Here is a 55215-nt window from a genome sequence, read left to right as displayed (position 1 = left end):
CGCCGGACGCCCCGAAGCCCGTCTTCGGCATCGCCGTGCTGGCCTTCGGCACCGTCGTCAGCGCGGTCATCGCGATGGCGATCGCCGTCCCGGTGGCCATCGGGATCGCGCTGTTCATCTCGCACTACGCTCCGCGCCGGATCGCCCAGCCGTTCGCCTACCTGGTCGACCTGCTCGCCGCCGTCCCCAGCATCGTCTACGGCCTCTGGGGCGCGCTCTTCCTGGTGCCGCACCTGGACGGCCTGAACAGCTGGCTCAACGAGTACCTGGGCTGGACGTACGTCTTCGACCAGACCAGGACCGGGACCCCGCGCAACCTGTTCACCGTCGGCATCCTGCTGGCCATCATGGTCCTGCCGATCATCACCGCGGTCTCCCGCGAGGTGTTCCGCCAGGTGCCGCGGATGCACGAGGAGGCGGCGCTCGCGCTCGGCGCGACCCGCTGGGAGATGATCCGCACCGCGGTGCTGCCGTTCGGCCGCCCCGGCATCATCTCGGCCTCGATGCTCGGCCTCGGCCGCGCGCTCGGCGAGACCATCGCGGTCGCGGTGGTGCTGTCCGCCAGCAACGTCCTGTCGCTGCACATCCTGGACGCCGGCGGCGGCACGTTCGCGCAGAACATCGCGCTGAAGTTCAACGAGGCCGGTGACAACGGCCGCGACGCGCTGATGGCCTCCGGCCTCGTCCTGTTCGTCATCACCCTGCTGGTGAACGGTGCCGCGCGAATGATCATCGCCCGCCGCAAGGAGTACTCGGGGGCCAACGCATGACCGTCACCGCCGTCGTCGAGGACGCCCGGCCCGTCGGCCGTCCGCTGACCGCCAACCGCCTGCCCAAGTGGGCCCCGGCCGCCGTCGCCGCCGGTTCGATCGCGCTCGGCTGCGGGATCGGCCTGGCCGGCGGGCTGGCCAGCCACCTCCAGTGGGGCTTGATCTCGGCCCTGCTCTTCCTGCTGGTCGGCTACGCGCTCTCGGCCAGGGTCGAGGGCCGCCGGCAGGCCAAGGACCGGCTCGCCACCTCGGTGGTCTGGGTCGCCTTCATCCTGGCCGTCGTGCCGCTGGTCGCCCTGTCGTTCTACACCGTCCAGCAGGGCATCGACGTGGTCGACGGGAACTTCCTGGGCCACTCCATGAAGGGCGTGATCCAGTCCGGGCCCGGCGGCGGCATCTACCACGCGCTGATCGGCACCCTGGAGCAGGTCGGCCTGGCCACCGCGATGGCCGCCCCGATCGGTCTGCTGACCGCCGTCTACCTGGTCGAGTACGGCCGGGGCAGGCTCGCCAAGGCGGTCACCTTCTTCGTCGACGTCATGACGGGCATCCCGTCGATCGTCGCCGGTCTGTTCGTCCTCTCGCTCTGGAACCTCGCCCTGGGCTTCGGCTACTCCGGCTTCTCGGGCAGCCTCGCGCTGGCCATCCTGATGATGCCGGTCGTGGTCCGGTCCACCGAGGAGATGCTGAAGCTCGTCCCGAACGAGCTGCGCGAGGCCTCGTACGCGCTCGGCGTGCCGAAGTGGAAGACCATCCTGCGGATCGTCCTCCCCACCGCGATCGGCGGCATCACCACCGGTGTGATGCTCGCGGTCGCCCGCATCACGGGCGAGACCGCCCCGGTGATGATGCTGGTGTTCGGCGCCGACTACATCAACAACAACCCGTTCGACGGACCGCAGCAGTCCCTGCCGATGTACATCTGGACGCAGTACTCGCAGGTCAACAACGACTTCGGCTACGCCCGTGCCTGGGGCGCGGCGCTGGTGCTGATCGCCTTCGTGATGGGGCTCAACCTCGTCGCCCGGGGCATCGCGCGCTGGCGCTCGCCCAAGGGCGGACACTGAGCGACCGACTGACGTACGAGACAGACGAGAGAAGCAAACGATCATGGCCAAGCGCATCGACGTCAGCGGACTGTCGGCCTTCTACGGCACCACCAAGGCCATCGAGGACATCTCGATGAGCATCGAGCCCCGTTCGGTCACGGCCTTCATCGGCCCGTCCGGCTGCGGCAAGTCCACCTTCCTGCGGACCCTCAACCGGATGCACGAGGTGATCCCGGGCGCCCGGGTCGAGGGCAAGGTCCTCCTGGACGACGAGAACCTGTACGCCTCCAACGTCGACCCGGTCGCCGTGCGCCGCTCGGTCGGCATGGTCTTCCAGCGCCCGAACCCGTTCCCGACCATGTCGATCTACGACAACGTGATCGCCGGTCTGCGGCTCGCCGGCGTGAAGAAGAAGTCCGTGCTGGACGAGGTGGTGGAGCGCTCGCTGAAGGGCGCCAACCTCTGGAAGGAGGTCCACACCCGGCTGAACAAGCCCGGGGCCGGCCTCTCCGGCGGTCAGCAGCAGCGCCTGTGCATCGCCCGCGCCATCGCGGTCGAGCCCCAGGTCCTGCTGATGGACGAGCCCTGCTCCGCGCTCGACCCGATCTCGACCCTCGCCATCGAGGACCTGATCGGGGAGCTGAAGGAGCAGTTCACCATCGTCATCGTGACCCACAACATGCAGCAGGCGGCCCGCGTCAGCGACCGCACCGCCTTCTTCAACCTGGCCGGCGTCGGCCAGCCGGGCAAGCTGATCGAGCTGGACGACACCCAGCGGATCTTCTCGAACCCGCAGGTCCAGGCGACCGAGGACTACATCTCCGGCCGCTTCGGCTAGACCCGGCCCCGTCACGGGCGGCGCCCCGGGCGCCGAGGAGCGTGACGGACCGCGAGCTGTCCCGTGGTGCTGCATGGCGGTGCCGCCGCGGGACATGGAAAAGGGCCCGCCCCCGAGATGTGGGGGCGGGCCCTGCCCGTTCGCCGGTCCTGCGGGGGCGTCAGCCCCAGAACAGGTGGACGAACCAGTACACCAGCGCTGCGACGATGGCGGCCGCCGGCATCGTGATGAACCAGCCGAGCACGATGTTCTTCGCGACGCCCCAGCGCACCGCGCGGATCCGCTTGGTCGCGCCCGCGCCCATGATCGCCGAGGTGATCACGTGCGTGGTCGAGATCGGCGCCTTGAAGACGAACGACGTGATGTACATGACGGTCGAGGCGGTGGCCTCGGCGGCGAAGCCCTGCGGGGGGTCCAGCTCGATGATCTTGCGGCCCAGGGTCCGCATGATCCGCCAGCCGCCCGCGTAGGTGCCCAGCGAGAGCATCGTCGCGCAGGAGATCTTCACCCAGACCGGGATCCCGTTGCCGGCCTGGTGGCCGGAGATGGTCAGGGCCATGACCACGATGCCCATGGTCTTCTGGGCGTCCTGGAGGCCGTGCGCCAGGGCCATCGCGGCGGCCGAGGCGGTCTGGGCGACCCGGAAGTTGCGCTTGGCCCGGTGCGGGTTGGCCCGGCGGAAGATCCACAGGATCGCCAGCATCACCAGGAAGCCGCCGACCAGGCCGACCACCGGCGAGACGATCATCGGGATGACGATCTTCTCGAGGACCCCGCTCCAGATCACGTCGACGCCGCCGGCCAGCGCCGCGCCCACCATGCCGCCGAACAGCGCGTGCGAGGAGGAGGACGGGAGGCCGAAGTACCAGGTGACCAGGTTCCAGGCGATCGCCCCGACCAGGGCGGCGAACAGGATCGCCATCCCCTGGTTGCCGCTCGGCGTCTCGATGATCCCCTTGGAGACGGTGTGCGCCACCCCGCTGCCGAGGAACGCGCCGGCCAGGTTCATCACCGCGGCCATCGCCAGCGCCGCCCGGGGGGTGAGCGCCCGGGTGGAGACCGAGGTGGCGATCGCGTTCGCCGAGTCGTGGAAGCCGTTGGTGTACGTGAAGAAGAACGCAACGCCGATGACGGCGATGAGTGCTGCCATGTCCACGAGGGTCAGGACTCCTTGACGGCGATGGTCTCCACCGTGTTGGCGACGTGCTCGAAGGCGTCCGCCGCCTCCTCAAGGACGTCCACGACCTGCTTGAGCTTGAGGACCTCGATGGCGTCGTACTGACCGGAGAACAGGTGGGCGAGCAGCTTGCGGTGGATCTGGTCGGCCTGGTTCTCCAGCCGGTTGACCTCGATCCAGTACTCGGTGAGGTTGGACATGCTGCGCAGGTTGGGCATCGCCTCGGCGGTGAGTTCCGCGGCGCGCGCCAGCACCTCGATCTGCTGCTCGATGCCCTTCGGCAGGGTCTGGATGTCGTAGAGGACGACCAGGTCGACGGCCTCCTCCATGAAGTCCATGATGTCGTCCAGCGACGAGGCGAGGCTGTAGATGTCCTCGCGGTCGAAGGGCGTGATGAAGGACGAGTTCAGCTGGTGGAAGACGGCGTGGGTGGTGTCGTCCCCGGCGTGCTCGGCGGCGCGCATGCGCTCGACGATCTCCGCACGGGCCGACACGTCTGATCCCAGCAGCTCCAAAAGGAGCTTCGATCCGACGACGAGGTTCTCCGCCGCGGCGGCGAACATGTCGTAGAAGCTCGTCTCCTTCGGGGTCAGGCTAAAACGCACGGAAATCTCCGATGTGCGGGGTAGGGACTGAACGATGCTAGGTGCAACCAAGCGCAATCGCGCAAACGGGGTGTCGGGGAAGGAGCCGGAACCTCCCCTTCCGTTCGACTGCCGCACCGGGTGATCCGGGCGCACCACCACGTGGGGGCGCGGGACCCCAGTCTGACGGAACCTCGCCCGGATTGTCCCCGTCGTGCGCACGGAAGAGCGGGGCGCCGCTCAGACGGCTCAACCGACGGGCACCCGTCCACCGGGCCCCGCGGCACATGCCGGGTCGGCCGTCGGAACACCACGGAAGGCCCCGGTGTTGGACACTGGTGGCCGACGCAGCCACCAGGCACTGAGACGAAGGCGGGGCCGATGACCACGACGCAAGCGCGCACCGAGCCGGAGCACGCGCAGGGGACCGACCCGCAGGCCGGCCACGCTCCGGCGGGGCACCACGGCCCGCACGGCTACAGCGCGCAGAAGGACGCCCACCTCAAGCGGCTGCGCCGGATCGAGGGCCAGGTCCGCGGCCTCCAGCGGATGGTCGACGAGGACGTCTACTGCATCGACGTGCTCACCCAGGTCTCGGCCAGCACCAAGGCGCTGCAGTCCTTCGCGCTCTCCCTGCTGGAGGAGCACCTGCGGCACTGCGTCGCCGCGGCCGCCGAGGAGGGCGGCGCCGAGCTGGACGCCAAGGTGGCGGAGGCCACCGCCGCGATCAGCCGCCTGCTGCGCAGCTGAGCCGACGGGCCGTCCGCGGCTCAGCGGCCGTCCGCCGCTCCGGAGCCGTCGTCGCGGGGGCCGGTTAGCCGTCGGCCTCCCGGTCGGCCCGGCCGGGTCCGGTCCGGTCCAGCAGCACCTCGTCGATCCGCTCGGTCGGCAGCCGGTCGCCGGAGCTGGCCGTCGCTGCGATCATCAGCTCGCCGGCCAGATCGATCTCGTCGAGGGCCGCGTCGTCGTGGCCGCCGCTGCGGCCGCCCGTGGACGACACCACCTGCACCACCCCTTCAGTGCCTCGCCAGCCCGGGCGGCAGCCACCCGGAGTCCAGCCTAGGCACTTCGGGGCCCGTCCACATGGCACGGACGGGCCATCTCGGCGCCGCCGAAACGGGTGGCCGTCGCTCCCCGGACGGCCACCCGCTCCGGCCGCACCCCGTCTCGCCCCGGCGCCGGGGCGCTGCCCCGGCCGTCCAGGGCCTGTCGGACCCGCCCTACTTCGGGCTCTCCGTGGGCTTCACCTGGTAGATGTCCGAGGCCGCGGGCTCGGCCGCCTCCACCGGCCGGCCGAAGTCCCGCAGCGAGGTCGTCGACGTCACCTTCACCTGGTCCTTGGGATCCTTGGACCCGGCGACCCCGGCGAAGGTGAACACCTCGACCACCTTGTGCAGCCGGCCCTGGTCGTCCAGCCAGACGTCGTACGGGACCTCCTTGACGGTGAAGGTCTGCCCGCCCATCCGCAGGCCGTCACCGCCCCGGCCGCCCGTCGCGTCGGCCGCCTTCGCGAGGTCCAGGGTGCCCCGGTAGTGGTGCAGCGCGACCCCGTCGACGGTCTCGGTGCCCACCGCCTCCGCCTTCTGCGCGCCGCGCAGCGCCCCCGCCGCCGAGGCCGGGTCGGTGGCTCCGCTGCTGACCAGGTTGCCGTCCGGTAGCTGGCGCACGTCCAGCTTGACCCACTTGCCCTCGGGGACCTTGGCGCCGCTGTTCTGGAGGTAGACGGTGCCCGGCAGGACCACCTCGACGATCTTCCCGGTGGTCGCCGCGCCCGGCGGCACCTGGATCTCCAGCCGGCCGACCCGCTTGACGTAGTCGTAGCCGCCGGTGCCGCTGAACGAGGCCTTCTTCTCCGCGGACTCGGTGACCAGTTCGGTCGCGGTGCGCGCGGAGCCGGTGCGGCCGGTGATGTCGGCGGCGTTGCGCACCGCCGTCAGCGGATCCGCGGCGAGCTGGTCGGGGGCGCCCGACTGCTGGTCGGAGGAACCACCGCCGGCGCCGCCGGAGCAGCCGGCGGCTCCCGCCGCCAGGGCGGCGGCGAGCAGGGCGGCCCCGGCCGCCGCACGCAGGTGCGGACCCGGACGGCGTGCCGGCCGTCCGGCGCGCTGCTGGTCGGTCATCTTCATCCTCGCGAGAACCCCCTCGGGCCCGACTGCCCCGCCGGCCACCACCGGGTGGGCAGAGCTCTTTCCGGGCAAACGAGTTGGGGCGCCAGGGGTTACGCGGGACCGGAGCTCCGGGCGCGTCGCGCAGCGGGCGTCCGGCGCGTTACGGTGAACCACGTGCACAGTGAGCTGCCGGTCGCACCCGGCACCGCCCGGATGCCCGAACACCGCCTCGCGATCAGCGAGCGCGGCTCCTTCGCCTTCGCGACCTGCAGTTGTGGCTGGTACGCCCCGGCCCGCCGCTCGCGCGACCTGGCCCGCCGTGAGGGGGCCGGCCACCTCGGCGAGAACGGCGCCGAGCCGGACTGAGCCCCGGGGGGCTCCGGACGGCTCCTCCCGGGCTTCTGCGCGGCTCCTTCCGGCTTTCCCGGCGGTTCCTTCCGGGCCGTGGGGCCGCCGGGAGGTCAGGCCGCGAGGTCGGACTCCGGCGGCTGCTCCCCGGTCCGCACCGCCCCGCGCCCGCGCCGACGGCCGCGCGGACCGGTCCCGGTCCCGGTCCCGGCACGGGCCGCGCCGCCGCGCTCGGGCGCCCGGATCAGCGGGGCGACCGCCGTCCGGCTCAGCGCGTGGCAGAACGGCACCAGCACCGCCATGGCGATCGGCGCCAGCAGCAGCACCACGGCGACGGCGAGCGCGAAGCCGCCGATCACGTCGGTCGGGTAGTGGACGCCCATGAACATCCGGCAGAAGCCCTGGAGGACCGCCAGCCCGCCGGCGATCCAGCCCAGCCTGCGGTTCACCAGGAACAGCGCCACCGCGACGCCCATGGTCATGGTCGAGTGGTCGCTGACGAAGGAGTGGGTGCCGGCCTTGCCGTCCACCAGCACCAGCAGCCCGGGATGGTCGACGAAGGGGCGCGGGCGGTCGACGATCGCGGCGATCGGCAGGTTGGCCAGCTCGGCGAGGGCCACCGAGATCGGGACCCAGAGCAGCCCGGCCATCGCCACCGGCGCGTCCGGACGGCGCCTGGCCTGGAGCCAGGCGACCAGGCCGAGCATCGCCAGGCCGATCAGGATGCCGTACTCGCCGACCCACGAGACCATGTGGTCCAGCCACTGCGGGGAGCGCTTGGCCAGGCCGTTGACGGCGTAGAGCAGGTCGAGGTCGGGGTTGGTCGTGTCGGCAAGCGGCGTCGACACGCCGCACCTCCTTCTGGTCCGCTGCAGCTGGTCGTCGTGGCCGGGGCCCGCCCGGTGCGGGTAGCTGACGAGGGGCCACCGGAGGAAACGTCATTTCCGGGGCACAGCGTTCCACGGAAACGCGCGGTTATCGAAACTTGACTCAGCGTCCACAGTGCGCACACAGGTCCCGGCCGTCCGGTCGCACCGGATCTACCGTCCCGGGCCGGCGGGGCTCGGTCCGGCCTGCGCGGGCGGGGCGGCGGCGACCGCTCGGGCGGGGGGCGCCGGTGCGCCGCCCTGGCTCGCCGCGGGGGTGGTGGGCTGCGTCCCGCCCGGACGGCTCGGGGCGTTGACCGCGCCGTCGTTGTTCCGGGTCGGCAGCGCCTGGGCGCCGTCCGAGGTGACCCGGGTCGCCCCGATGTACTCCCTGGTGTCGATCCTGTCGTAGCGGATCACCGCGCCGGTGTGCGGCGCGTTGATCATGTAGCCGCCGCCGACGTAGATCCCGACGTGGTGGATGCTCCGCGGATCACCGAGGTCCGTCGCCCAGAACACCAGGTCACCGGGCCGCAGTTGGTCGCGCGACGGGTGCGGCCCGGCGTACCACTGGTCGTTGGCCACCCGGGGCAGAGTGATGCCCACGCTGGCGAACGCGGCCTGGGTCAGGCCCGAGCAGTCGAACCGCCCGTTCTGCGAGGGCAGGCCCTCACCGCCCCACAGGTACGGGGTGCCGAGCTTGGTCTGCGCGAAGTAGATCGCGGCCGCCGCCTGCGAGGACGCCTCCACCGGCGCGGTCGGCGCGGTGAAGCTGCGGGCCATCGCCTGGATGTTCCGCACGTAGCCCTGGGTCTCCTTGTACGGCGGTACGCCGTTGTACCGCTCCACCGCGCCCTCGCCGGCGTTGTAGGCGGCCAGCATGTTGGCCTGCGGATCGCCCGGGACCTTCGCGATCCGCTTGGCGATCGCGCAGTCGTAGGTCGCCGCCGAGGCGATGGCGTCCAGCGGGTCCCAGACGTCCGCCCTGCCGTCCCCGCTGCCGTCGGTGGCGTACTCGGTCCAGGTGCCCGGCATGAACTGCGCCATCCCCTGCGCCCCGACCCCGGAGCGCGCCCTGGGGTCGAAACCGCTCTCCTGGTACAGCTGCGCCGCGAGCATCGGCGCGGAGATCTCGGGGCAGAGCCCGCCCCACCGCTGGATCGGTTCCTGATAGGCCGCGGGGACCGTTCCGGGGGACAGGGCGGAACGATTCGCCGACTGCTGCGGCGTCCCACTCGCCGCATAAGTCCCCATCGTCACCAGCCCGATGAACCCGAACCCAACAACTCCCGCAGCGGCGGCGGCCGGCCCGGCCTTCCGGAGTACCATCAGCACCATCCCGACGAATCGTCAGTCGAAGTGTCCCGGAAGGCGTTGCTCACCGCAATCATCAGAGACACGAACAGTGAGCGCTATCCTTCGTACGGTGTACATCCTCGCGTACGTGTCCGATGCCTCACGACCAATCCGCGAGAAGTAGCCAAGTCGACATCAGATCTGGCCAAGAATAGGTACCGACCCTTCGCGCGGGCCGGGTCCGGGCCCTTGAATTTGCCTGATCGGGCGGTGAGATGGAAATGAACCTGAGCAGCGTGCACACCAATGCGGTCAGCCACCTGGCCGAGGACCCCCCCAAGAAGCCGAACATCGACACCATCATCGGCGGAATCGCCCCGGACTGGGGCCCGTTCGCGACCCTCGGGTCCGAGGCACGGGTGATGGTCGAGGTCGTCATGGCCGTCGCCATCCTCATCTGCCTCGGCATCGCGGTCTGGGGCGCGGCCAAGCAGCGGATCGGGGCGACCGCGATGCGCGACAGCTTCGGCGCCGAACAGGGCAAGGGGCTGATCGTCGCCGGACTGACCGGCGTGTTCATCATCGGATCGCTCGGCACCCTGTTCACCATTGTCTACGGAATGGCGATCTGACGATCGGACAGTAGTAGTCCGACCTGCCCGGGACCGGATCCGCGTCCGGACCCCCTCCGGGGCAGGCCCGCCAGGAGTCCACCCCCGTTCCCACCCTCCGTCCGCGCCCGCCCCCGGGTGGAGGGCCCCCGGAGCCGCCCCGGCTCCCCGCACCAGGAGGGCCGCCGTGCCGTTGTCCGACGACCAGCCGCGCACCCGTACGCGCCTGCCGGTCGGCGAACAGTCCTCCACCCAGCCGAACCTCCGCCAGGCCCGGCCGATGCGCGCCCTGCTGGCCGTCCTGGTCGTCGTCACCCTGCTCGTGGTGGCCGTCGCCGTCGCCAACCGCGTCACACCCGGAGGCGGCGGGGGAAGCGGCGGCGGTGGCGCCTCCGCCGACCGCGCCGCCTCCGGCGCCGGTCCGGCCCCCAGCGGCGACCAGCCCGTCGGCACCACCGTCAACGGCATCCCGACCGGCTACCCGCACACCGAGCCGGGCGCCCAGTCGGCCGCCACCAACTACGCGGTGGCGATCGGCTCTGCGGACATGTTCCGCACCGACAGCCGGCACGGCATCGTCACCACCATCGCCGACCCGGGCGCCCTGGCGGGGCTGCAGAACCGGCTGGACCAGGGCTTCTCCCCCGAGACGGCGGCCAGGTTCGGAGTCGATTCGCAGGGGCGTCCGCCGAAGGGTCTGACCTTCGTCAGTCGGACGATCCCGGTCGGGACCAAGAGCAGTGGCTACACCGCGGACAGCGTAAAGATCGACGTCTGGTGCACGGGCCTGTTCGGACTGGCTGGTGAGCGTTCCACCAAGCCCGTCTCCGAGGAATGGTTCACACTCAGTCTCAGCCTGCGGTGGACGGGGACGGACTGGAAGCTCAGCGACTACAGCCGTGTGGCGGGGCCGGCCCCGATTCCGCCGGATCAGCAGGCCGCGACCGCCGAGGAGATTACTGGTGCCGTCGAGCAGTTCGGAGGCTTCCACTATGCCCGCTGACGGAAACCCGGGCGTCGTCCGGCGGACCATGGGCCGGGTGACGGGGGTGGTCCTGTTCGGCGCCCTCTCGGTCATGGCAACGGCGCATCGCGCGCTGGCGGAGCCCTCGCCCACTCCGAGCTCCGGACCGACCAACACGAGCTGCCCGGGCGTCCCGCTTCCCGGCAACGACGTCTACTGCGCTCCGCCTGGCGGGGGCTCTCTTCCCGGGGCCAACACCGTCAACACCGTGACCGACCCCCTCGGGTCGTTGGCCAAGAGCTGTGCGCAGGCCGCCGCGTGGGTGGTGCGGAAGCTGTCGGGGGCGATCGACGGGACGACGCAGGTGGACTTCACCAACGCGTCGTTCCTGCAGCAGTACGCCGTGGTGTTCGCCGTGTCGACGGTGATCACGCTGGTGCTGTGGCTGCTGGCGGTGTCGAAGCGGGCGGTGCGGGGGGCGCCGTTGGCGACGGCGTTCTCGGAGGCGATCGGGTTCCTGTGGCTGACGGTGGTGGCGTCCGCGTTCACGCCGTTGATCCTCTACACCGTGGTGAGCGTGACGGACGGGCTGACCAAGGCGATAGCGGTCGGGACGAAGACGGACACCGGGTCGTACCTGGGAGGGTTCGCCGACACGTTGGAGAAGGGCGACGTGGGCGGCGGCCCGCTGATCCTGGTGATCGTGTCGCTGGTGGCGGTGCTGGCGGCGGCGGTGCTCTGGGTCGAGCTGCTGATCCGGGCGGCGATGCTGTACGTCGGCGCGCTGCTCGGTACGGCGGTGTACGCGGGGCTGGTGGACCGGCAGCTGTGGAAGCACGTGCGGCGCTGGGCGGGGGTGATGCTGGCGGTGGACCTGGCGAAGCCGATCATCGTGGTCATCCTGGGTCTGGCGGGCGCGGTGGCGACCGGGGCCGGGGCCGACGACGACTTCGCCCGGGTGCTGTCCGGGCTGGCGATCCTGTTCCTGTCGATCTTCGCGAGCGCGTCGGTCTACCGCTTCGTGCCGGGCTTCGGCGACGAGATGCTGAACCTGCGGGGGGCCCGGGCGAACGCCGTCCAGGCCGGTTCGGCGATGATCAACGGCACCGCGAACCTGATGAAGCAGGGCATCAGCACCCACGGCGACCGCGGTCCGCAGGCGGCCGGCACGGGTGGCGGCGGGGGCGCGGGCGGCGGTTCGGTGGCGCCGGGCATCGCCGCCCACGCCGGCCGGACGCCGGTCCCGCCGCCGCAGGGCGGACCGCCGCCGGCTCCGGTTCCGATCCGCGACAGCAATCCAGCGAAGGGGGGGTGACGGGTAAGTGAGCAGCGAACCGCTCGGCCAGTACGGCGCCCAGTACGCCCAGCCGTACGTGCACCAGCGCCGCACCTACCTGATCGGCAAGGCCCGCCCGAACGCGCCGATCGGCCGGAACCGGGAGTCCGGCGAGATCATGCTGATCATCTTCGGGGCCTTCCTCGGCATGCTCTGGGGCCTGCTGATGCCGGTCCTGCCGCTGCGGATCGGCGGTCTGGTCGGTCTGCCGGCGCTCGCCATCGCGGCGGTGTACGTGCCGTACCGCAAGCGGACGTTCTACAAGTGGGTGGAGATCAACCGCACCTACCGCCGGACGGTCCGCAGCGGGCGGGCGGTGTGGCGCTCGGACGTGATGGACGCCGGCACCCGGCTGGACGGCCGGGAGGTGGAGGTCGGTCCGCCGCCCGGGGTGGGGCGGCTGCGCTGGCTGACGGCGCCGTTCGGGCCGGACGAGGTCGGGGTGCTGATGCACCTGGAGCGGCGCACGGTGACGGCCGCGATCGAGATCGAGGGCCCGGGCGTCGGGCTGCGCGACTCGGAGGACCAGGAGGCCCTGGTCGACCGGTTCGGGACGCTGCTGAAGCACGTCGCCAACGGGGACGGCTTCGTGACCCGGCTGCAGATCCTGGCCCGGACCCTGCCGGCCGACCCGGACGCGCACGCCAAGGACGTCGAGCGGCGCGGCGACCCGTCCTCGCCGCGCTGGCTGCAGGACTCGTACGACCAGCTCCAGTCGATGGTGTCGACCTCCTCGGAGCAGCACCGGGCGTACCTGGTGGCCTGCATGCACTACACCCGCGACCTGGCGGCCGAGGCGCACGCGATGGGCCGGACGGCCACCGGGCGGCGGGCGCGGGACGACGAGGGGCTGGCGGCCGTGATGGCGCGCGAGCTGACCGACATCTGCGCCCGGCTGGCCGAGGCGGACATCCGGGTGCGCCAGCCGCTGGGCCAGGCCCGGCTCTCCTCGCTGCTGCACTCGATGTACGACCCGGACCACCCGATCGACCACATCCAGGCGATGTCCCGGCGCAACGCCTGGCCGGCCGAGCTGGATGCGACCGAGCCGCAGTACCTGCAGGCGAAGACCCGGGAGTCGGCGACCCGGGAGCCGTGGTGCCACGCCACCGCATGGATCAAGGAGTGGCCGCTCACCCCGGTGGGCGTCAACTTCCTGGCGCCGCTGCTGGTGCACACCCCGGACGTGATCCGGACGGTCGCGGTGACGATGGACCTGGAGCCCACCGACGTCGCGATCGAGCGGATGCTGACCGAGAAGACCAACGACGAGGCCGAGGCCAGCCGCGCGGCGAAGATGAACCGCACGGTCGACCCGCGCGACCTGGCCCACACCGGCCGGGTGGACCAGCGCGGTGACGACCTGGCCTCCGGTGCGGCCGGGGTGAACCTGGTCGGCTACATCACGGTCTCCTCGCGCAACCCCGACGCGCTGGCCCGCGACAAGCGGACCATCCGGGCCTCGGCCGGCAAGAGCTACCTCAAGCTGGAGTGGTGCGACCGCGAGCACCACCGGGCCTTCGTGAACACCCTCCCGTTCGCCACCGGCATCCGCCGCTGACCACCGCCGTCCGTCCGGATCCCCGTCCACCGCTGACCCGTCAGGAGGCCGCCCATGGCCCTCGGCAACCTCACCGAGGCGTTCACCAGCCTGATGTTCGGCAAGGTGGAGACCACCCGCCTGCCGGTGCGCACCTCCACCGGCCAGGCGCAGGCCGTCTACCTGCCGACCGCCGCGCCCGGGCTGGGCGACTCCGGTGTGATCATCGGCCGTGAGGTGTACAGCGGCAAGGGGTACGTGTACGACCCCTTCCAGCTGTACGGGCAGCAGTTGCCCGCCCCGCACTGGCTGGTGCTCGGCGAGTCCGGCAACGGCAAGTCGGCGCTGGAGAAGACGTACGTGCTGCGGCAGCTGAGGTTCCGCGACCGTCAGGTGGTGGTGCTGGACGCGCAGGGCGAGGACGGCGTGGGCGAGTGGAACCTGATCGCCGACGCGCTGGGCATAAAGTCGATCCGCCTGGACCCGATGGCGGCCCGGGACGGCGGGGTGAAGCTCAACCCGCTGGACCCGGCGATCACCCAGACCGGCCAGTTGTCGCTGCTGCGCACCATCGTCGAGGTGGCGATGGGGCGCGGGCTGGAGGAGCGGGCCGGCTTCGCGTTGAAGGCCGCGCACGCCCACGTCGTCGCCTCGGTGACGGACCGCCAGCCGGTGCTGGACGACATCATCGACACGCTGCGCAGTCCCCACCCGTCCTCGGTGGAGTCGCTGGGCGTGGGGGTGGACGAGGTGCAGTCCTGGGGCCTGGACGTGGCGCTGGTGCTGGACCGGCTGGTCGACGGCGACCTGCGCGGCATGTTCGACGGGTCGACCACCGAGGGCATCGACCTGGACGCGCCGCTGATCGTCTTCGACCTGTCGCACATCGACCGCAACTCGATCGCGATGCCGATCCTGATGGCGATCGTCGGGGTGTGGCTGGAGCACACCTGGATCAGGCCGGACCGGAAGAAGCGCATCTTCCTGGTCGAGGAGGCCTGGCACATCATCAACAGCCCGTTCGTGGCCCAACTGTTCCAGCGGCTGCTGAAGTTCGGCCGCCGGCTGGGCCTGTCCTTCGTGGCGGTGGTGCACCACCTGTCCGACGTGGTGGACGGCGCGGCGGCCAAGGAGGCGTCGGCGATCCTGAAGATGGCCTCCACCCGGACGATCTACATGCAGAAGGCGGAGGAGGCGCGGGCCACCGGCCGGGTGCTGGGCCTGCCGCGCTGGGCGGTGGAGATCATCCCCACACTTTCGCCGGGCATCGCGGTCTGGGACGTCAACGGCAACGTCCAGGTGGTCAAGCACATCATCACCGAGGCCGAGCGCCCGCTGGTCTACACCGACCGTGCGATGACCGAGGACGCGGTGGCCGAACGGGTGCGTGCGGAACGGCAGTTGGCGGCCGAGCCGGGGGTCTGAGCCGGCGCCCGAGGCCCGGCGGCCGACCCCCGGGCCGCGGGCGCGCGGGGCGCTCCGCGCAGGCTCCGCTCCCCGCCGACGGCGACGGTTCGTCAGCAGGTAATCCTCTCGTTACGTTCGACGTCCTGACAGCTACGCGCGTTGACCCTAGGCTTCGCAGTCGCAACACATCTCGAACGCCGACGCTGTCCACAGCCGGTGCTCCTTCCAAGGTGCAGGGGAACCCTTCATGCTCACCGTCAGATCCCGACGGACGGCGCTCGCCGTCGTCGCCGCCGCAGGTCTGCTCGGCACGGTGGCCGTGCCGACGGCCGCCCAGGCCGCCGGCGCCGACGCCAAGCGCCACAAGACCGTCAACCTCCAGCTGCTGGCGATCAACGACTTCCACGGAAACCTGGAACCCCCGGTCGGCAGCTCCGGCACGATCAAGGAGATCGACCCGGCCACCGGCAAGGAGGTCGCCACCCCGGCCGGCGGCATCGAGTACCTGGCCACCGAGCTGCGCAAGGCGCGGATCCCGGCCGACGACTCGATCACCGTCGCGGCCGGCGACATCATCGGTGCCAGCCCGCTCACCTCGGCGCTCTTCCACGACGAGCCGACCATCGAGGCGATGGACAAGCTCGGCCTGGACGTCACCTCCGTGGGCAACCACGAGTTCGACGAGGGCGCGCAGGAGCTGCTGCGCATGCAGGAGGGCGGCTGCCACCCGACCGACGGCTGCTACGAGGCCGGCCGTACCTTCAAGGGCGCCAACTTCAACTACCTGTCGGCCAACGTCACCGACGAGAAGACCGGCAAGCCGCTGCTGGCCCCGTACTGGATCACCAAGTCCCAGGGCGTGAAGGTCGGCTTCATCGGCGTCACCCTGGAGGGCACGCCGAACATCGTGACCGCCGAGGGCGTCAAGGGCCTGAAGTTCGCCAACGAGGTCACCACGATCAACAAGTACGCCGCCGAGCTCAAGGCCAAGGGCGTCAACTCGATCGTCGCGCTGATCCACGAGGGCGGCTACCCGGCCAGCGCCGTGTACAACTACGACTGCGGCGCGGCCGGCCAGGGCGTCTCCGGCCCGATCGTCGACATCGCGCAGAGGATCGACCCGGCGGTCGGCGCCATCGTCACCGGCCACACCCACAACGCGTACGCCTGCAGCATCCCCGACCCCAACGGCGTCCCGCGCTCGGTGACCAGCGCCGCCTCCTTCGGCCGGCTCTTCACCGAGATCGACATGAAGCTGGACAAGACCACCGGCGAGATCGTGCGTCCCTCGGTCAAGGCCGCGAACCACGTGGTGCGCCGCACGGTCGAGAAGGCGCCCGACATGACGGCGCTGGTCGACCACTACTCCAAGCTGGCCGCCCCGATCGCCAACCGTCCGGTCGGCTACATCGCCTCGGACATCAACGGCCGCGGCAGCAGCGACCTGGAGAAGCCGCTCGGTGACGTGATCGCCGACGCCCAGCTGGAGGGCCTCGCCCCCGCCGGCAAGGGCGGCGCGCAGATCGCCTTCATGAACCCCGGCGGCATCCGCTCCGACCTGGTCCACAAGGCCTCGGGCGGCGAGGGCGACGGCGTGGTGACCTACGGCGAGGCGTTCACCGTCCAGCCGTTCACCAACATGATGCAGGTCAAGACGCTGACCGGCGCCCAGCTGGTCCAGCTGCTCCAGCAGCAGGTGAGCGGCTCCAACGCCGCCGCGCCGAAGATCCTCCAGGTGTCCTCGAACCTGCACTACACCCTGGACATGCGCAAGACCGGCGCGGACCGGGTGGTCCTGGACTCGGTCCGGCTGAACGGCGCCCCGGTCGACCCGGCCGCCAGCTACCGGGTCGCGGCCAACGAGTTCCTGGCCGGCGGCGGCGACGGCTTCCCGGCCTTCGCGGCCGGCACCGACAAGCTGGTCGGCGCCTCCGACCTGGACGTCTTCACGGCCTACCTGGGCGCCCACAGCTCGGCGGGCGCGCCGCTGCAGGCCCCGGCGCAGGACCGGATCAAGATCATCGGCCCGGGCAGCGACATCGACTGACCGTGAGCCGGTCCAGGAGGGGGCGGGTGGGGCGCTGTCGGGGCGCCCCGCCCGCCCCCTCCGCCGTTCCGGCGCCCCGTGGACGCCGGGGCCCCGTCACTCCGGGGCGGGGCCGCCGGGCAGCCGGACGGTGGCCAGCGCGCCCGGGCCGCCGTCCGCGGCCGGGCCGAGGGTGACCTCGCCGCCCGCCTCCCGGGCGCTCTGCGCGACGATCGACAGCCCGAGGCCGGAGCCCGGCAGCTGCCGCGAGGAGGGCGAGCGCCAGAACCGGTCGAAGACGTACTGGAGCTCGTCCGGCGGGATGCCGGGGCCGTGGTCCCGGACGGTCAGCACGCCCTGGTGCAGCCGGACCTCGATGGTGCCGCCGGGCGGGCTGTACTTGACCGCGTTGTCCAGCAGGTTGATCACGGCCCGTTCCAGCCCGGCCGCGTCGCCGTGCACGTACCAGGGCTCGGTGTCGGTCTCGAAGACCAGCCCCGGGCCGCGCAGCTCGGCCCGCTCGACGGCCCGGGCGGCGATCTCGTGCAGGGCGGCCACGGTGGGCGCGGGGCCGCTCTTCGGGGTGTCCGGGCGGGAGAGCTGGAGCAGGTCGCCGATCAGGACGGTGAGCTCCCGCATCTGCGCCTTCATGTTGCCGAGCAGCTTGGTCCTGGTCGCGGCGGGCAGCGGGCGGCCGGTCTGGTCGCTGCGGATCAGCAGGTCGACGTTGGTGCGCAGGGAGGTCAGGGGGGTGCGGAGCTCGTGCCCGGCGTCGGCGATCAGCCGGGTCTGCCGCTCGCGGGAGTTGGCCAGGGCGGTGCTCATGGAGTTGAACGAGGTGGACAGCCGGGCGATCTCGTCGTGGCCGTGGACCGGGATGGTGGTGCCGACCTCCTCGGTCCGGGCGATGTGCTCGACGGCGTCGGTGAGCCGGTCGACCGGCTTGAGGGCGGAGTGGGAGACCAGGCGCCCGGCGACGGCGGCGAGCAGGACGCCGCCGGCGGCGACGGAGCCGAGCAGGACGGCGAGGCCCCGGAGCGACTCCTCGACGGGCTGGGTGGAGGTCGCGACCATGACGACGACCGGGACCCTGTACCGGGGGTCCTCGGTCAACCGGACCAACGCGGGTTCCCCGTTGGTGTACCGGCCCTCCCGGATGATCGACTGGCCGGGCGCGAGCCGGAAGGCGGCTGAGTCCTCCGGCACGGTCACGATCGCCTTGGTCGCGCCGGGGGGCAGGCAGACCCCCGTGCCGCGCGCGAGGAACTGGGTGTCCCGGGGGGCGGCCGCGCTGATCCCCTGCGGGCTGCCGCCGGGCTGGCGTTCCAGCGCGTGTTCCGGGGTGTCGTAGCAGGCGAGGTCCCCCCGGCCGACCGGGGCCGGCGGCGCCCCGGCGAGGTCCGCGCGGACCTGGCCGTACAGCTGCTTCTCCACGATGAACCAGCACGCCAGCGCCGACAGCGCGATCGCCACCGCCACCGCCGCCGCGCTCAGGAAGGTGAGGCGGCTGCGCAGCGAGCGGGAGCGGTACCAGCGGAGGAGGCGCCGCCGGCGGTCGGCGGCGCGCGACGGGACCAGCGGCGGGGCGAGCGGAGGGGGCGGGACGTCGTTCACGCGTTCGTGCCGGCGGCCGGGCGCAGGGCGTAGCCGACGCCGCGCACGGTCTGGATCAGCCGGGGCATGCCGCCCTGCTCGGTCTTGCGGCGCAGGTACATCACGTACACGTCCAGGGAGTTGGAGGAGGGCTCGAAGTCGAAGCCCCAGACCGCCTTGAGGATCTGTTCGCGGGTGAGGACCTGGCGGGGGTGGGCGAGGAACATCTCCAGCAGCATGAACTCGGTGCGGGTGAGCTCGATCGGCTTGCCGGCCCGGGTGACCTCGCGGGTGGCGGTGTTCATCCGCAGGTCGGCGAAGGCGAGCACCTCGCTCTCGTCCTCGACGGCCGCGCGGGCGGCGGCTTCGGCGGCGAGGGCGTTGCGGCGCAGCAGGGCGCGGACGCGGGCGAGCAGTTCGTCCAGCTCGAAGGGCTTGGCGAGGTAGTCGTCGGCGCCGACGTCGAGGCCGGTGACGCGGTCGCCGACGGCGTCGCGGGCGGTCAGCATCAGCACCGGGACGGTGTCGCCGCGCGAGCGCATCCGGCGGACGGCGGTGAGGCCGTCCATCCGGGGCATCATGATGTCCAGCAGGACGAGGTCGGGCCGGTCGCGTTCGACGGACTCCAGGGCCTCGTAGCCGTCGGTGGCGGTGGCGACCTCGTACCCCTCGAAGGCGAGGCTGCTCTCCAGGGCGTCCCGGAGGGCGGGTTCGTCGTCGACCACGAGGAGCCGGGCGGAGGGGTGGCCGGCCTCGGCGATGGTGCGGTCGTCGGCGGACGGGGTCATGGGCGGGTGCCCTTTCTCGTCGGGGGGAGGGCCTGCTGGGAGCAATTGTCCGTCTCAGGGCGTGCGGCTCACAGGCTCTGGCCGGCTTCGAGTTTCGGCAGCACCTGCTTGACGTCGTTGATCGGGATGGCGAAGCCGAGGCCGACGCTGCCGGCCGGGCCGCTGCCGGAGGAGCCGGAGCCGCCGGGCGCGTACATCGCCGAGTTGACGGCGATGACCTGGCCTTCGGCGTTGATCAGCGGGCCGCCGGAGTTGCCGGGGTTGAGCGCGGCGTCGGTCTGGAAGGCCTTGTAGGTGGTGCTGGTGCCGGACTGCGGGGCGGTGCCGCGCAGGCCGGGCAGGTAGGGGAGGCCGAAGCCGCCGTTGGCGCTGGTGCTGCCCTCGTCGAGCTGGACGGTGACGTCGCGGTTCTCCGCGCTGATGATGCCGGAGGTGACGGTGCCGGTGAGGCCGTCGGGGTTGCCGATGGCGACGACCGGGTCGCCGACGGCCACCGTGGAGGAGTCGCCGAGGACGGCGGGGACGAGGTCCTTCGCGCCGGTCGCGGTGATGACGGCGACGTCGAGGGCCTTGTCGGTGCCGGTGACGGTGGCCTGGGCGGTGGAGCCGTCCTTGAAGGTGACGGTGATCCGGCCGCCGGCGGCCGCCGTGTCGATCACGTGGTAGTTGGTGAGGATCCGTCCGTCGGTGTCCAGGACGACGCCGGTGCCGGTGGCGGTGCCGGTGCCGGTCCTGACGGTGATCTGGACGGTGCTGGGCGAGACGGCGGCGGCGACGGCGGCCACGTCGGCGCTGCCGTCGGAGCGGGCGGAGACCGGGCTGGCGACGGTGCCGACGCGGTTGTCGGGGTTCTGCCGGTCGGCGGCGACCAGTCCGCCGGTGACCCCGCCGAGGAGGGCGGCGACCGCGGCGACGGCGGTGACCAGGGCGAGCCGGCCGCGCAGCAGTCCGCGCCGGGCCCGGCTGCCGCGGTCGCCGGGGCCCTCGGGGGAGCCCGGTCCGAGGAGCGTGGGCGGCTCGGGCGGGATCGGCGGGGGCGGCGGCGGTCCGTCGAAGGCGCCGCCGGCGTGGTCCTCGCGGTAGCCGTACCCGTGCCCGTACCCGGGTCCGTACCCGTCCGGGCCGCCGACGGCCGGGCCGCCGCCGAGCACGGTGCCCTCGATCACCCGGGGCCGGCGGGCCGGGTCCGGATCGTGCTGCTGCCGGGTCTCGTACGGGTCGTGCGGCTCACTGGGGTGGCGCTGCTGTTCGGTCATGCCGACCAAGCTCGGCCCGCCGCATGAGGAGTGCATGAGAACCGGCTCAGAACGGGGAGAGAAGCCCGTTGGGTTCTCATAAAGCCTGGTCAGGCCGTCTGCCGAGCGGAGCCGGCCGCTCCGGTCCGTGCCGGCTACTCCGCCCCGGACCGGCCGGGGGCGTCGCCGGCGCAGCCGCAGGAGCGGCGGATGACCAGCCGGGACGGGAAGGTGCGGACCCGCTCGGTGTCCGAGCCGGGCACCATCAGCGAGTCGTCGAGCACCAGGTCCACGGCGGCCCGGGCCATCGCGTCGCGGTCGGAGGCGACGGTGGTCAGCGGCGGGTCGGCGAGCGCGGCCTCCGGCACGTCGTCGAAGCCGGCCACCGCGAGGTCCTCCGGGACCCGCAGGCCGACCTCGCGGGCGGCCCGCAGCACGCCGATCGCCTGGTCGTCGGTGGAGCAGAAGATCGCCCGCGGCCGGTCCGGCGAGCGCAGCACGTCCAGCGCGACGTCGTAGGCGCCGTAGCGGTGGAAGGGCGCGTCGATCAGGTGCGGCTCGGTGGGGACGCCGTGCGCGTCCATGGCGCGCTGCCAGCCCTCGACGTGGTCGATGACCGGGTCGCCGGGGGCGGGGGACTCGACCGGGCCGCCGAAGCAGGCCACGTACGGGTGCCCGTGGACCTCCAGCAGGTGGCGCACGACCGCCTCGGCGCCCGCCACGTCGTCGGTGACCACCGCGACGTCGTCGATCGCCTCGGGCCGGCGGTGCAGCAGCACCACCTTGGCGCCCTCCATCGCGGCGAACTCCTCGGCGGCGCGCTGCGAGGGGCCCTGGCTGACCAGGATCAGGCCGGAGACGCGCATCCCGAGGAAGGCGCGGACGTAGTGCACCTCGCGGTCGTCCACGTAGTCGGAGTTGCCGATCAGCACGAGCTTGCCGCGCTCGGAGGCGGCCCGTTCCACGGCGTGCGCCATCTCGGCGAAGAAGGGCTGGCGGGCGTCCGGGACGACCATGCCGATCAGGTTGGTGCGCCGGGAGGCCATCGCCTGGGCGACGCTGTTCGGCCGGTAGCCGAGCTGTTCGATCGCGGCGAGGACCTTCTCGCGGGTCGCGGGCGCGACCGGGCGCGGCCCGTTGTTGATGACGTAGCTGACGACCGCGGTCGAGGTACCAGCCAGTCGGGCTACATCGTCGCGCGTCACTTTGGCCACGGGGGGAGTCTACGCGTGTGGTCTCCGGGACGGCAGTGGGATCCGGGGCCCCGTTCGGCAGGCCGGCCGGCGGGGCCGGGAGGAACCGGACAAGCCGGGCGGGGCGGCCCGCCCGGCTCCGCGCCGGTGTCCGGACGGGCCCGGGCTCAGGCCTCCAGGGGGGCGGCGGGGCGCTGGGCGAGCTCCGGCCGTTCGCCCTTCTCGGGCTTCTCCGGGACGACGAAGCGGTAGCCGACGTTGCGTACGGTGCCGATCAGCTGTTCGTGCTCGACGCCGAGCTTGGCGCGCAGCCGCCGGACGTGCACGTCGACCGTCCGGGTGCCGCCGAAGTAGTCGTAGCCCCACACCTCCTGGAGCAGCTGCGCCCGGGTGAAGACCCGGCCGGGGTGCTGCGCGAGGTACTTGAGCAGCTCGAACTCCTTGAAGGTGAGGTCGAGCGCCCGGCCCTTGAGTTTGGCGGAGTAGGTGGCCTCGTCGACCGAGAGGTCGCCGTTGCGGATCTCCATCGGGCTGTCGTCGGAGGCGACCTGGAGGCGGCCGAGCGCGAGCCGCAGCCGGGCCTCGACCTCGGCCGGGCCGGCGGTGTCCAGCAGGACGTCGTCGATGCCCCACTCGGCGGTGACGGCGGCCAGGCCGCCCTCGGTGACCACCAGGATCAGCGGGCAGCCGATGCCGGTGGAGCGCAGCAGCTGGCAGAGGCTGCGGATCTGCGGCAGGTCGCGCCGGCCGTCCACCAGGATGACGTCCGCGCTGGGGGTGTCCACCAGGGCCGCGCCCTCGGCGGGAGCCACCCGGACGTTGTGCAGCAGAAGTCCGAGGGCCGGCAGCACCTCGGCTGAAGGCTGCAGCGCATTGGTGAGGAGGAGGAGAGAACTCATACCCGGTGGTCCCCTTTCCGGGTCGTCGCGGTCGCATGACGGCTGCCGCCACAGCCGGATGGCGCACGTGCTGAGGGGGAGGGGAGGACGACGGCGGCCCGCGGCGAACCGGGGGAGCGGGCGGCGTGCAGGGCGCGACGGCGGGTCGGCCGGGGGTCCCGCAACCCCTGGCGCACCGTTTCTGCCCTGTTCATCACCGTGAACCCTCCGGTCTGGTCCGGCGGTGGGTGGCGGCCCGGTGCCGGGTGGCGGCGCCCCGGCCGGCCGGGGCACCTCGTTGTGCCGCGTCAGGCGGGACGGTTCTGCTGCGCGCCGGGGGTGGGCCGACGAATCGCAAGAACGTCCGTACTGGCGTCCTGAAAGCACGAAAGGACCCGGGGGCGACTCTGCCCGGATCCCTCTTGGTGGTCGAGGATAGCCGACCGCCCCTTCCGCCGGGAGTGCGGGAATCCGGCGGTTCGCCCAATTCGGGCGTGCGCCGGGTGAGGCTGGACACAGCTTCGAGCGCCGGGCCGGCGCCACCCGGTGGCGGTCCGGTGGGAGGCCGGTGCGCGTTCCGGGTCCGTCCGGCCGGGGCGATTGCCGCTCGTGGCGGCGGACACGCCATCATGGGACGCACATCGGAGGCGCTGTTCGGGTCCATCGTTCGGGTGGTCGGGCGGCCGTCGCGGTGGCGAGCCGGACCGGGGTACCGGGGGCCGGGCGAGGACGACGAGAAGGGGTGGCCCGATGGGCGCGACCACCGAGCCCGCGAGCGGCGCCCGGGTGCGCGGGACGATCCGCTACTGGGCGGCGGCGAAGTCCGAGGCCGGCCTGGCCGAGGAGCCGTACGAGGCGGCGACCCTGGCGGAGGCGCTGGCCGCGGCCAGGGAGCGGCACGCCGACCGGCCGAAGTTCGTCCAGCTGCTCGGGCACTGCTCGTACCTGGTCGACGGGGCCCAGGTGGGCGGCCGCGACCACGCGACCGTCGCCCTGACCGAGGGCGGGGCGGTGGAGGTCCTTCCCCCGTTCGCGGGAGGCTGAGCGGCGTGACGGACATGAACAACCCGAACCATCCGGACCACGGCGGCTACGGCGAGTGGCCGCAGCCGCCCCACCAGCCGCAGCAGCCCCACCAGCAGCGGCAGCCGTACCCGCCCCAGGGGCAGCAGCCGCCGCAGCCGGGCCACCAGTCGCCGTACGGGTACCCGGTGGACGACGCGGCGGCGACCACGGTGATGCCGCCGGTTCCCGCGTTCGACGACGCGGCCGCGACCACCCTGCTGCCGCCGGTGCCGGCGGCGGACGACGCCGAGGCGACGGCGCTGCTGCCGCCGGTGGTGGTGTCCGGTTCCATGCCGGTCGCGCCGCCGCGGCACCAGCAGCCGCCGCACCAGCAGCCGCCGCACCCGCAGCAGCAGTTCCAGCAGTCGCAGCACCGACAGCCGCCGCAGCAGCAGCCGCAGTCCCAGCAGCAGCAGTACCGACAGCCGCCGCAGTCCCAGCACCCGCAGCAGCCGCCGCAGCCGGACCCCCGGCCGTCGCGGCGGCGGCAGCAGCAGGGGCAGCCGGAGCAGCCGGTGCAGCCCCAGCCGGACCCGACGATCCAGCTCCAGCAGCCGCCGAGGCCGCGGGCCCGGCACGCGGCCCCCGCCGCGGCGCCGCAGCCCGCCCCCGGGCAGCCGACGGCGGAGGCCTTCGACCCGCCGACCATGACGCTCAAGCGCCCGACCGCCCCCGGCCCGCTCGGCCCGGCCGGCGGCCCCGGCCCGCTGGGCGCCGCCGTCGCAACGCCGTACGCGGCCGTCCCGCCGCAGGCCGTGCCGCCCGCCGGCCCGCGCCGGACCGGCTCGCCGATCATCGATCCGGGCCTCCAGCCGGCCCTGATCACCGCCGGCGCGGCCGCGCTGCTGGCCGGCGGCGCCGCGCTCGGGCAGATCGCGCTGGCCCTGGTGGTCGCGCTGCTCCAGCTGCTGACGGCGGCCGGCTGGTTCCGGCTGAACGGCATGTGGCCGGCCCGGCAGGGCATCCTGCTCGCCGCGCTGGCCGGTCTCACGGCGGACGCGGCGGTGCTGCTGGCGGACTCCGGCGGCGGCGCGGCGGCCGTGGTGGGCACCCTGGGCGGGTTCTTCCTGCTCGTCCTGGTGCTGCAGACGTTCCGTCCGTCGGACCCGAAGGAGCGGTTCTACGCGCTGACCGTGCTCGGCTCGGCCACCGTGGTGACGGTGCTGTGCACCGCGCTGCTGGTGGCCGACTGGGTGCCGGCCGCGGTGGGCGCGGTGGCGCTGGCCACCCTGCTGGCCGCGGCGCCGCTGCCCGGGCCGAAGCAGCTGGGCCCGGTGCTGGGCCTGGCCGCGGCGGTGGCGCTGGGCCTGCTGGTCGGGGCGCCGCCGGCGCTCGGGGCGCTGGCCGGGCTGGGCGCGCTGGTCGGCCGCCGGGTCGCGGCGTACGACTTCCCGTCCCGCTTCGTGCACATGACGGCGGGCGTGGCGCTGCCGCTGGCGGTGGCCGCGCCGCTGGTCTGGATCGCCACGGACCTGCTGGCCTGACCCGCCGGCCGGCCCGCGGTCCGCTTCGGTCGGATTCCGGCTCCGGAACCATGTTCCGGGGCCGGACGTCGTACGGTCGGGCGAGGGCGGACGCGTGCCGCGTCCGCCACCGAACGGAGCACCACCCACCGGGAACGACCCTCCGGGAACGAACCACTGCGAACGAAATTCAGCGACGAACGACCACTGCGACGGCGACGACGGGGGACACGATGCGCGGATGGCTGAAGGCCACGATCGGCCTGGCGGTGCTCTCGGGCCTGCTGCTGGGCGCCGACCGGATCGCGGTCGGCGTGGCCGAGGACGAGGCCGCCGACCGGATCGTGAAGAGCGGCCGGATGAGCCAGCGCCCGGACGTCTCGATCGAGGGATTCCCGTTCCTCACCCAGGTGCTGTCGATGAAGCTGGACGACGTGCGGATCGCCTCCGACGGCCTGACCGTCGGCGACGGCGGCCACCAGGTGGCGCTGCACTCGTTCAAGGCGCAGCTCTCCGGCGTCAAGGTCAGCGACAGCATGAGCAGCGCCACGGTGGACAGCGGCACCGGCAGCGGGGTGATCTCCTACCCGGACCTCGCGCAGCTGCTGCCGCCCGCCTCCCAGCTGCTGCGCGGGGCCAAGCTGCCGGTGGGCGGCAACTCCCGACTGAGCCTGTCGTACGCCGGTCCGGGCAAGGTCAAGGCCTCGCTGGGGCCGCTCGCGATCGGTGAGGGCACCGTGCACAACAAGGGGAACACCGTCACGGTGGACGGCTTCCGGCTGACTTCGCTGGCGGGGATGGTGGCCGGCGCCACCGGCCAGCAGCTGGAGCCGATGAGCTTCACCCTGGACTCGCTGCCGGCCGGGCTGAAGCTGGCCGACAAGGAGGGCGGGAGCGGCGTGACGCCGCTGGCGGAGGGCCTCCAGCTGACCTTCGACGGCAAGGGCTTCAAGCTCCTGGGCTGATTCCCGGCCTCCGCGTGCCGGTCTCCGGCCCCGCCGAATCGTTCCGCTCCGCGAGACGCGCTGTCCAGCGCGGACCGCGGAGCGGTGTCGTTTCCGCCCCGCGCACGCCGTCCGGAGGCCTCCGGACGGCGCCCGGCGGGCCCGGTTCCGGTCAAATCCCGCCATCCGGTCGTTTTGATCCCACTATTCGATACGCTGATGACAGCGGGCCTCCGGTGTCCCTAGCATCGTCGGCATGAAGCGACAGACGGACCTCACGAAGCGGCGGGCGGTAGACCTGTGCCGCGTGTCCGCCTGTCTGTGTCGAATGCGCTGACTCGGCGCCCCGGCTGGGCAGTTGACGCCCGCCGCCGATCTTCCCGGTGACCGCGCCCGGCTCTGCGAGCGGGCGGTCGCCGATGTACTCCGCAGTCCCCCGCCCGGCCGCACCGCTCCGCGCCCCGTCCCGGTATTCGGACGGAATTTCGGACCGCACCCACCCGGGCACCCCTGCAGCACCCTCCTGAGCAGCACCTTCCGCACAACCGCCCTCGGATGGAGACACCACCATGAGCCGCAGCGACGTCCTGGTCGACGCCGACTGGGTCCAGGCCCACCTGGACGACCCGAAGGTCGTCATCGTCGAGGTCGACGAGGACACCTCCGCGTACGACAAGAACCACATCCGCAACGCCGTCCGGATCGACTGGAAGCAGGACCTCCAGGACCCGGTCCGCCGCGACTTCATCGACCAGGCCGGCTTCGAGGCGCTGCTCAGCGCCAAGGGCATCGCCAACGACGACACGGTCGTCCTGTACGGCGGCAACAACAACTGGTTCGCCTCGTACGCCTACTGGTACTTCAAGCTGTACGGCCACGGTGACGTCCGCCTGCTGGACGGCGGCCGCAAGAAGTGGGAGCTGGACTCCCGCGACCTGGTCGCCGAGGTGCCGGCCCGTCCCGCCACCGAGTACAAGGCGCAGGCCGCCGACTCCTCGATCCGGGCCTTCCGCGACGACGTGATCGCCGCCATCGGCACTCTGAACCTGGTCGACGTGCGCTCGCCCGACGAGTTCTCCGGCAAGCTGCTCGCCCCGGCCCACCTCCCGCAGGAGCAGTCGCAGCGCCCCGGCCACGTGCCGAGCGCCCGCAACATCCCGTGGGCCAAGAACGCCAACGACGACGGCACCTTCAAGAGCGACGACGAGCTCAAGGCGCTGTACGAGGCCGAGGGCATCGACCTGGCGAAGGACACCATCGCCTACTGCCGCATCGGCGAGCGCTCCGCGCTCACCTGGTTCGTGCTGCACGAGCTGCTCGGCCAGCAGAACGTCAAGAACTACGACGGTTCGTGGACCGAGTACGGCAGCCTGGTCGGTGTGCCGATCGAGCTCGGCAGCAACTGAGCCTCCGGCTCGACCCGTAAGTCAGAAGGGAACACAGACATGTGCGGTGCGAAGGCCGGCGGCCCGGACCTGGCAGGAGTTGACGTGGCGAACGAGACGATCATCCAGGGTTCGGTGACCCGCGACGGTGAGCCGGTCAACGGCTACGTCCGGCTGCTGGACGAGAACAACGAGTTCACGGCCGAGGTCCCCACCTCGGCGACCGGCCAGTTCCGGTTCTTCGCCCGCCCGGGCAAGTGGACCCTGCGGGCGCTGGTGCCGGGCCAGACCGTGGACCGTCAGGTGGTGGCCTCCCAGGGCGCCGCCGTCGAGGTCGCGATCGCGGTCTGACCGGAGCCGGAGCGAATCCGGATCACCCCGGGGGCCCCTGCCGTGCAGGGGCCCCCGGTCGTACCGTGGAGGGATGCGGGCAAGGCGGCGGCGTCGCTACTACTTCGCCATGATGGGCGTGTGCCTGGGCCTGTTCGTCATGGCCTGGGGCGTGGTGCGGTTCTTCTCGGTCGGCGCGGCGATCGGCATGTGCGTGGTCGCGATGGTCATCCCGCCCGCCGCCGCGGTGTTCGCCAACAAGCGGGACCCGGAGGACGACTGGTGGGACGACCCGCGCTGGGACGACCCGAAGTGGGACGACCCCGGCCACGACCGGGACCGCCCCGACCACGAACCGCGGAACAGGGACTAGCTAGGGCGTGTCTGACAATTCCCGCCGGGTGCGCGACGCCGGGGCACGCACCTCGCCGCGTTGTCGTCGGTCGCCAATGCTCCGCAGTGGCTCCCTCCTCCGCCTTGCGATGCACGCACCCCAACGCCGCGCCCTGATCCGACGCGAATTGTCAGACACGCCCTAGTACACGAGCGCCTGGACGCCGTCCGCCATGATCTCGCTGACGAAGACCTGGGCGCCCGCGATCCGGACACCCTCGACGGTGTCCTTCTGCTCGATCCCGCGCCGGGCCGCGCACTGGGTGCACAGGGTCACCGAGCCGGCCGCCAGGATCGACTCCAGCAGGTCCGGCAGCGGCGCCGCGTGCGGCAGTTCGAACTCCGCCGCCCGGCCCGGCAGGGCGAACCAGGAGGACTCCCCGGTCAGCCAGAGCGAGACCTCGATCCCGCTGGCGACGGCCACCGCCGCCACCGTGAACGCCTGCGAGCACCGCTCCGGCGCGTCCGCCCCTGCGGTGACCTTGATGACCAGTTTCTTCGACATGGCGCCACCTTAGAGCGCCCGTCGCCCCCGCCGTCCGGCATCGCCGGAAGCCTTGGGCAAAGCTTGGGCAGCCGGGGGGCGACGGCGCGAACCGCGACGTGGTGGGGCTCACCGCGACCGGCCGGAGCCCGGCGGATAGAGTGAGCGGAGCAAAATCCACCACACTGTCGCCGCCTGGGAGCCCCCCGTGTCCGGTCTGGAAATGTTCTTCGACGGTCTGCTGGCCCTCATGGCCGTGCTGATCACCTGGTTCGCCATCTTCTCGGTGATGAAGCTGTACCAGGGCCAGCGCTGAGTCTGCCGTACGGTTGAGGCAGTCCCACACCGACGAGAACAGCGACCAGGAACATGATCGAGATCCCCTCTGACCTCCACAAGGACGTCGTCCCGCTCGCCTTCCTCCTCGGCACCTGGGAGGGCGCGGGCGTATTCGACTTCCCGGGCGCGGAGAAGTGCAACTTCGGCCAGGAGATCGTGATCCGCCACGACGGCCGCCCCTTCCTGGAGTTCCGCTCCCGCACCTGGGTGCTGGACGGCGAGGGCGAGAAGGTCCGTCCGCTGGAGAACGAGCACGCGTTCTGGCGCATCACCAGCAACACCGACGGCACCAGCGGTGCCCGGGGCATCGAGATCTCCTCCGTCCGCGACGACGGCACGGTCGAGATCTGGTACGGCGAGCTGGCCGACGGCAAGCCGCAGGTCGACGTCTCCACCGACGCGGTGGCCCGGATCGAGGGCTCGCCGGAGTACTCGGGCGGCAAGCGGCTGTACGGCTTCGTCAACGGCGAGCTGCTCTGGGTCGGCGAGAAGGCCGCCCCGAACGTCCCGCTGCGCCCGTACATGTCCGCGCAGCTGAAGAAGGTGCTCAGCCCGGCCCAGCTGATCAAGGACATCAACGACCTGCCGGACGACGGCATCGCCTTCTTCAAGTAGGCCGGTCGCGCGACCGGCAGTTCGGTGCACGAGGTAGGGACCGGCCCGCGGCCGGTCCCTACACTTGCACCAGGACCCCCGACCATTGGCAGGGACAGTACCGTGGCGGACACCGGCACCACCGACTGGCAGCTCTCCGGCGACTGGAAGACCGACCTGCGCGAACGCGGGTACCGGCTCACCCCGCAGCGGCAGCTCGTGCTGGAGGCCGTCGACGAGCTCGACCACGCCACCCCGGACGACATCCTCTGCCACGTCCGCCGGACCGCCAGCGGCATCAACATCTCCACCGTCTACCGGACCCTGGAGCTGCTGGAGGAGCTGGGCCTGGTCTCGCACGCCCACCTCGGCCACGGCGCCCCGACCTACCACCTGGCCGGCCGCCACCACCACCTGCACCTGGTCTGCCGGGACTGCGAGAAGGTCACCGAGACCGGCACCGAGATCGCCCAGCCGCTGATCGACAGCCTGCGCGAGCGGCACGGCTTCGACACCGACCTCAAGCACTTCGCCATCTTCGGCCGCTGCGCCGACTGCGCCGCCGAGCCCGCCGGGGACCGGTCGTAAGCTGGCCGGTATGACCGGTGTGAAGAGCCCGCTGCTTTCCCTGCCCGGAGCCGTCCCCGCCGAGGGGGCCGACGACGGTGTCGCCGCCCACTACGGCGACATCTTCCGCGAGCAACGCAACCTGTCGCAGGGCGCCGGCTTCGTCGACCTCTCGCACCGCGGCGTGGTCACCGTGACCGGCCCGGACCGGCTCTCCTGGCTGCACCTGCTGCTCACCCAGCACGTCAGCGAGCTGCCGCCGCAGCAGGCCGCCGAGGCGCTGGTGCTCTCCCCGAACGGGCACGTCGAGCACGCGCTCTACCTGGTGGACGACGGCACCACCACCTGGGCGCACGTCGAGCCGGGCACCCAGCAGGCGCTGGTGGCCTACCTGGACGGCATGCGGTTCTTCTACCGGGTGGAGGTCGCCGACGCGACCGCCGAGTACGCCGTGGTCCACCTGCCGGCCGGCTCCACCGCGGCCGTCGAGGGTGCCGCCGCCGTCCGCGAACTCCCGTACGGGCGCGACCTGTTCGTGCCGCGCGGCGAGCTGGAGCGGCTCACCGCCGGGTACGGCCCGGCGGCCGGGGTCTGGGCCTACGAGGCGCTGCGGATCGAGGACCACCGGCCCCGGCTCGGCTTCGAGACCGACCACCGGACCATCCCGCACGAGGTGGACTGGCTGCGCACCGCCGTCCACCTCCAGAAGGGCTGCTACCGCGGCCAGGAGACCGTCGCCCGGGTGCACAACCTGGGCCGCCCGCCGCGCCGGCTGGTCTTCCTGCACCTGGACGGCACCGAGGAGACGCTGCCCCCGCACGGCGCCGAGGTGCGGCTGGCCACCGACCCGGACGGGCGGGCGCTGGGCTTCGTGACCTCCTCGGCCCGGCACCACGAGCTGGGGCCGATCGCGCTGGCGATCGTCAAGCGGAACGTCCCGGTGGACGCCGTGCTGCTGGCCGGGACGGTCCCGGGCACCCAGGACGTGATCGTCCCGCAGTAGACCCGCCCCGCGGCGGCGGGCCGCTCAGACCTCGACGAGGACGGTGAACGGGCCGTCGTTCACCAGCGCCACCCGCATGTCGGCGCCGAACCGGCCCGTCTCCACCTTGGCGCCCAGCGCGCGCAGTTGCGCCACCACCTCGTCCACCAGCGGCTCGGCGACCGGGCCGGGGGCGGCGGCGTTCCACGTGGGGCGGCGGCCCTTGCGGGCGTCGCCGTAGAGCGTGAACTGGCTGATCACCAGCAGCGGGGCGCCGAGGTCCGAGCAGCTCTGCTCGACCTCGCGGCTCCCCCGCTCGCCTCCGGCCGCTCCGGATCCGACGCCGACGGTCGTCGCTCCGGCACTCCCTCCTCCGTCGGTCGCTCGTCGCTCCTCGCTGTCGGCGTCGGCGCGGTCTTCGGCCCGGGGGGTCGGGGCCGGCAGCAGCCGCAGCGTCCAGAGCTTGCGGGCCAGTTGGGCGGCCTTGGCGGGGGTGTCGTCGTGGGTGACGCCGACCAGGACGCAGAGCCCGGGCCCCTCGATCGCGCCGACGGTCTCACCGGCCACGGTCACCCGGGCCTCGCTCACTCGCTGCACCACTGCTCGCATGCCGCCATTGTGCCGGAGCGCCGTACGGCCCCCGGAGGGCCCCGGAGCCCTCCGCGCGCACCCGGGCGTCCGGGCCCGCGCCGCCCGTCTTCCCGTACGTTCCCGTGCGCCCCAGCGGACTCCTCAGGGCGCACACCAGGGGCGCGCGCGAAGGCCTCGCACGCCATGGCGTGCGCGCCTGCGCCGAATCGGGCGCCATTCTTCCTGGGGAAAGGGCCGGTCATATCAGCCACCCCCGTTCGCCAGGGGGCCGTTCGGGTGCACGGGCGGTGCGCGCGCGCCGGGCGGGGTGGCACGCTGGGGGACCGTACGAAGGGTCCGGGGCGCCAGGAGGTCCGCCGCGCCGGGCCGGGGTTCGACCGGGCGGTCGAGCCGGTAGGTCGGGCGTCCGGCCGTGCCGTCCCGGTGGGGTGGTCGCGGCCGGGGACCGGCGCCTCCGGGGGCTCCCGGGCGTGCCGGTGGACGGGACGCGCGGCCCGTCGGGGGACGGGCCGGACCGGCGGCAGGGACGGGGTGCCGCGAGCGGGCGGGATCGGACGACGTCAGGTGGTTGGGTGATGGACGCGAGCAGCGCGGCGCGGGACCGGTCCGGGCCGGTGGTGCGGGCCCCAGGGGAGCCGTGCGGTCCGGTGGTGGGCGCGGAGGACGAGCCCGACCTGGAACGGCTGGGCCTGGAGCAGCTGCGGGTGCTGCGCCGGGAGACCCTGGCGCAGGAGGCCGACCTGTCCTACCTGCGGCGGCTGCTGCACGGGCGGATGGACATCCTGCGCGCCGAACTCGACCGGCGGCCCGGTGCGGGCCCGGTCCGCGAGGCCGGCCCGTCCGGCCCCTCCGGCCCCGACCTGGTCCCCGGTGACCTGCTGGACCGGCTGCCGGCCATCCTGACCGACACGCCCTCCACCGTGCGGCGATCGGCCCGGCACGTCACCCTCGGCCCGCCGCGCACCCTGGAGTCCCGGCTGGAGGCGGACGCGCTGATGGGCGACGTCCAGCTCGCCGACCTGGCGGCGCACCCGGCGGAGGCGCTGCTGGCCGCCCTGGAACGGCTGCGGGCGCACGAGCGCGAGGTGTCCGGACGGCGCCAGCGGCTGCTGCGCACGGCGGACGGTTGCAATGCCGAGATCACCCGCAGGTACCGTGATGGGGAAGCACGGGTCGACGACCTGCTCGCAGGAGGGCCGCTCTGACCGGGTGAGCCGCCGCGGGCGGTGGGCCCGGCTCGCTCCCGGCCCACCACCCTCGCCCCGGAAGGCTCATCCGTCATGTCCCTGCCCGCCACCGCGCCCGTTCTCGCCGAGGTCGTGCGCTCCGGTTTCGTCGAGGGCCGCCACCACGGTTCGCTGGTGCTGCTCGCGGCCGACGGCTCGGTCGAGTTCGCGCTCGGAGACCCGGACGCCCCGGTCTTCCCGCGGTCGACGGCCAAGCCGTTCCAGGCGGTGGCCACCCTGCGGGCCGGGCTGGCGATCGAGGGCGAGCTGCTGGCGCTGGCGGCCTCCAGCCACTCCGCAGAATCGTTTCACCTGGATGGCGTGCGGAGCATCCTCAGCTCCGCCGGGCTCGACGAGTCGGCCCTGCGCACCCCGGCCGACCTGCCGCTGGACGACACCGAGGCGGAGCTGCTGCTCGCCGCCGGCGGCGAGCGCGCCCCGATCCTGATGGACTGCTCCGGCAAGCACGCCGGCTGGCTGGCCGCCTGCACCGCCAACGGCTGGGACACCGCGAGCTACCTCGACCCGGACCACCCGATCCAGCTGCTGGCCCGCGAGGCCCTGGAGGAGGCCACCGGCGAGACCGCCGCGCACGCCGGGGTGGACGGCTGCGGTGCGCCGCTGCTGGCCGTGTCGCTGACCGGCCTGGCCCGCGGCTACCGCGGCCTGGTGCTGGCCGCCGAGGGCAGCGCGCCGCGCCGCGTCGCCGACGCGATGCGCGCCCACCCCGAGTACGTCGCCGGCACCCGGCGGGCCGACACCTGGCTGATGCGGGCGGTGCCGGGCGCGCTGTCCAAGATGGGCGCCGAGGCCGTCCAGGTGGTCGCGCTGCCGGACGGGCGGGCGCTGGCCTTCAAGATCGAGGACGGCGGCGAGCGGGCCCGCGGTCCGGTCCTGGCGGCCGCGCTGCGCCGGCTCGGGGTGGCCGGGGCGGACGGGACCGTCGAGCGGATCGGCGCGGCCCCGCTGCTCGGCGGCGGCGTGGCGGTCGGCGAGGTGCGGGCGGCCTTCGAGGCGTCCTGACCCGCGGGGTCCGTACGCCTGGGGCCTGTCGGCCCGCCGTGGAGCGCGGGTACGCGGGCCCGCCGGACGCCCGTCGGGGTGCGGGCGGACCCGGGCCGGTGCACGGTGGACCGGGGGCCGTCGCACAGCTGAGGAGTCCGCCATGACCGACCATGTGTACCGGGTGACCGAGATCGTCGGGTCCTCGACCGAGAGCGTCGACGCCGCGATCCGCAACGGGGTGGAGCGGGCCTCCCGGACGCTGCGCAACCTCGACTGGTTCGAGGTCTCGCAGGTCCGGGGCCACCTGGAGGACGGCCGGATCAAGCACTACCAGGTGTGCATGAAGGTCGGCTTCCGGCTGGAGGACTGACCGGCTGGAGAACTGACCGGCCCGGGGCGCGGACCTGCCCGGGGCGCCGCGGCCCCGGCACCCGTCGGCGCGGGACGGTGAACGGGCGCCCGGCGAGGGCGGTGGACCCGGTGGCCGCCGTCGCCGCGGCCGCCTCCGCCGCGTCCTCGACGGCGCCGTCGCCGTCCGGCGGCCGGCCGCCCCGGGGTGCGTTCCGCCCCCGGACACGACAGAGGCCGGGGCCCGCGGACGAATCCGCGAACCCCGGCCCCGGGCTGTCCCGACCTACCTCGAACGCCCTCGATCGAACGAGATCGGAACGACGGCTCAGTGACCGCCCTGCTCCGCCAGACGCTTGATCGAAGCGGTGACCTCGGCCTCGGCCTCGGCGCGGCCGACCCAGTTGGCGCCCTCGACGGACTTGCCGGGCTCCAGGTCCTTGTAGACCTCGAAGAAGTGCTGGATCTCCAGGCGGTCGAACTCCGACACGTGGTGGATGTCGCGCAGGTGCTCCCAGCGCGGGTCGGTCGCCGGGACGCAGAGCAGCTTGTCGTCGCCGCCGGCCTCGTCGGTCATGTGGAACATGCCGATGGCGCGGCACTTGATCAGGCAGCCCGGGAAGGTCGGCTCGTCCAGGATGACCAGGGCGTCCAGCGGGTCGCCGTCCTCGCCGAGCGTGCCCTCGACGTAGCCGTAGTCGGCCGGGTAGCGGGTCGAGGTGAAGAGCATCCGGTCGAGCCGCAGACGGCCGGTCTCGTGGTCGACCTCGTACTTGTTACGAGAGCCCTTCGGGATTTCGATAAGGACGTCGAACTCCAACGGTTCCTCCAAGGTAGGGACTGACAGAATCCAAGTGTCTCCTACGGGAGTGAGTGCTCGGGAAAGGGGCCGGTCGGTGGGAGCAGGGGGAGGGGCGGCTCGCCGCCGCGGGGGGACGGCCGCGGGGCTGTTCGGAGCGGCGCTGCTGGTCGTCGGTACGGTCCTGACCTCGGGCGGTGCGTATGCGCAGCCCTCCCCGCCGCCGGGCGGACACAGCGCCGCGCCGGGCGAGGACGAGGACCGCGACGGGCGGGGCGGCCACGACGGGCGGAAGGACGACCACGGCAAGGGCGGCGCCAAGCCCCGGCCGGGCGACGGCGACAGCCCGGGCGCCCCGCCCGGCCGTCCGGCCGCGCCGCCCGTCGCAGGGCCCGCCGCCGGGTCTGCCACGCCTTCCGCCCCCGCCGCCGGCGGTGACGCGCCCGGCGCACGCCCGGCTCCCGCGCCGGGCGCCGTCCTGGCCGCCGTCGACGGCGCTGCGGGCGCCGCCGTCCCCACCGCGCAGGGCCTCCAGCAGGCGCTCGCCGCCGCGCTCGCCGACCGCAGCCTCGGTGAGGTCACCTTCGCCGTCGCGGACGCCGGCACCGGCCAACTCCTGTACGGCTCCGGGGAGAACACCGCGGCCACTCCCGCCTCCACCACGAAGCTGGCCACCGCGGTCGCGGCGCTGTCCCTCATCCCGGGCGACACCCGGCTGCACACCCGGGTGGTCCGGGGCGCGGACCCGGGCACGATCGTCCTGGTCGGCGGCGGCGACCCGACGCTCACCGCGCTGCCCGCCGACCAGGTGCAGATCGGCGGCCAGCCGGTCGACGCCGACACCGCGCCCGCCTCGCTGGACCTCCTGGCCCAGCAGACCGCCGAGACCCTCAGGAGCCTCGGTGCCACCACGGTCCAGCTGGACTACGACCTGTCGCTGTACGCGGGCAACCCCCAGCACCGGAACCACGACGGGCAGAACATCGCCCTGGTGGTCCCGCTGATGGTGGACGAGGGCAGGGCGGACCCGAAGAGCCGGGAGGACGCGCCGGAACGGGTCGCCGACCCGGCGGCCGCGGCCGCGGAGGCCTTCGCCTCACTGCTCAGGTCCCGAGGCATCACCGTGACCGGCAAGGCCAGGCCCGCCGCCGCACCCGCCCCCACCCCGGCCGCCACCGGGCAGGCCCCCCTCGGCGACGTCTTCTCGCCGACCGTCGCCCGATTGGTCGAACGGCTGCTGACCACCTCCGACAACCAGCTCGCCGAGGCGATCGCCCGTCAGGTCGCCCTCGCCGCCCACCAGCCGGCGAGCTTCGAGGGCGCCGCGGCCGCCGTCACCCAGGAGCTCACCCGGCTCGGCGTGCCGATGGGCGGAGTGCTCGTCAACGACGGCAGCGGGCTGCACCCGGGCAACGCGATCCCGCCCGCCGTCCTGGTCCGACTCCTCGTGCTGGCCGCCTCCGAGCAGCACCCCGCCCTGCGCCCGGTGCTCACCGGCCTGCCGGTCGCCGGCTTCACCGGCACCCTCAACAAGCGCTACGGCTCCGGGTCCGGCGCCGCCGACGCGGCCGGGCTGATCCGCGCCAAGACCGGCACCCTCAGCGGCGTCAACAACCTTGCGGGCACCGTCGTCGACGCCGACGGCCGGCTGCTCGCCTTCGCCGTCATGACCCGCACCCCCGCCCCCGCCGACACCGCCCGCGCCGCCATGGACCGGGTCGCCGCCCGCCTCACCACCTGCGGCTGCCACTGACCCGGCCCCCCGTCCGCCCCGGAGCCCGCGAGCGGTCGGGCGCCGCACGGCTTCCCGGCCGACCGCGCCCGCCGACCGCACCCGCCGCCGGCGGCCCCGGGCGCCACCGACGGACGGGGAGGGCTGTTGGCGGCGGGTGGCTGCCGTTGGTGGTGGGGAGCACGTACGGTGAGGGCATGACGAGCGCGAGTGGCGGTGCAGACATGGTCGACTGGAACCTCGCGGTCGCAACCGCGACCAGGTTGGTGCGGCCGGGGCCGGAAGTGAGCCGGGAGGAAGCGGCGGCGGTGGTCGCCGAGTTGCGCCGACACGCCCTGGAGGCGGAGGAGCACGTGCGGGCGTTCACCGGCATGCGCTCGTCCAGCCTGTCCCAGGCCGCGGCGACGCCGGTGCTGGTGGTGGACCGTCCCGGGTGGATCCGGGCCAACGTGGCGGGCTTCCGCACGGTCGTCCAGCCGCTGGTGGAGAAGCTCCAGGCGCGTCGGGCGAACAGCGCGGCGGCCGGGATGTTCGGCGCGGTGGGCGAGAAGGCCACCGGGATCGAGGTCGGGGCGCTGCTGGCGTTCCTGGCCACCAAGGTGCTGGGCCAGTACGAGACCTTCGCCCCGGCCGAGCCCCCGCTGGAGGCCCCGGACAGCCCGGCCGCGCTGTTCGACAAGCCGCGGCTGGGGCCGGACGGCCCCGGGCCGGGCCGGCTGCTGCTGGTGGCGCCGAACATCGTGCACGTCGAGCGGGAGCTGGACGTCGACCCGTCCGACTTCCGGCTCTGGGTCTGCCTGCACGAGGAGACGCACCGGACGCAGTTCACCGCGGTGCCGTGGCTGCGCGACCACATCCAGTCCGAGGTGCAGTCCTTCCTCGCCGAGACGGACGTCGACCCCGGCGCCCTGCTGGAGCGGCTGCGGGACGCGGCGGGTTCGCTCGGCGGCCTGTCGGGCGGCGGCAACCGGGAGGGCGCGTCGTCCGGGAACCTGCTGGAGATCGTCCAGTCGCCCGCGCAGCGCGAGATCCTCGGCCGGCTGACGGCCGTGATGTCGCTGCTGGAGGGCCACGCGGACGTGGTGATGGACGGCGTCGGGCCGGCCGTGGTGCCGACCGTCGCGGAGATCCGGGAGAAGTTCCAGCAGCGCCGGGACCGCGGCGCCAACCGGCTCGACCTGCTGCTGCGCCGGCTGCTCGGCATGGACGCGAAGCTGCGCCAGTACCAGGACGGCGCGGTGTTCGTGCGCGGCGTGGTGGAGCAGGTCGGCATGGAGGGGTTCAACCGGGTGTGGACCTCCCCGAACACCCTGCCGACCAAGGACGAGATCCACGATCCGGCCGCCTGGGTGGCCCGGGTGGCGCGCTGAGGGACGAGAGGACGTCGGCGCGCCGCGAGCCGGGCGGCAAGGGGCGCGCGACGGTCAATCCCGCTCGTACGAGTGGTCCAATCGGCCAGACGACGAGTGAAGAAGCGTTTCTTCATTCACCCGAACGTGGGACGGTGGTCGTACCGGGGGCGCGGGTGGCGTAGTGGGTGGCCACTATCTGCCACCATCTGTGAGCGCCCGGTAACCGGGCGTTCATGCCGGTGCGCGGCCCCCGCCGCGTCCGCCGCGAGTCCTGTCCCCCCTCCGCCGAGGAGTCTTCCGCCGTGGGCCCTCACCCCGCCGTCGCCGCGATACGCCTGGCCGTTCGCCGTACCCTCGCCGACCTCGCCGCCGAGGCCGGTTCCACCTTCACCGCGCCCGTGCGCGAGCCCAGGGAGCGCCCGGCCGGGGCGCCGCTGGTGGGTGCCGCGGTCGGCACCACCCTGATCGGCAACGCCGCGCGCCACCCCTCCGGGCTGCCCCGCACCCCGGCCGCGCCCGGCTCGCCGCTGGTCCTGGTGGCCGTCAGCGGCGGCGCGGACTCGATGGCGCTGGCCATCGCCGCCGCCTTCGAGGCCCCCAAGATCGGCCTGCGGGTCGGCGCCGTCACCGTCGACCACGGCCTCCAGGCCGGCTCCGCCGAGCGCGCCGACCAGGTGGCCGACCGGCTGCGCACGCTCGGCCTCGACCCGGTGGAGGCGGTCCCGGTGCGGGTCGGCCGCGCCGGGGGCCCGGAGGCCGCCGCCCGGGACGCCCGCTACGCCGCGCTGGACGAGGCCGCCGAGCGCCACGGCGCGATCGCGGTGCTGCTCGGCCACACCCGGGACGACCAGGCCGAGACCGTGCTGCTGGGCCTGGCCCGCGGCTCCGGCGCCCGCTCGCTGGCCGGGATGCCCGCCCAGAAGGGCCGCTACCGCCGCCCGCTGCTGGAGCTGGACCGGGCCGCCACCCGGCAGGCCTGCGCCGCCCAGTCGATCCCGGTCTGGGACGACCCGCACAACTGTGATCCCGCCTACACCCGCTCCCGGGTCCGCCACGAGGTGCTGCCGGTCCTGGAGAAGCACCTGGGCGGCGGAGTGGTCGAGGCGCTGGCCCGCACGGCCCGGCTGTTCCGCGACGACGCCGACGCCCTCGACCAGTGGGCCTCGCTGGCCGAACGCGACCTCCGTACGGGCGACGGCGCCCTGGACGCCGTGAAACTGGCCGAACTGCCGCCCGCGGTGCGCCGCCGGGTGCTGCGCCGGGCCGCGCTGCGGGCGGGCTGTCCGGCCGGGGACCTGTTCGCCCGGCACCTGGAGACGATCGACCTGCTGGTCACCGGATGGCGCGGACAGGGGCCGCTGCACCTACCCGGGGGCGTCGAGGCCACCCGCAGGTGTGGCACGCTGGTCTTTCGGCGGCAGGGCGACTGACGGGCTGGGCATGCCCCGGGGGAAGCCGGCCGCCGGCCACACAGACCCCGAACGTTTGAGGACGTATCCCCGGTGGACCAGAACGACATGGGCGCTGACCTCGCGAAGGTGCTCATCAGCAAGGACGAGATCGACGCCAAGCTCCTGGAGCTGGCCGAGCGCATCGACCGGGACTACGCAGGCAAGGACCTGCTGATCGTCGGCGTCCTCAAGGGGGCCGTGATGGTCATGGCCGACCTCGCCCGGGCCCTGCACTCGCAGGTCACCATGGACTGGATGGCCGTCTCCTCGTACGGTATGGGCACCAAGTCCTCGGGCGTGGTGCGGATCCTGAAGGACCTGGACACCGACATCGCCGGCCGTGACGTCCTGATCGTCGAGGACATCATCGACTCCGGTCTGACGCTGTCCTGGCTGCTGGGCAACCTGGGCTCGCGCGGCCCGGCGTCGCTCGAGGTCTGCACCCTGCTCCGCAAGCCGGACGCGGCGAAGGTCGAGATCGACGTGAAGTACGTCGGGTTCGACATCCCCAACGAGTTCGTGGTCGGCTACGGCCTGGACTACGCCGAGAAGCTGCGCAACCTCCCCTTCATCGGCACCCTCGCCCCGCACGTCTACGGCGGCTGAGGGCCCGTTCGGGCTACGGGCGGGAACAGTAGGCCGTTCCCGCCCGTTGCACCCGGGAGACACAGAACCAAAGCCGTCTCGCCGTGCTCCCGCCATGGGCGGGTCCGACTGCGGTACGGTCCAATAAACCGCTCTTCACATGAGCACCAATCGGATGCGCCGCGGCCCAACAGCCTCCCGGCGCCGTTGAGTGGCAGGAGGGACGGGGCGGCAACGCCCCGCATGGATGGACGTCAAGCGATACTTCCGTGCGCCGATCATGTGGATCGTGCTGGCCGTCCTCGCCGTCATCGTTCTGATGCAGGTCGTTTCGGACTCGAACGGCTACAAGACGGTGGACACCGGTCAGGTCGTCGCGGCGATCGACGCGCACAACGTCAAGTCGGCGCAGATCACCACCGGTGACTCGAACACGATCAAGATCCAGCTGAGGGACGGCGCCACACTGCCCAGCGCCGGTACGGGCAAGACCCCGTCCGGCACCAAGTTCCAGGCCTCGTACATCGGCGACCAGGGTGTCGCCATCGCCGACAAGCTCCAGGCCCAGGTCAACGACAAGGACCAGAGCACGCTCGCCGAGGGCTACACCATCAGCCCGGAGAAGCAGAGCACCTTCGTCAGCCTGCTGCTGTCGATGCTCCCCATCGTGATCATCGTCCTGGTCTTCCTGTTCCTGATGAACCAGATGCAGGGCGGCGGCTCCCGGGTCATGCAGTTCGGCAAGTCCAAGGCCAAGCTGCTCACCAAGGACACCCCGAAGACCACCTTCGCCGACGTCGCCGGCGCGGACGAGGCGGTCGAGGAGCTCCACGAGATCAAGGAGTTCCTCCAGGAGCCGGCCAAGTTCCAGGCCGTCGGCGCCAAGATCCCCAAGGGCGTGCTGCTCTACGGCCCGCCCGGTACCGGCAAGACCCTGCTGGCGCGCGCCGTCGCGGGCGAGGCCGGGGTGCCCTTCTACTCCATCTCCGGCTCGGACTTCGTCGAGATGTTCGTCGGTGTCGGCGCCAGCCGCGTCCGCGACCTCTTCGAGCAGGCCAAGGCGAACGCCCCGGCGATCGTCTTCGTCGACGAGATCGACGCCGTCGGCCGGCACCGCGGCGCGGGCCTCGGCGGCGGCCACGACGAGCGCGAGCAGACCCTCAACCAGCTGCTGGTCGAGATGGACGGCTTCGACGTCAAGGGCGGCGTGATCCTGATCGCCGCGACCAACCGCCCCGACATCCTGGACCCGGCGCTGCTGCGCCCGGGCCGCTTCGACCGCCAGATCGCGGTGGAGCGCCCCGACCTCCAGGGCCGGCTGGACATCCTCAAGGTGCACCAGAAGGGCAAGCCGATCGCGCCCGACGTCGACCTGTCGGCCGTCGCCAAGCGCACCCCCGGCTTCACCGGTGCCGACCTGTCGAACGTCCTCAACGAGGCGGCGCTGCTGACCGCCCGCTCGGACAAGAAGCTGATCGACAACGGCATCCTGGACGAGGCGATCGACCGCGTCGTGGCGGGTCCGCAGAAGCGCACGCGGATCATGTCCGACAAGGAGAAGAAGATCACCGCGTACCACGAGGGCGGCCACGCCCTGGTCGCGGCGGCCTGCCAGTACAGCGACCCGGTGCACAAGATCACCATCCTGTCCCGCGGCCGGGCCCTCGGCTACACCATGGTGCTGCCGGACGAGGACAAGTACTCCACCACCCGCAACGAGATGCTCGACCAGCTCGCCTACATGATGGGCGGGCGCGCGGCGGAGGAGCTGGTCTTCCACGACCCGACCACCGGTGCCTCGAACGACATCGAGAAGGCCACCGCGACGGCCCGGGCCATGGTCACCCAGTACGGCATGACCGAGCGCCTCGGTGCGATCAAGTTCGGCAGCGACAACTCGGAGCCGTTCCTGGGCCGTGAGATGGGCCACCAGCGCGACTACTCGGAAGAGGTCGCCGGGCTGGTCGACGAAGAGGTCAAGAAGCTCATCGACACCGCGCACAACGAGGCCTGGGAGATCCTGGTCGAGAACCGCGACGTGCTCGACAACCTGGTCCTGGAGCTCCTGGAGAAGGAGACCCTGAACAAGGAGCAGATCGCCGAGGTCTTCGCGCCGATCGTCAAGCGCCCGGCCCGGCCGGCCTGGACGGGCTCCGCCCGCCGCACGCCGTCCACCCGGCCGCCGGTGCAGTCCCCCAAGGAGCTGGCGCTCACCAACGGCGCCGCCTCCGGCGAGGGCGCGGCGGTGGACGTCGTGAAGCTCCCGCCGATGCCGGCCGCCGAGCCGCGGACCGAGGGCTGACCCCCGCACTCCGCACCGGGAATGGATGCCGCGTCACCAGGGTTTGTACCCTGGAGGCGCGGCATTCGTGCTGTCCTGCCAGAGTCTTCCGATACATAAGCGAGGCCCGCATGATCGACCCGGTGACGTTCGACGGTCCGCCCGCCGTCGGTACCTTCGACCAGAAGCGGGCCGAGAACGCCATCCGCGAGCTGCTGCTCGCCGTGGGGGAGGACCCGGACCGCGAGGGCCTGCTGGAGACCCCGGCCCGGGTCGCGCGCGCCTACAAGGAGATATTCGCGGGCCTGTGGCAGGAGCCCGAGGATGTCCTCACCACCACCTTCGACCTCGGCCACGACGAGATGGTGCTGGTCAAGGACATCGAGCTGACCTCGGTCTGCGAGCACCACCTGGTGCCGTTCCGCGGCGTGGCCCACGTCGGGTACATCCCGTCCACCAGCGGCAAGATCACCGGGCTGTCCAAGCTCGCCCGGCTGGTCGACGTCTACGCCCGCCGGCCGCAGGTGCAGGAGCGGCTGACCAGCCAGGTGGCCGACGCGCTGATGCGGATCCTGGAGCCGCGCGGGGCCATCGTCGTGGTCGAGTGCGAGCACATGTGCATGTCGATGCGCGGCATCCGCAAGCCCGGCGCCAAGACGATCACCTCCTGCGTGCGCGGCCAGCTGCGCGACCCGGCCACCCGGGCCGAGGCGATGAGCCTCATCATCGGGCGGTAGGCCCGGCAGCCGGCGGCGGCCGGCCCGCGGGAGCGCTCAGAGCACCTCGCGCTCCGCGTGCGGCGGAGCCGGGGTGCCCAGGGCGTTGCGGCGCTCGGGCATCCGCAGCGAGACCATCCGGCGCCAGCCGTAGGCGCGGTCGTACAGGTAGAGCGCGTGCACCCCGAGGGTGACCAGGGCGAGCTGCCAGCGCGGCCAGCGCAGGATCCGGGCCATCCGGGCGGTGACGGCGAGGCCGACGTCCCGGTGGGTGCGGATCTCGCCGCGGGCGCTGGCCTCCAGGGCGTGCCGGACGTACGGTCCGTGGCCCTCGGCGACCAGCCGCAGCAGCTCCTCGTGGCAGTACGCGAGGTGGTTGTCCTCGTCGGCGGAGATCATCCGCATCGCGCGGCCGAGCGCGGGGTTGTCCCCGTACGCCTTGACCAGCTGGCGCATCTGCTCGGCGGCGCGCTGCTCGGTGACCCGGCTGTGCGCGAGGTAGGTGATGATCTCGCGGTCGGTCAGCGGGACGTCGCTGTTCAGCCGCTCGTGCGAGAGGCCGACGCCCTGGCGCTCCAGCAGCATGCAGTAGTCGGCCTCGTCGGGGACGGGCACCCTGGGCAGGCCGCGCCTGTTCAGCAGCTGGGCGAAGATCCGGCCGTGCTTGCGCTCGTCGGCACCGTGCCGGGCGACCTTCGGGGCGAGGACCGGATCGCGGGTGAGCGCGGTGATCCGCTCGTTCTCCCAGCCGCCCTGGTCCTCGCCGCCGGCCGCGATGCTGCAGAACAGCTGGTACGCCTGGTCGTTCCGGTAGATCTCGTCGAAGAGCGAGCGGGTGCTCAGCACGGTGCCTCCTGCGGGGTCCGGGGCGGTGCCCGCCGGGGGCGACGGGCGGTCGCGATACGTTCCCCCCGGGCGCCCGCCGGCCGGGCCGACCGGCGGGTAGTCACCCACCTGTCCTAAGGCGTGTCCGACGATTCGCGCGTCCCGCGGGAATCGTCGGACACGCCTTAGCCGAGGTGCGCGCCCAGCCATTCGAGCGTGGCCGGCATCTCCCTGGTCCAGCTGTCGAAGTTGTGCCCGCCGTCGTCCAGGTAGAGCGAGTCGACCGTGAACCGGGGGTTGGCCGCCGCGGCCCGGGTGGCCTGGTCGACGAACTGGACGGTCTGCGGGTAGTCCCCCTCCGTGCGGGTGGAGACCGCCAGCAGGTTGAGCTCCGGGACCGGCAGGTTCTGCAGCCGCCAGCCGAGGTCGTGCTGCTGGGCCAGCGCCTTGTCGCCGTTGAAGAGGTCGCCGCCGGTGTAGTTGTCCTGGCGCACGGTGAAGTCGCCGTGCAGGCTCGCCGCGTTGCCGTAGACGTCCGGGAAGCGCATCGCCAGGCGCAGCGCGCAGCTGCCGCCGGTGGAGTAGCCGAGGGTGCCCCAGGAACCGGCCGTGCGGCCGACCCGGTAGCTGCTGCGGATGGCCTCGGGGACGTCCTTGACGAACCAGGTCTCGGTGCGCGGCCCGCCGGGGACGTCGACGCACTCGGTGTCCCGGGACGGGTCGACCGCCGGGCGGGCCATCACCAGGACGGTCGGCGGCATCCTGCCGGAGCGCTGCAGTTCGATCGCGGTCTGGGCGAGGGGGATCTCGTGCAGCAGGTTCAGCGTGGTCCCCGGGTAGCCGGCGATGGCGAGCAGGACGGGGAAGCGGACCAGGGCGAGCTTCGGGTCGAAGTACGCGGCGGGCAGGTAGACGAACATCTGGTCGGAGAAGCCCGTCTCCTTGCCGCTGACCCGGACCGACTCGACCCTGCCGACCTCCTCGGGCGGGCCCTTCGGCAGGTTGGTGATGGTCTCCAGGCCGCCCTCGGTGGTGGGCTGGACCAGCGCGTCGGAGACCGGGGTGCCGCCCTTGTGGTTCTCGTTGCTGGTCAGCGCGAGCTTGGCGCCGCCCGGGCTGAGCAGGTCGTCCCAGGAGGTGTAGAACCCGAAGGAGTTGTTCACCGACAGCGCGAGCACGGCCAGGGCGGAGAGTTGAACGACCGTCAGCAGTCCGATCCGGCCGAGCACCGGCAGCGCGCGCTGCGGCGCCAGCCTCGGCCAGATCCACAGGGTCGTGACGACTGCCGCGACGCCGAGTGCGAGCAGCGAGTTCACCAGCGCGTCGCTGGTCAGTTCCATGCCGCCGGCCTTCCGGTGGGACGCTGTCGGTGCAGGCTTCATCGTCTGGCGGTCCGTCAGGCCGGGCCACCGCGGCTAGGCTGTCCGGACGCCCGGGCGGGCTGGAAGGGCGGGGAGAGCCGCAGGCAACCGGCGCCCTAGAATGCGGCGTCCACCGTACGTAACGCGTCCCGGAGGGTCCTGCCGCGCCACGCGGCGGCAGGCCCCCGGCTCCCACCGCCGGCTCAACCCGCAGCGCGACCACGGCCCCGGTTTACCTGCCGTTTCCGGGTCCTTGGTATGCGCATTGCCTGATGAAGGAATAGGCATGAAGGTCCATCACGCGTCCTCCCCCGGAGTGACCGGACACCGCACCGCAGCCTCTACGCTGAGCACCCATGAGCAGTCCCGTGTCCGTTGAGCCGAGCCCCGAGCAGCCGTCGCGCCGTCGCCGCGGCCTGCAGACGCTGCGCACCCAGGCGTCCGCCGTCCCGAGGGCCTGGCTCCCCGGGGCGGTCGGCTACGCCTGTCTGCTGATCGGGCTCGTGGACATCGCCAGCGCGGTGTTCCCCAAGCTCCGGCACACCAAGGTGCACACCTTCGCGGGGCAGCTGCCGGGCGGCACCACCAGCCTGGCGGCGGTCGGCGCGCTGATGGTCGGCATCCTGCTGGTGCCGCTGGCGCACGCGCTGCGCCGGCGCAAGCGGCGGGCCTGGCGGGCGGTCTGCGTGCTGCTGCCGGTCAGCGCCGGACTGCACATCGTGCGCTGGCACCAGATCGGCCCGGCCGTCGTCTCGCTGGTGCTCCTCGCCGTGATGCTGGTCCACCAGCGCGAGTTCTACGCCAAGGCCGACCCGCGCACCCGCTGGCGGGCGGTCGTCAACCTGGTCGTCATGGGCGTCCTCAGTGTGCTGCTCGGCCTGCTGATCGTGAGCACCCGGACCAAGTACGAGATCGGCCACCCGGGCCTGGCCTCGCGCCTGCAGCACGTCGGGTACGGACTGTTCGGCTTCGAGGGCCCGGTCCGGTACAACAACGTCCGGATGTCCGACCTGGTCGCCTACCTGCTCGGCGGGCTCGGCCTGCTGACCGCCTTCACCACCGCGTACCTGGCGCTGCGGCCGGGCAAGCCGAAGCCCGAGCTGACGGCGGAGGACGAGGAGAAGGTCCGCGAGCTGCTCAAGCGGCACGGCGAGCGCGACTCGCTCGGCTACTTCGCGCTGCGCCGCGACAAGAGCGTGCTGTTCTCGCCCACCGGCAAGGCGGCGATCTCCTACCGGGTGGTCTCCGGCGTGATGCTGGCCTCCGGCGACCCGGTCGGCGACGTCGAGGCCTGGCCGGGCGCGATCAAGGTGTTCATGGCCGAGGCCCGCGAGCACGCCTGGGTGCCGGCCGTGATGGGCTGCAGCGAGGTCGGCGGCGAGGTCTGGACCCGCGAGGCGGGCCTGGACGCGCTGGAGCTGGGCGACGAGGCGATCGTCGACACCGCCTCCTTCTCGCTCTCCGGGCGGGCCATGCGCAACGTGCGCCAGATGGTGAAGCGGATCGAGCGCAACGGCTACTCCTGCCAGGTGCGCCGGGTCGCCGAGCTCACCACGGAGGAGAAGCACCGGATCGCCGACGCCGCCGCCCGCTGGCGGGGCACGGACACCGAGCGCGGCTTCTCGATGGCCCTCGGCCGCTTCGGCGACCCGCTGGACGACGACTGCGTGGTGGTCACCGCCCACAAGGCCCCCGAGGAGGGCGAGGAGGGCGACGACCTGAAGGCCGTGCTGCACTTCGTGCCCTGGGGGCCGGACGGCATCTCGCTGGAGCTGATGCGCCGCGACCGCGCCGCCGACCCGGGCCTGAACGAGCTGCTGATCGTCGCCGCGCTCCAGGCGGTGCCCGCGATGGGCGTGCGCCGGGTGTCGCTCAACTTCGCGATGTTCCGCTCGGCGCTGGCCCGCGGCGAGCGGATCGGCGCCGGCCCGGTGCTGCGCGCCTGGCGCGGGCTGCTGGTGTTCCTGTCGCGCTGGTTCCAGATCGAGTCGCTGTACAAGTTCAACGCCAAGTTCCAGCCCGAGTGGGAGCCGCGCTTCCTGGTCTTCCCGAGCACCCGGGACCTGCCGCGGATCGGCTTCGCCGCGATGCAGGCGGAGGCCTTCATCACGCTCGGCATGCCCCGCTTCGGCCGCCGGCGCCAGCGCGAGGGGCTGATGCCGGTCCCGTCGACCCGCGAGGTCACCGAGGCCGCCTGAGGCCCGTCGACGCCCTCCGGGGCGCGCCGGTACGGAACGGGGCCCCCGCCGAGAATCCTCGGCGGGGGCCCCGTTCGATAATGGGAAGCATGAACGATTCGCCGTCCTTCTCCCTGCCGCCCGGCCTGCCGCGGCTGGAGCGTTGCGCCGTGATGGGCGTGGTCAACGTCACGCCCGACTCCTTCTCGGACGGCGGGATGTGGCACGACCCCGCGAAGGCGATCGCGCACGGCCTCGCGCTGCGGGCGCGCGGCGCGGACCTGGTGGACGTCGGCGGCGAGTCCACCCGGCCGGGCTCCCGGCGGGTGCCCGAGGCGGAGGAGCTGCGCCGGGTGATCCCGGTGGTGCGCGAGCTGGCTGACGCCGGGGTGACGGTCTCCGTGGACACCATGCGCGCCTCGGTCGCCGAGCGGGCCGTCGAGGCCGGCGCCGCGATCGTCAACGACGTCTCCGGCGGGCTCGCCGACCCGGCGATGGCCCGGGTGGTCGCCGAGACCGGCGCGCCCTTCGTGGTGATGCACTGGCGCGGGCAGTCCGCCGACATGGACCGGCTGGCCGTCTACGACGACGTGGTGCGGGACGTGGTCGCCGAGCTGGGCGACCGGGTGGCCGCGCTGCTGGCCGCCGGGGTCAAGGAGGACCAGCTGATCCTCGACCCGGGGCTCGGCTTCGCCAAGACCGCCGAGCACAACTGGGCGCTGCTCGGCCGGCTGGACGCGCTCACCGCGCTCGGCCGTCCCGTGCTCGTGGCGGCTTCGCGCAAGCGGTTCCTGGGTACGCTGCTCGCCGACCCGGCAACCGGGGAACTGCGCCCGGCCCGGGAGCGCGACGACGCGACGGCCGCGGTGTCGGTGCTGTCGGCCCGGGCCGGAGCCTGGGCGGTACGGGTGCACGACGTGGCCGGCACGGCGGACGCCGTCCGGGTGGTCGCGGCCTGGCAGCACGCGGCGCGGTTGGGGTGAGGGAGGGTCTGTGACAGGTGACGGCAGGTTGAGCGGCGGTACCGCCGGGCGGGCCCGCGAGGCGGACGTGGAGGCCGTGCTCGCGGCGAACCGGGGGCTCTACGAGGCGCTGGAACGGGGAGACCTGGAAGCGGTCGAGGACGCCTGGCTGGGCGCCGCGGACGCCGACGACAAGGGCGGCGTGGTGTGCGTGCACCCGGGCTGGCCGGTGCTCCGCGGCCGGGCGCAGGTGACCCGTTCGTACATGCTGATCATGATGAACACGGAGTACATCCAGTTCTTCCTGACCGATGTCGAGGCCGAGGTGCACGGTGATGTGGCCCTTGTCACGTGCACCGAGAACATCCTCTCCGGCGGTGAGTCGGAGGAGGAGGGGGAGCTCGGACCACTGGTCGGCGGAAAGGTCGTCTCGACGAATCTGTTCCGTCGTACCCCGGCCGGGTGGAAACTCTGGTCGCATCACGGTTCACCCGTTCTGACCAGCGGGGACGACGACGAGGAGAGCTGATTCCGGCGATCGCGGAAATACCGCGGCGGAGGGGTCGCCCGGAATTTCCGAGTGGTCACCGAACGTTCACGTCAATCGCCGTACTGGTGCGCGTGGCGTCGGTTCGTGCCGGGTAGGACGGTCAGGCGTTGTCCGTGCTCGCGGGTAGATTCGAAACGGAGTGGCGGGCGTGCTGCCCGCCTTCGCCCTGCCCGTCCATGCCTTTGCCCGGGTGGGGCCCGTCCGACTGGGAGCAGTGATTCGTTTGCTGGACCGCGTCACCCTGCGGGGGCTGCGAGCCCGGGGCCACCACGGCGTCTTCGAGCGCGAGCGCGCCGAGGGGCAGACCTTCGTGGTCGACCTCGTGCTGTACCTGGACACCCGCCCCGCCGCGGCCGGAGACGACCTCACCCGCACCGCGCACTACGGCCTGGTGGCGGAGGAGGTCACCGCGATCATCGCCGGCGAGCCGGTCAACCTGATCGAGACGCTGGCCCAGCGCATCGCCGACCAGTGCCTCAAGCACGAAGCGGTCGAGGAGGTCGAGGTCACCGTGCACAAGCCGGACGCCCCGATCACCGTGCCGTTCGACGACGTGACCGTGACCATCCACCGGGGCCGCGCATGACCCCCACCGCGCGCCGCTCGGTATCCGATGCAGAGGACGTTATTCGATGATCACCAGCGACCCGACGGCCACGCCGAACGCGTTCGACCTGGAGAGCCGGGTGGACTCGGCCGACACCACACTGCACAGCCAGCGCTGTGCGGTGATCGCGCTCGGCAGCAACCTGGGCAACCGGCTGGAGACCCTCCAGGGCGCCGTCGACGCGCTCGCCGACACCCCGGGGCTGCGGATCAAGGCCGTCTCCGCGGTGTACGAGACCGAGGCCGTCGGCGGCCCCGAGGAGCAGCCGAACTACTACAACGCGGTCGTGCTGCTGCGCACCTCGCTGCCCCCGCGGGACCTGCTGGAGCGCGGCAACGCCATCGAGGACGCCTTCGGGCGGGTGCGGACCGTCCACTGGGGCCCTCGCACCCTGGACGTCGACATCCTGGCCTACGAGGGCGTGCTGAGCGACGACCCGCAGCTGCTGCTGCCGCACCCGCGCTCGCACGAGCGGGCCTTCGTGCTCGCCCCCTGGCTGGACGCCGAGCCGGAGGCCGAGCTGCCCGGACACGGGCGGGTGGACGCGCTGCTGACCGCGCTGGGCGGCCCGGACGCGCAGGGCGTGAAGCGCCGCGAGGACATCCGGCTGACGCTGCCCGAGTAGCCCCCGGGGCGGGCCCCGGAGGACGGTGACCGGGGCCGTCGGCCGGGGAACTCGGCCGGGGGCCCGCCCGTACGAGTAGGTGTCCGCCGTTCGCGCGGGTGTCCGCCCGGCCGGGCCCGGTACGGTGGCCTGGCGTCGCCGCGCCGGGCCACCGGGCGGCCGGCCGGTTCTGGAACCCGGGAAGGACCTCCTCCGAGTGAAGCTGCTTCGCCTCCGTCTGTTGATCGGCATCACCGCCGCCACGACGGCGCTGTCCTGGGCCGGCTCCAAGCTGTGGGCCTCCGTGGACACGCTGCCGGCCGTTCCGGCCGCGGCGCCGGTGGTGCTGGCGGCGGTGGCGGTGATCCTGCTGGCGACCGCGCTGTCGCTGCGGGCCCGGCTGAAGGCGGTGCGCGAGCGGCAGCCCGGGGCGAAGGGCGTCGATCCGCTGCTGGCGGCCCGGGCCGTGGTGCTGGGGCAGGCCAGCGCGCTGGTCTCGTCGGTGGTCACCGGCGTCTACGCGGGGGCCGGGATCTACCTGCTGGGCGAGCTGGACGTGTCGGCCCGCAAGGACCAGGCCGTGACGGCCGGCCTCGCGGTGCTGGCGGGGGCCGCGGTGATCGCGGCGGCGCTCTGGATCCAGCACGTGTGCAAGCTGCCGGAGAACCACGACGACCCGGGCGGTCAGGCGGCCTCGCACCGCTGAGGCGCCGGTGCGCAGCCTCAGCGGCGCCGGTGGGCCGTCGCTGAGCAGGGGTGCCTTCGTGATCTTGCGTGAGGGCCCGGGCACGTGCGGTGGAAACCGCACCCTGTCAAGGGCTGAAGGGGACCCTGGGCTGACACGGCCCCAATTCGCACGCTAGTTTCTTGGACATGTCTCGCGGACGCCACCGTCATTCCTCCGTCCTCGGCCGGGTCTTCCCCCCCACCGCCGCCGGCGTACTGCTGGTCGCCGCACTGGCCGCGCTGCTCTTCAGTCAGGACACCGTCCTGGTGCGCTCGGTGGGCGCCGCGGCGGTGATCGCGACGCTCGGCTTCGCGCTGCTGCTGCGCCAGCGGGACAAGGCGGCCCGGGCGGCCGCCGAGATGTCCGCGGCGCAGCGGCTGCGCGCCGAGGAGCGGTTCGAGGAGCAGCTGGCCGAGGCCGAGTACGCGGCGGAGGTCGCCGAGGAGCGGGCCACCCGCTTCGGGCGGCGGCTGACGGCGGAGAAGTCGCGGCTGGCGAAGGCCGAGACCGAGATCGCCCGGCTGCTGCGCGAGCGGGCCGTGACGGTGGCCGAGCAGGCGCTCAAGGAGGCCGAGGCGGCCCAGCGGGCGCTCGCCGCGAGCCGTCCGAAGCACCCGGCCAGCCCGGCCGCGTACGTGCGGGCGGCGGCCGTTCTGCGGCAGCTGGAGCGCCGCGCGGCGGAGCAGGAGGAGCAGCGGGCGCGTACGGCGGGCGCGGAGGTCGCCCTGCGGGCGCGCACCGCGCCGGTGGCCGCCTCGGTGCCCGCTCCGGCACCGGCGCCGGTGGCCGTGCCGGCCCCGGTGGCGCCCTCGGTGCCCACCCCCGGGCAGGCTCCGGAGGCCCAGTCGCCGGTGCGGCCCGCGCCGGTGCGCCCGGCGCTGACCGCGACGGTCGGTCAGCTCGGCGGGACGCCGGCGGCGCCCGCCGCGGCGCCCGCGTCGGGGGAGCGGCAGCGGCCGCGTCCGGCGCAGTCCGGGCAGGCGCGCGGGCAGGGCTTCAGCTTCTTCGGCCGCGGCTCGGGTGCCGCGGTGCGCCCGGCGGCCCCGGCGCCGGCGGTGGGCAGCGTCGCCGAACTGGGGGAGCGCGCCGACCTGGCGGACGTGGTGGGCGACGAGGCGGTGGCCGCGAGGGCCGAGGCCGAGGCCCGGACGGCGGAGCCGGCCGAGCGGGTGGAGCAGGGCGCGCCGACCGTGGTGGACCTGACGCCGGAGGACGAGACCGAGCTGATCCAGCTGCCGGAGCTGCGCGCCTCGCGTTGAGCCCGCGGGCACGGGCCCGGAAACGAACGAACCGCGGCGCGGGAAGTCGGACGGACCGGCTTCCCGCGCCGCGGTGTTCTCCGCGGGTGCGTCAGATCTGGACGCCGAAGTCCTGGGCGATGCCGGCCAGGCCGGAGGCGTAGCCCTGGCCGACGGCGCGGAACTTCCACTCCGCGCCGTTGCGGTAGAGCTCGCCGAAGATCATCGCGGTCTCGGTGGCGGCGTCCTCGGAGAGGTCGTAGCGGGCGATCTCGGTGCCGCCGGCCGCGTTCACCACGCGGATGTAGGCGTTGCGGACCTGGCCGAAGTTCTGGCCGCGGGCGACGCCGTCGTAGATGGTGACGGGGAAGGTGATCTTGACGGCGTCGGCCGGCAGGCCCGCCAGGTTGACGTTGATCGCCTCGTCGTCGCCGGCGCCCTCGCCGGTGCGGTTGTCACCGGTGTGCACGACGGTGCTGTCGGGCGTGCTGGTGTTGTTGAAGAAGACGAAGTGGGCGTTGGACAGCACCTTGCCGTCCGCGTTCAGGACGATCGCGCTGGCGTCGAGGTCGAACTCGGCGCCGGTCGTGGTGCGGACGTCCCAACCCAGGCCGACGGTGACCGCGGACAGGCCGGGGGCCTCCTTGGTCAGCGAGACGTTGCCACCCTTGGAGAGGCTCACTGGCATGACGTTTGCAGTCCCTTCGTTCGTTTCATGCGCTTTTTCCCGGGACAACGCGATACTCCGGCGGCTTGGTTCCGCAGGGGCCGTGAATTTCTTCGTGGGTGCCGATCGGAGGGCAAAGCCCGGGCAAAGCAGGTGTCAGATCCGTCGGAACCGGCCCTGCAGCGTCCAGATGTTCGGATTGTCGGCCAGGTCGGGGTGCATGTCGAAGAGGTCGGCCAGCGTGTCCTGGAGGAAGTCCCGGGCCTCGCGCCGCAGTTCGCCGTGCCGCACCACCACCGGAGGCTCGTCCGGCAGCCAGGTCGCGGTGACCTCGACCCAGTTGAAGCGGCGGGCGAAGCGCATCAGCTCGGTGTTCTGGGTGAAGTCGAGGTCGGCGGTCTGCACCCGGGCGGCCCGGCCGCCGTCCGGGTCGCGGTCCAGGAGCTCGGCGATGTCGCACAGCGCCCAGGCGAAGTCGAGCACCGGCACCCAGCCCCAGGCGGTGGACAGCTCCGCGCCCTCGCCGTCCAGGTAGACGTCGCCGCAGAACAGGTCGTACCGCAGGGCGTGCACGGACGCGGTGCGGTAGTCCGTCTGCGGGGGGTCGGGGAAGCGGTTGGAGAGGGAGTAGCCGAGCTCGATCACGTACGCCATTGTCGGGGCTCGGGGCGCGTGAGGGGTAACCGGAGGGGACGGCGCCGGGAGCGGGCGATTAACCGCGTGACCGGGCGGGCCGGGCACGGGATGATGGACGCATGTCCGAGCCCATCCGCGTACGGGGGTCGGTGGTCGTCCCCGACGCCGAGCTCGTCTGGCGCTTCTCGCGTTCCTCCGGCCCCGGCGGCCAGCACGTCAACACCTCCGACTCCAAGGCCGAGCTGCGCTTCGACCTGGCCTCGACCAGGGCGCTGCCCGAGGTGTGGCGCGAGCGCGCGCTGGAGCGGCTGGCCGGTCGGCTGGTGGACGGCCGGGTGCTGGTGGTCCAGGCCTCGGAGTTCCGCTCGCAGTGGCGCAACCGGGAGGCGGCCGCGGCCCGGCTGTCGGCGATCCTGACCGAGGCGTGCGCACCGCCGCCGAAGTCCCGTCGGGCGACCAGGCCGAGCCGGGGGATGGTCGAGCGGCGGCTGTACAACAAGCGGCACCGCTCCGAGCTAAAGCAGGGCCGCCGGTCGCCGCGCGGCGGCGAGTAGTCGCCCCGGCCTAGCCGAGGGTGCGGTAGCCGCCGCGGAAGTAGAGCAGCGGGCGGCCGCCGGGGTCGGGCACCACGGCCTCCAGGACGCGGCCGAGCAGCAGGGTGTGGTCACCGGCGGGTATCCGCTGCTCGGTGCGGCACTCGACGGTGGCCAGCGCGCCGTCGATCAGCGGGGCGTCGGTGCGCGGGCCGCGGTGGTGCGGGGTGTCCGCGAACAGCAGCCGGTCGCTGAGCCGGCCCTTCATGGCGAACCGGGAGCCGAGCGTCTTCTGCCCCTCGGCCAGCACCGAGACCGCCCAGGTGTCCACCCGGGAGAGGACCTCCTCCATCCGGGAGTCCTCGCGGACCGAGATGAGCACCAGCGGCGGCTCCAGCGACACCGAGAGGAAGGACGTGGCCGTCATGCCGACGTCCTCGCCGTCCTCCGGGTCGTGGACGGTCACCAGGCTCACGCCGGCGGCGAGCTGGGAGAGGGCAGCCCGGAACTCGTCGGGCGTGGCGTGGGAGGCAGCTTCGGGCTGCGGCGACGGGTACACGTACCGCACGGTAGTCGTCACCCGGGGGAAACGGCATCGGGCCTTGGTCGTAGGACCGGCGGGGCGGCCGAAGGGTTGCGCCCGGTGGCCGAACTCACCCTCAGGAGTGAAGCGACCGGACTGGGGGGCCCAGTCGGCTTCAGCCCGGGGCCGATGCGGTCGACCACCAGGAATGTACCGATAGCTCTTTATGTCCCGCTATGGGGCAGATGAACTGATGAAGGGCGCATTGGTGTCGTGTGATTTAAGTCACAAGTGATGACCTATTGCTGACCGAGCGTGCCGAGCGCTGTGCTCCCTGTGATTCAGTTCTTCTGGCAATCGGACGATAACCAATCAAGAACTATCCGAAGCAGCCGGGGAGCCCCCGCATGGAAGCCGAGTCGGAGCCGTACGTCCGTCTCGCGACCCTCCGCACCTTGCACCGGGTCGTGGCGGACCTCAACGCTGCCCGCAGCCTCGCTGGCACGCTCCAGGCCGTTGTCGAAGGCGCGGTGCACGGGCTCGGCTTCGACGCCGCCGCGGTCAGC

General features: G+C 72.9%; 58 protein-coding genes (2 of these 58 running past the window's edge). 39 read left to right on the top strand and 19 right to left on the bottom strand.

The window, feature by feature from the left end:
• The 3 genes in view from pstC to pstB are tightly spaced (at most 43 nt apart) and all read left to right on the top strand, a layout consistent with a single transcriptional unit that may run on beyond the window.
• Positions 1-770, top strand: the 3' portion of a protein-coding gene (pstC, locus tag ACIQI7_RS31900) for a phosphate ABC transporter permease subunit PstC (RefSeq protein WP_387760460.1). The gene continues 208 nt to the left of window position 1, outside the view; only the last 770 of its 978 coding nucleotides appear in the window; its start codon lies off the left edge, out of view; its stop codon occupies positions 768-770.
• Positions 767-1837, top strand: coding sequence for a phosphate ABC transporter permease PstA (gene pstA, locus ACIQI7_RS31895; RefSeq protein WP_387760461.1), 1071 nt, complete (start codon positions 767-769; stop codon positions 1835-1837). Before pstC ends, pstA begins: the two co-directional genes overlap by 4 nt.
• Before the next feature lie 43 nt (positions 1838-1880).
• Positions 1881-2657, top strand: coding sequence for a phosphate ABC transporter ATP-binding protein PstB (gene pstB, locus ACIQI7_RS31890; protein WP_401116807.1), 777 nt, complete (start codon positions 1881-1883; stop codon positions 2655-2657).
• A 160-nt stretch (positions 2658-2817) separates the two neighbouring features.
• Here pstB and ACIQI7_RS31885 read toward each other — a convergent pair whose 3' ends face one another.
• On the bottom strand, positions 2818-3813 hold the full coding sequence (locus ACIQI7_RS31885; RefSeq protein ID WP_401116805.1) for an anion permease: 996 nt from the start codon (positions 3811-3813) through the stop codon (positions 2818-2820).
• A 5-nt stretch (positions 3814-3818) separates the two neighbouring features.
• The gene (locus ACIQI7_RS31880; RefSeq protein ID WP_030059626.1) at positions 3819-4439 is read right to left on the bottom strand and encodes a DUF47 domain-containing protein; all 621 of its coding nucleotides are present in this window, start codon (positions 4437-4439) and stop codon (positions 3819-3821) included.
• Positions 4440-4799: 360 nt separating this feature from the next.
• On the opposite strand from ACIQI7_RS31880, the gene ACIQI7_RS31875 reads away from it, so the two are divergent.
• Positions 4800-5168: a metal-sensitive transcriptional regulator gene (locus ACIQI7_RS31875; protein ID WP_401116803.1), complete on the top strand. Its 369-nt coding sequence runs from the start codon at positions 4800-4802 to the stop codon at positions 5166-5168.
• 64 nt (positions 5169-5232) lie between these two features.
• Here ACIQI7_RS31875 and ACIQI7_RS31870 read toward each other — a convergent pair whose 3' ends face one another.
• Positions 5233-5421: a hypothetical protein gene (locus ACIQI7_RS31870; protein WP_401116801.1), complete on the bottom strand. Its 189-nt coding sequence runs from the start codon at positions 5419-5421 to the stop codon at positions 5233-5235.
• A 217-nt stretch (positions 5422-5638) separates the two neighbouring features.
• A complete protein-coding gene (locus ACIQI7_RS31865) occupies positions 5639-6538 on the bottom strand; it encodes a hypothetical protein (RefSeq protein WP_401116799.1) in 900 nt (299 codons plus the stop codon).
• 162 nt (positions 6539-6700) lie between these two features.
• Between ACIQI7_RS31865 and ACIQI7_RS31860 the strand changes: the two genes are divergently transcribed.
• A complete protein-coding gene (locus ACIQI7_RS31860; RefSeq protein WP_401116797.1) occupies positions 6701-6892 on the top strand; it encodes a hypothetical protein in 192 nt (63 codons plus the stop codon).
• A 95-nt stretch (positions 6893-6987) separates the two neighbouring features.
• Here ACIQI7_RS31860 and ACIQI7_RS31855 read toward each other — a convergent pair whose 3' ends face one another.
• Positions 6988-7722: a phosphatase PAP2 family protein gene (locus ACIQI7_RS31855; RefSeq protein WP_401116795.1), complete on the bottom strand. Its 735-nt coding sequence runs from the start codon at positions 7720-7722 to the stop codon at positions 6988-6990.
• 192 nt (positions 7723-7914) lie between these two features.
• The gene (locus tag ACIQI7_RS31850; protein ID WP_401116793.1) at positions 7915-9069 is read right to left on the bottom strand and encodes an NlpC/P60 family protein; all 1155 of its coding nucleotides are present in this window, start codon (positions 9067-9069) and stop codon (positions 7915-7917) included.
• A gap of 248 nt (positions 9070-9317) precedes the next feature.
• Between ACIQI7_RS31850 and ACIQI7_RS31845 the strand changes: the two genes are divergently transcribed.
• From ACIQI7_RS31845 to ACIQI7_RS31820, 6 genes are all read left to right on the top strand, one after another.
• On the top strand, positions 9318-9668 hold the full coding sequence (locus ACIQI7_RS31845; protein WP_387760469.1) for a hypothetical protein: 351 nt from the start codon (positions 9318-9320) through the stop codon (positions 9666-9668).
• A 166-nt stretch (positions 9669-9834) separates the two neighbouring features.
• Positions 9835-10650, top strand: coding sequence for a hypothetical protein (locus ACIQI7_RS31840; protein WP_401116791.1), 816 nt, complete (start codon positions 9835-9837; stop codon positions 10648-10650).
• A complete protein-coding gene (locus ACIQI7_RS31835; protein ID WP_401116789.1) occupies positions 10640-11926 on the top strand; it encodes a hypothetical protein in 1287 nt (428 codons plus the stop codon). Before ACIQI7_RS31840 ends, ACIQI7_RS31835 begins: the two co-directional genes overlap by 11 nt.
• 7 nt (positions 11927-11933) lie before the next feature.
• On the top strand, positions 11934-13508 hold the full coding sequence (locus tag ACIQI7_RS31830; protein WP_387760472.1) for an SCO6880 family protein: 1575 nt from the start codon (positions 11934-11936) through the stop codon (positions 13506-13508).
• Between the two features lie 54 nt (positions 13509-13562).
• Positions 13563-14912 carry an ATP-binding protein gene (locus ACIQI7_RS31825; protein ID WP_401116786.1) on the top strand — a complete coding sequence of 450 codons (1350 nt, stop codon included), beginning with the start codon at positions 13563-13565 and terminating at the stop codon, positions 14910-14912.
• A 229-nt stretch (positions 14913-15141) separates the two neighbouring features.
• The gene (locus ACIQI7_RS31820) at positions 15142-16941 is read left to right on the top strand and encodes a bifunctional metallophosphatase/5'-nucleotidase (protein WP_401116784.1); all 1800 of its coding nucleotides are present in this window, start codon (positions 15142-15144) and stop codon (positions 16939-16941) included.
• A 96-nt stretch (positions 16942-17037) separates the two neighbouring features.
• Here ACIQI7_RS31820 and ACIQI7_RS31815 read toward each other — a convergent pair whose 3' ends face one another.
• The 5 genes from ACIQI7_RS31815 to ACIQI7_RS31795 all read right to left on the bottom strand — a co-directional run bounded on the left by ACIQI7_RS31815 (position 17038) and on the right by ACIQI7_RS31795 (position 22628).
• Positions 17038-18534 carry an ATP-binding protein gene (locus tag ACIQI7_RS31815; protein WP_401116782.1) on the bottom strand — a complete coding sequence of 499 codons (1497 nt, stop codon included), beginning with the start codon at positions 18532-18534 and terminating at the stop codon, positions 17038-17040.
• Positions 18531-19301 (bottom strand): response regulator transcription factor, encoded by a 771-nt coding sequence (locus ACIQI7_RS31810; protein ID WP_387760476.1) that lies wholly within the window; start codon positions 19299-19301, stop codon positions 18531-18533. Before ACIQI7_RS31810 ends, ACIQI7_RS31815 begins: the two co-directional genes overlap by 4 nt.
• A gap of 68 nt (positions 19302-19369) precedes the next feature.
• Positions 19370-20557: a S1C family serine protease gene (locus tag ACIQI7_RS31805; protein WP_401116779.1), complete on the bottom strand. Its 1188-nt coding sequence runs from the start codon at positions 20555-20557 to the stop codon at positions 19370-19372.
• A 134-nt stretch (positions 20558-20691) separates the two neighbouring features.
• The gene (locus tag ACIQI7_RS31800; RefSeq protein ID WP_401116777.1) at positions 20692-21750 is read right to left on the bottom strand and encodes a LacI family DNA-binding transcriptional regulator; all 1059 of its coding nucleotides are present in this window, start codon (positions 21748-21750) and stop codon (positions 20692-20694) included.
• 146 nt (positions 21751-21896) lie between these two features.
• Positions 21897-22628: a response regulator transcription factor gene (locus ACIQI7_RS31795; RefSeq protein WP_401116775.1), complete on the bottom strand. Its 732-nt coding sequence runs from the start codon at positions 22626-22628 to the stop codon at positions 21897-21899.
• A gap of 729 nt (positions 22629-23357) precedes the next feature.
• Here ACIQI7_RS31795 and ACIQI7_RS31790 point away from each other — a divergent pair.
• From ACIQI7_RS31790 to ACIQI7_RS31760, 7 genes are all read left to right on the top strand, one after another.
• On the top strand, positions 23358-23651 hold the full coding sequence (locus tag ACIQI7_RS31790; protein WP_401116773.1) for a MoaD/ThiS family protein: 294 nt from the start codon (positions 23358-23360) through the stop codon (positions 23649-23651).
• Between the two features lie 5 nt (positions 23652-23656).
• Positions 23657-25156: a hypothetical protein gene (locus ACIQI7_RS31785; protein ID WP_401116771.1), complete on the top strand. Its 1500-nt coding sequence runs from the start codon at positions 23657-23659 to the stop codon at positions 25154-25156.
• A gap of 212 nt (positions 25157-25368) precedes the next feature.
• On the top strand, positions 25369-26100 hold the full coding sequence (locus ACIQI7_RS31780) for a DUF2993 domain-containing protein (protein WP_401116769.1): 732 nt from the start codon (positions 25369-25371) through the stop codon (positions 26098-26100).
• Between the two features lie 235 nt (positions 26101-26335).
• A complete protein-coding gene (locus ACIQI7_RS31775) occupies positions 26336-26416 on the top strand; it encodes an Ms5788A family Cys-rich leader peptide (RefSeq protein ID WP_353652343.1) in 81 nt (26 codons plus the stop codon).
• A 232-nt stretch (positions 26417-26648) separates the two neighbouring features.
• Entirely contained in the window at positions 26649-27485 is an 837-nt protein-coding gene (locus ACIQI7_RS31770; protein ID WP_401116767.1) for a sulfurtransferase, read from the top strand.
• 39 nt (positions 27486-27524) lie between these two features.
• Positions 27525-27815 (top strand): DUF1416 domain-containing protein, encoded by a 291-nt coding sequence (locus ACIQI7_RS31765; protein ID WP_045692289.1) that lies wholly within the window; start codon positions 27525-27527, stop codon positions 27813-27815.
• Between the two features lie 73 nt (positions 27816-27888).
• Positions 27889-28167 carry a DUF3099 domain-containing protein gene (locus tag ACIQI7_RS31760; protein WP_401116765.1) on the top strand — a complete coding sequence of 93 codons (279 nt, stop codon included), beginning with the start codon at positions 27889-27891 and terminating at the stop codon, positions 28165-28167.
• A gap of 162 nt (positions 28168-28329) precedes the next feature.
• Here the strand turns inward: ACIQI7_RS31760 and ACIQI7_RS31755 are convergent, their stop codons facing one another.
• Positions 28330-28692, bottom strand: coding sequence for a DsrE family protein (locus ACIQI7_RS31755; RefSeq protein ID WP_030059603.1), 363 nt, complete (start codon positions 28690-28692; stop codon positions 28330-28332).
• A gap of 348 nt (positions 28693-29040) precedes the next feature.
• Between ACIQI7_RS31755 and ACIQI7_RS31750 the strand changes: the two genes are divergently transcribed.
• From ACIQI7_RS31750 to ACIQI7_RS31740, 3 genes are all read left to right on the top strand, one after another.
• A complete protein-coding gene (locus ACIQI7_RS31750; RefSeq protein ID WP_387760486.1) occupies positions 29041-29625 on the top strand; it encodes an FABP family protein in 585 nt (194 codons plus the stop codon).
• Positions 29626-29727: 102 nt separating this feature from the next.
• The gene (locus ACIQI7_RS31745; protein ID WP_401116762.1) at positions 29728-30192 is read left to right on the top strand and encodes a Fur family transcriptional regulator; all 465 of its coding nucleotides are present in this window, start codon (positions 29728-29730) and stop codon (positions 30190-30192) included.
• Between the two features lie 19 nt (positions 30193-30211).
• Positions 30212-31174, top strand: coding sequence for a YgfZ/GcvT domain-containing protein (locus ACIQI7_RS31740; protein WP_401116835.1), 963 nt, complete (start codon positions 30212-30214; stop codon positions 31172-31174).
• A 24-nt stretch (positions 31175-31198) separates the two neighbouring features.
• Here ACIQI7_RS31740 and ACIQI7_RS31735 read toward each other — a convergent pair whose 3' ends face one another.
• Positions 31199-31762 (bottom strand): D-aminoacyl-tRNA deacylase, encoded by a 564-nt coding sequence (locus ACIQI7_RS31735; RefSeq protein WP_401116760.1) that lies wholly within the window; start codon positions 31760-31762, stop codon positions 31199-31201.
• A gap of 557 nt (positions 31763-32319) precedes the next feature.
• Here ACIQI7_RS31735 and ACIQI7_RS31730 point away from each other — a divergent pair.
• The 3 genes from ACIQI7_RS31730 (at position 32320) to ACIQI7_RS31720 (ending at position 34345) form a co-directional block, all read left to right on the top strand.
• Complete coding sequence (locus tag ACIQI7_RS31730) at positions 32320-32949, top strand: ABC transporter substrate-binding protein (protein ID WP_401116758.1); 630 nt, start codon at positions 32320-32322, stop codon at positions 32947-32949.
• 75 nt (positions 32950-33024) lie between these two features.
• Positions 33025-33993 carry an asparaginase gene (locus ACIQI7_RS31725; RefSeq protein ID WP_401116756.1) on the top strand — a complete coding sequence of 323 codons (969 nt, stop codon included), beginning with the start codon at positions 33025-33027 and terminating at the stop codon, positions 33991-33993.
• 142 nt (positions 33994-34135) lie between these two features.
• A complete protein-coding gene (locus tag ACIQI7_RS31720; RefSeq protein ID WP_224285507.1) occupies positions 34136-34345 on the top strand; it encodes a dodecin in 210 nt (69 codons plus the stop codon).
• A gap of 306 nt (positions 34346-34651) precedes the next feature.
• Here ACIQI7_RS31720 and ACIQI7_RS31715 read toward each other — a convergent pair whose 3' ends face one another.
• Positions 34652-35143, bottom strand: coding sequence for an inorganic diphosphatase (locus tag ACIQI7_RS31715; protein WP_030059594.1), 492 nt, complete (start codon positions 35141-35143; stop codon positions 34652-34654).
• A gap of 76 nt (positions 35144-35219) precedes the next feature.
• On the opposite strand from ACIQI7_RS31715, the gene dacB reads away from it, so the two are divergent.
• The 6 genes from dacB to folE all read left to right on the top strand — a co-directional run bounded on the left by dacB (position 35220) and on the right by folE (position 43260).
• Complete coding sequence (gene dacB / locus ACIQI7_RS31710; protein WP_401116754.1) at positions 35220-36875, top strand: D-alanyl-D-alanine carboxypeptidase/D-alanyl-D-alanine-endopeptidase; 1656 nt, start codon at positions 35220-35222, stop codon at positions 36873-36875.
• 176 nt (positions 36876-37051) lie between these two features.
• Complete coding sequence (locus ACIQI7_RS31705; protein WP_401116752.1) at positions 37052-38224, top strand: zinc-dependent metalloprotease; 1173 nt, start codon at positions 37052-37054, stop codon at positions 38222-38224.
• Between the two features lie 284 nt (positions 38225-38508).
• Positions 38509-39636, top strand: a complete 1128-nt coding sequence (tilS, locus tag ACIQI7_RS31700; protein WP_387760493.1) for a tRNA lysidine(34) synthetase TilS — start codon at positions 38509-38511, stop codon at positions 39634-39636.
• Positions 39637-39708: 72 nt separating this feature from the next.
• Positions 39709-40263 carry a hypoxanthine phosphoribosyltransferase gene (hpt, locus tag ACIQI7_RS31695; protein ID WP_030059589.1) on the top strand — a complete coding sequence of 185 codons (555 nt, stop codon included), beginning with the start codon at positions 39709-39711 and terminating at the stop codon, positions 40261-40263.
• A 226-nt stretch (positions 40264-40489) separates the two neighbouring features.
• On the top strand, positions 40490-42544 hold the full coding sequence (ftsH, locus tag ACIQI7_RS31690; protein WP_387760494.1) for an ATP-dependent zinc metalloprotease FtsH: 2055 nt from the start codon (positions 40490-40492) through the stop codon (positions 42542-42544).
• A 110-nt stretch (positions 42545-42654) separates the two neighbouring features.
• The gene (folE, locus tag ACIQI7_RS31685; protein WP_049654054.1) at positions 42655-43260 is read left to right on the top strand and encodes a GTP cyclohydrolase I FolE; all 606 of its coding nucleotides are present in this window, start codon (positions 42655-42657) and stop codon (positions 43258-43260) included.
• Positions 43261-43296: 36 nt separating this feature from the next.
• Here folE and ACIQI7_RS31680 read toward each other — a convergent pair whose 3' ends face one another.
• Positions 43297-44085 carry a ferritin-like domain-containing protein gene (locus ACIQI7_RS31680; protein ID WP_401116749.1) on the bottom strand — a complete coding sequence of 263 codons (789 nt, stop codon included), beginning with the start codon at positions 44083-44085 and terminating at the stop codon, positions 43297-43299.
• A 164-nt stretch (positions 44086-44249) separates the two neighbouring features.
• A complete protein-coding gene (locus ACIQI7_RS31675) occupies positions 44250-45404 on the bottom strand; it encodes an alpha/beta hydrolase (protein WP_401116747.1) in 1155 nt (384 codons plus the stop codon).
• A gap of 377 nt (positions 45405-45781) precedes the next feature.
• On the opposite strand from ACIQI7_RS31675, the gene ACIQI7_RS31670 reads away from it, so the two are divergent.
• From ACIQI7_RS31670 to ACIQI7_RS31640, 7 genes are all read left to right on the top strand, one after another.
• On the top strand, positions 45782-47623 hold the full coding sequence (locus ACIQI7_RS31670; RefSeq protein ID WP_401116745.1) for a phosphatidylglycerol lysyltransferase domain-containing protein: 1842 nt from the start codon (positions 45782-45784) through the stop codon (positions 47621-47623).
• Between the two features lie 80 nt (positions 47624-47703).
• The gene (gene folP, locus ACIQI7_RS31665) at positions 47704-48585 is read left to right on the top strand and encodes a dihydropteroate synthase (protein ID WP_401116743.1); all 882 of its coding nucleotides are present in this window, start codon (positions 47704-47706) and stop codon (positions 48583-48585) included.
• Between the two features lie 28 nt (positions 48586-48613).
• The gene (locus ACIQI7_RS31660) at positions 48614-49093 is read left to right on the top strand and encodes a nuclear transport factor 2 family protein (RefSeq protein ID WP_392922744.1); all 480 of its coding nucleotides are present in this window, start codon (positions 48614-48616) and stop codon (positions 49091-49093) included.
• Positions 49094-49340: 247 nt separating this feature from the next.
• Positions 49341-49700 carry a dihydroneopterin aldolase gene (gene folB / locus ACIQI7_RS31655; RefSeq protein WP_401116832.1) on the top strand — a complete coding sequence of 120 codons (360 nt, stop codon included), beginning with the start codon at positions 49341-49343 and terminating at the stop codon, positions 49698-49700.
• A gap of 46 nt (positions 49701-49746) precedes the next feature.
• A complete protein-coding gene (folK, locus tag ACIQI7_RS31650) occupies positions 49747-50346 on the top strand; it encodes a 2-amino-4-hydroxy-6-hydroxymethyldihydropteridine diphosphokinase (RefSeq protein ID WP_401116740.1) in 600 nt (199 codons plus the stop codon).
• Between the two features lie 196 nt (positions 50347-50542).
• A complete protein-coding gene (locus tag ACIQI7_RS31645; RefSeq protein ID WP_401116738.1) occupies positions 50543-51031 on the top strand; it encodes a DUF3180 domain-containing protein in 489 nt (162 codons plus the stop codon).
• A 167-nt stretch (positions 51032-51198) separates the two neighbouring features.
• Positions 51199-52311: a hypothetical protein gene (locus tag ACIQI7_RS31640; RefSeq protein WP_401116736.1), complete on the top strand. Its 1113-nt coding sequence runs from the start codon at positions 51199-51201 to the stop codon at positions 52309-52311.
• A gap of 91 nt (positions 52312-52402) precedes the next feature.
• On the opposite strand, the gene ACIQI7_RS31635 is transcribed toward ACIQI7_RS31640, so the two are convergent.
• A complete protein-coding gene (locus ACIQI7_RS31635) occupies positions 52403-52978 on the bottom strand; it encodes a TerD family protein (protein WP_401116734.1) in 576 nt (191 codons plus the stop codon).
• 135 nt (positions 52979-53113) lie between these two features.
• Complete coding sequence (locus ACIQI7_RS31630; RefSeq protein WP_401116732.1) at positions 53114-53611, bottom strand: hypothetical protein; 498 nt, start codon at positions 53609-53611, stop codon at positions 53114-53116.
• A 101-nt stretch (positions 53612-53712) separates the two neighbouring features.
• Here ACIQI7_RS31630 and arfB point away from each other — a divergent pair, with 101 nt between their 5' ends.
• Entirely contained in the window at positions 53713-54147 is a 435-nt protein-coding gene (arfB, locus tag ACIQI7_RS31625; RefSeq protein ID WP_387760506.1) for an alternative ribosome rescue aminoacyl-tRNA hydrolase ArfB, read from the top strand.
• 10 nt (positions 54148-54157) lie between these two features.
• On the opposite strand, the gene ACIQI7_RS31620 is transcribed toward arfB, so the two are convergent.
• Positions 54158-54685 (bottom strand): flavin reductase family protein, encoded by a 528-nt coding sequence (locus ACIQI7_RS31620; RefSeq protein WP_401116729.1) that lies wholly within the window; start codon positions 54683-54685, stop codon positions 54158-54160.
• A 371-nt stretch (positions 54686-55056) separates the two neighbouring features.
• On the opposite strand from ACIQI7_RS31620, the gene ACIQI7_RS31615 reads away from it, so the two are divergent.
• Positions 55057-55215: the 5' end (the start) of a diguanylate cyclase domain-containing protein gene (locus tag ACIQI7_RS31615; protein ID WP_401116727.1), read on the top strand. It continues 1626 nt past the right edge of the window; the window shows 159 of its 1785 coding nt (coding positions 1-159); it begins with the start codon at positions 55057-55059; its stop codon lies off the right edge, out of view.

Origin of the sequence: Kitasatospora sp. NPDC092039 (genome assembly GCF_044756065.1) — a bacterium.
Taxonomy (GTDB): Bacteria; Actinomycetota; Actinomycetes; order Streptomycetales; family Streptomycetaceae; genus Kitasatospora.
This window is presented reverse-complemented; position numbering and strand designations above follow the sequence as displayed.

Excerpts from the sequence above, each read along its gene's own strand:
- ACIQI7_RS31640 (WP_401116736.1), top strand. The coding sequence starts at position 51,199 with ATGTCTCGCGGACGCCACCGTCATTCCTCCGTCCTCGGCCGGGTCTTC.
- ACIQI7_RS31770 (WP_401116767.1), top strand. The coding sequence starts at position 26,649 with ATGAGCCGCAGCGACGTCCTGGTCGACGCCGACTGGGTCCAGGCCCAC.
- pstB (WP_401116807.1), top strand. The coding sequence starts at position 1,881 with ATGGCCAAGCGCATCGACGTCAGCGGACTGTCGGCCTTCTACGGCACC.
- folP (WP_401116743.1), top strand. The coding sequence starts at position 47,704 with ATGGGAAGCATGAACGATTCGCCGTCCTTCTCCCTGCCGCCCGGCCTG.
- ACIQI7_RS31850 (WP_401116793.1), bottom strand. The coding sequence starts at position 9,069 with ATGGTACTCCGGAAGGCCGGGCCGGCCGCCGCCGCTGCGGGAGTTGTT.
- ACIQI7_RS31775 (WP_353652343.1), top strand. The coding sequence starts at position 26,336 with ATGAAGCGACAGACGGACCTCACGAAGCGGCGGGCGGTAGACCTGTGC.
- ACIQI7_RS31845 (WP_387760469.1), top strand. The coding sequence starts at position 9,318 with ATGAACCTGAGCAGCGTGCACACCAATGCGGTCAGCCACCTGGCCGAG.
- ACIQI7_RS31795 (WP_401116775.1), bottom strand. The coding sequence starts at position 22,628 with ATGAGTTCTCTCCTCCTCCTCACCAATGCGCTGCAGCCTTCAGCCGAG.
- folE (WP_049654054.1), top strand. The coding sequence starts at position 42,655 with ATGATCGACCCGGTGACGTTCGACGGTCCGCCCGCCGTCGGTACCTTC.
- ACIQI7_RS31720 (WP_224285507.1), top strand. The coding sequence starts at position 34,136 with ATGACCGACCATGTGTACCGGGTGACCGAGATCGTCGGGTCCTCGACC.
- ACIQI7_RS31630 (WP_401116732.1), bottom strand. The coding sequence starts at position 53,611 with ATGGCGTACGTGATCGAGCTCGGCTACTCCCTCTCCAACCGCTTCCCC.
- ACIQI7_RS31765 (WP_045692289.1), top strand. The coding sequence starts at position 27,525 with ATGTGCGGTGCGAAGGCCGGCGGCCCGGACCTGGCAGGAGTTGACGTG.
- ACIQI7_RS31705 (WP_401116752.1), top strand. The coding sequence starts at position 37,052 with ATGACGAGCGCGAGTGGCGGTGCAGACATGGTCGACTGGAACCTCGCG.
- ACIQI7_RS31805 (WP_401116779.1), bottom strand. The coding sequence starts at position 20,557 with ATGACCGAACAGCAGCGCCACCCCAGTGAGCCGCACGACCCGTACGAG.
- ACIQI7_RS31755 (WP_030059603.1), bottom strand. The coding sequence starts at position 28,692 with ATGTCGAAGAAACTGGTCATCAAGGTCACCGCAGGGGCGGACGCGCCG.
- ACIQI7_RS31790 (WP_401116773.1), top strand. The coding sequence starts at position 23,358 with ATGGGCGCGACCACCGAGCCCGCGAGCGGCGCCCGGGTGCGCGGGACG.
- ACIQI7_RS31725 (WP_401116756.1), top strand. The coding sequence starts at position 33,025 with ATGTCCCTGCCCGCCACCGCGCCCGTTCTCGCCGAGGTCGTGCGCTCC.
- ACIQI7_RS31810 (WP_387760476.1), bottom strand. The coding sequence starts at position 19,301 with ATGACCCCGTCCGCCGACGACCGCACCATCGCCGAGGCCGGCCACCCC.
- ACIQI7_RS31675 (WP_401116747.1), bottom strand. The coding sequence starts at position 45,404 with ATGGAACTGACCAGCGACGCGCTGGTGAACTCGCTGCTCGCACTCGGC.
- ACIQI7_RS31730 (WP_401116758.1), top strand. The coding sequence starts at position 32,320 with ATGGACGCGAGCAGCGCGGCGCGGGACCGGTCCGGGCCGGTGGTGCGG.
- pstA (WP_387760461.1), top strand. The coding sequence starts at position 767 with ATGACCGTCACCGCCGTCGTCGAGGACGCCCGGCCCGTCGGCCGTCCG.
- ACIQI7_RS31820 (WP_401116784.1), top strand. The coding sequence starts at position 15,142 with ATGCTCACCGTCAGATCCCGACGGACGGCGCTCGCCGTCGTCGCCGCC.
- ACIQI7_RS31670 (WP_401116745.1), top strand. The coding sequence starts at position 45,782 with ATGAGCAGTCCCGTGTCCGTTGAGCCGAGCCCCGAGCAGCCGTCGCGC.
- ACIQI7_RS31635 (WP_401116734.1), bottom strand. The coding sequence starts at position 52,978 with ATGCCAGTGAGCCTCTCCAAGGGTGGCAACGTCTCGCTGACCAAGGAG.
- ACIQI7_RS31875 (WP_401116803.1), top strand. The coding sequence starts at position 4,800 with ATGACCACGACGCAAGCGCGCACCGAGCCGGAGCACGCGCAGGGGACC.
- ACIQI7_RS31760 (WP_401116765.1), top strand. The coding sequence starts at position 27,889 with ATGCGGGCAAGGCGGCGGCGTCGCTACTACTTCGCCATGATGGGCGTG.
- ACIQI7_RS31835 (WP_401116789.1), top strand. The coding sequence starts at position 10,640 with ATGCCCGCTGACGGAAACCCGGGCGTCGTCCGGCGGACCATGGGCCGG.
- ACIQI7_RS31750 (WP_387760486.1), top strand. The coding sequence starts at position 29,041 with ATGATCGAGATCCCCTCTGACCTCCACAAGGACGTCGTCCCGCTCGCC.
- ACIQI7_RS31865 (WP_401116799.1), bottom strand. The coding sequence starts at position 6,538 with ATGACCGACCAGCAGCGCGCCGGACGGCCGGCACGCCGTCCGGGTCCG.
- ACIQI7_RS31735 (WP_401116760.1), bottom strand. The coding sequence starts at position 31,762 with ATGCGAGCAGTGGTGCAGCGAGTGAGCGAGGCCCGGGTGACCGTGGCC.
- folK (WP_401116740.1), top strand. The coding sequence starts at position 49,747 with ATGATCACCAGCGACCCGACGGCCACGCCGAACGCGTTCGACCTGGAG.
- ACIQI7_RS31780 (WP_401116769.1), top strand. The coding sequence starts at position 25,369 with ATGCGCGGATGGCTGAAGGCCACGATCGGCCTGGCGGTGCTCTCGGGC.
- ftsH (WP_387760494.1), top strand. The coding sequence starts at position 40,490 with ATGGACGTCAAGCGATACTTCCGTGCGCCGATCATGTGGATCGTGCTG.
- ACIQI7_RS31825 (WP_401116786.1), top strand. The coding sequence starts at position 13,563 with ATGGCCCTCGGCAACCTCACCGAGGCGTTCACCAGCCTGATGTTCGGC.
- arfB (WP_387760506.1), top strand. The coding sequence starts at position 53,713 with ATGTCCGAGCCCATCCGCGTACGGGGGTCGGTGGTCGTCCCCGACGCC.